A 47215-nucleotide genomic window follows, 5' to 3' on the forward strand; every position below is an offset into this window, starting at 1 on the left:
GGGCTGGCCCGCCTGGGTCGGCCCGCCTGGGCCGCGTGCTAGGTCGGGCGCGTGGCCGGGATCTTGGTGGCCGGGGTCGGTTGTGGGCGGGTTCTGGCTGCTGGCTCTGGTGTCTTCATGGTGTGGAGGGTGTGGCCGGGCCGTTCGGGTCGGCGTCGCGAAAATGTCGTAGGGGGCTGCCAGGATGGGGTTTGTGCAGTTCATTGACCTGGCCGCCGTCTCGGCTGCTGTTTCTGCTGTGTCCGGGCGCAAGGCGAAGATCGATCTACTTGCCGACGCTCTGCGGAGGCTCGATGGTGACGAGGTCGCCGCCGGGTCGGCGTATCTTGCCGGTGAGTTGCGGCAGCGGCAGACCGGGGTGGGTTATGCCGGGCTTCGTGACCGGCCCGCGCCGGCCGCTGAACCCTCCCTCACTGTCGGCGAGGTGGATGCCCGGATCGCCGCGATCGCCGCCGTCTCCGGGGCCGGGTCCCAGGCTCGGCGCCGTGAGCTGGTCGGTTCGTTGTTCGGGCTGGCCACCGACGATGAGCAGCGGCTTCTGATCGGGTTGTTCAGCGGGGAGTTGCGGCAAGGGGCCCAGGCCGGGCTGCTCGCCGAGGCCATCGCCCGGGCCGCCGAGGTTCCGGTCGCTGCCGTCCGGCGGGCTCTGCTGCTCTCCGGGGATCTCAAGCAGGTGGCTGTTGCCGCTCTCGGCGGTGGCGCGCCGGCACTTTCCGCGATCAGTCTGCGGGTCGGCACACCGCTGACACCGATGCTCGCGTCCAGCGCTCCCGATGTCGCTTCTGCCCTGCTCAGCACCGGGTCTCCGGCCACCGCCGACGTGAAGCTGGACGGGATCCGGATCCAGGTTCATCGGTCGGGGTCCGAGGTCGCCGTCTTCACCCGGAGCCTCGACGACATCACCGCGCGGCTGCCGGGGGTGGTCGCGGCGGTGCGGGCCCTGCCGGTCGCCGAGATTGTCCTTGACGGTGAGGCGATGGCGCTCGACGCCGAGGGGCGGCCCCGGCCGTTTCAGGAGACCTCGAGCCGGGCCGCTACGCGCGGGAGCCGGGACGGTGATGTTCCGCTGCGGCCGTACTTCTTCGATCTTCTTCATCGTGATGGCACCGACCTGCTGGACGAGCCCGGGCGGGTTCGCTGGGCGGAGCTCGCCGACGCGCTCCCGGCCGGGTTGATCGTCGGGCGCCGCACCGTCGAGACCGAGGCGGAGGCTGCCGACGCGTTCGCCGCCGCGGTGGCCGCCGGGCAGGAGGGCCTGGTGATCAAAGCACCCGAGGCGCCCTATGACGTGGGGCGGCGTGGGTCGGCCTGGGTGAAGGTGAAACCACGGCACACCCTGGACCTGGTGGTGCTCGCCGTGGAGTGGGGGCACGGGCGGCGTAAGGGGTGGCTGTCGAATCTGCATCTGGGCGCGCGCGACCCTCGTACCGGCGGATTTGTGATGCTGGGGAAGACCTTCAAAGGTCTCACCGATGAGCTGCTGCGCTGGCAGACCGAGCGGTTCCGGGAACTGGCGGTCGACGACTCCGGCTGGGTGGTCACCGTGCGCCCGGAGCAGGTGGTCGAGATCGCCTTCGACGGGGTGCAGACGTCACCGCGGTATCCGGGTGGGGTGGCGCTGCGGTTCGCGCGGGTGTTGCGGTATCGCGCCGACAAGCGGGCCGACGAGGCCGACACCATCGACATGGTCAAGGCGATCGGTGCCCGCCCCGGCGAGGTGGATCACGACGGGGGCGGCGAGGACTGAGGCGGGACGGCTCGAGCGGGACGGCTGGAGCGGGACGGCCGAGCGGGTCGCGCCGGGGTCAGAGCGCTGCCAGGGAGCGGACGTAGTTGACCTGCTGGTGGACCGCTGTCACCTGGTTGTGGTCGGTGACCGGGATGCGGGCGACGTACTGGCGGGTTCCGTTGGTCACCGTCACCTGGACCGTGCCCCGGGGGATGGTCACCTTCACTAGGAGGAATAGCAGGCTGAAGATGGTCAGGACGCAGAAGCCGGCGATGGAGGCCACGATCGCCCAGGTGGGGATCTTGGTTTCGTTGTGCCAGTAGTCGTGGACCATCCAGGTCGAGCCCGGCAGGGGGATGTTGCCGGCCGGGGTGTGGACCACCGATGACGTCACGCCCATGTCGCCGATCTGGAGGATGACCGGGCCGTGGTCCGGGGGGACGGGTAGCGCGGCCGGCTCCGGGAGCGACGGTGTGCTCCAGGGGTCGCCCGGGGGCTGGTTCTGCGGGTACGTCACCTGCGAAACACTATCCGCGGTCGTGACCACCCGAAAGTCACCCGAACCTCACTCCGGGGACGGAGGAGGCGGAGAAGGCGGAGAAGACGGAGGGAGCTGCGGGGGAGAAGACGGTGGCGACGCGGGAGGCGGAGTGGGCGGCGCGGCGGGCGGGGTCGCGGATGAAGGGGGTGGGGTCGCGGACTGTGGCGAGACCGGCCTCCGGGCAGCGGGGACCAGAGCCAAACGATCAGCATCAGCCACGCGGTCGCCGGAAGCTGCGCGGTCCGCGGAAGCCGCGCGGTCCGCGGGAGGCACGCGGTCGCCGGAAGCCGCGCGGTCGCCGGAAGCCGCGCGGTCGGCGGGGGACCGGCGGTTGTCGGCTGCCGCTACGCGGTCGACTCGTTTCTTCGGGGTGTCGCCGTGGGCTTCCTTGCGGGCCTGCCAGCCGAAAGCTAGCAGCGCCATGACGGCGAACAGCCACCATTGGATCGCGTAGCCGCCGTTCTGCCAGGAGTCCTCGTGGTCGATCGAGATCGAGGAGTAGCCCGGGGCCGGGTCGCTGTCGAGGAGGTAGGCGCCGTAGAGCGGGTAGGGCATGCGGTCGACCAGGTGGGGCAGGGAGATGCGGCGGGTGTCGATGCGGCCGTCCCGCTGGGCGATTCCGGAGGGGCGGCTCTCGGAGAGGTGGATCTGGCCGACCACCGTCACGTCGCCGGACGGGGGTGGGGCCGAGACCGGGGGTGACACCGCGTCGCCGGTCTGGGAGGGGACCCAGCCGCGGTCGACCAGGACCGCTGTCCCATCTGACAGGACGAGCGGTGTAACGATCTCGAAACCTACGTTGCCGTTGACGGTGCGGCCGCGGGCCTGGATCTCGTGGGTGGCGTCGTAGCGGCCGGTCACGGTTACCTTTGTCCAAGCTTTGTCCTTGCCGGGCATGGTGCCGAGACCGCCCGGGGAAGTCGGCGTGACCAGGACGGATGTCAGCGGGACGGCCGGCGCCGAGTCGGCCGCGTCGATCCGGGTGTTGATCGCGCTGCGCTCTTGATACCGGTGGAGCTGCCAGTTGCCGAGGAAGACCATGACGATCGACGCGGCCACCGTCAGCGCGGCGGCGCCGAGCCAGCGAGGCGTCATGAGGAACCGGTACACGTTCCGAGGCTACCCGGCTGTGGACCGGCCCCTGCGGCAGGCAGGTAGGGTCCACTTCCGGCGGTCTTTATCACGATGCCGCCGATTTCCGTATCCGCGAGGGAGCCAGTGATGTCGAGCCAACCACGCCTGGTGGTGAGTGCGCCCGCGTCGGGACACGGCAAGACCGCCATCGCGGTGGGTCTGCTGGCGGCTTGCGCGGCTCGGGGCGTACCCGCGGCGGGGTTCAAGGTCGGTCCCGACCACACCGACGCCGCCTATCTGGGTCTCGCCGCCGGCCGGCCGGGCCGCAACCTGGATCCTCGCCTGGTCGGTTCGCAGCGCATCGCTCCGCTGTTCGCGCACGGTGCCGCCGGCACCCAGGTCGCGGTCATCGAGGGCGCGATGGGCCTGTTCGACAGCCTGACCGGGCAACCCGAGATCGACGGTACGGCCGCGGTGGCCGCCGCTCTGCGCGCCCCGGTCCTGCTCGTCGTGGATGTCGCGGCGATGGGGCATTCGCTGGCCGCCCTGGTGCACGGCTTCCGCATGTTCGACGAGATGGTGCACCTGGGTGGCGTGGTGCTGAACAGGGTCGCGTCCGCCCGGCACGAGGAGATGCTGCGCACCGCGCTCGACGACATCGGCATGCCGGTGCTGGGCGCGCTGCGGCGGGGCGATCTCCCGGCTGTGCTGCCCGCCCGGTCCCAGGGGCCGGTTCCGGTCGCGCACCGCTCGGTCGAGGCGGTCCGGGCCGTACGCCGTCTGGGTGAAGCGGTCGGGAACTCGCTCGATCTCGATCGGATCATGGCGCTGGCGAACACCGCTCCGGCCCTGCCGGGGCCGGTCTGGTCGCCGGCGGAGACGCTGGACCCGGCGGGTCTGCCGGAGAAACGGCCGGTGGTCGCGCTGGCGGGTGGGCCGGGCGCTCCTTACACGTACGTCGAGACCGCCGAGTTGCTGACCGCGGCCGGCGCGGACGTGGTCGTGGTGGATCCGTTGCGCGACGAGACGCTGCCGCCCGGCACCCGGGCGCTGATGATCGGCGCGGGCCTGCCGGAGGGGTATGCCGAGGAGCTGTCGGCGAATCGCCGGTTGAACGCGGCGGTCGCCAAGCTGGCCCGGGACGGCGGTCCGATCGTGGCGGAAGGGCTGGGCCTGCCGTGGCTCACCCATGATTTCGACGGCCGCCCGATGTGCGGGATCCTGGACGCCTCGGCGACCACGGGTGCGCAGACCGTGGCGGGCTATCGCGAGGCGACCGCTCCGGCGACGTCGCCGCTCGCGCCGGCGGGTGCCCGGATCACCGGTTACAAGCAGCATCGGGCGATCGTGTCGCCGCGGTCCGGGAAGGTCCCGGCGTGGACCTGGTCCGGCGGCAATCCCGAGGGTTTCGTCTGGCGCCAGGTGCACGCGTCGCAGCTGGGGCTGCACTGGGCCGGGGCGCCGGAGATCGCCCGCCGGCTGGTCGCGGCCGCGTCGCCGGGCGGCGCGCCGGCGCCGGCGACCGTGGTCCAGGTCGGGACGGTCATCTCCGCGACCGGGCAGACGGTGCTGCCGGTGAGCGGTCAGGTCGGCGGCCCGATGGGCGTCTCCCCGGCCGCTCCGGGGCAGCAGACGGTGCCGCTGCCGCAGATGGCGCCCACCGGGGATCCGGACGAGGCGACGTTGTCGCTGTCAGCCGCGGATTTCCACAACCATTAGGGAGCAGAGCCGTGGCCGATCGTGTGCCCCTGGATTTCGACCCGCCGGTTCGTCAGGTCCGTGACCTGCTGCTGGGGATCACCGACGATCATCTGGCCGCGCCGACCCCGTGTCCCGGGTGGTCGGTCGGCACGCTGCTCGACCATCTGCTCGGGCTCGGCTGGGCGTTCACCCAGGCCGCCCGCAAGAGCACCGAGGGGGAGGGGTCTGCCCCGCAGCCGTCCGCGGAACATCTGACGCCGCACTGGCGCAGCCGGCTGCCCGGGGTCCTCGACGAGCTCTCCAACGCGTGGAAGGACCCCGCGGCGTGGGAGGGCACGTCCGCGGCCGGTGGGGTCACGATGCCGGCGGAGGTCACCGGCATGGTCGCGGTCAACGAGCTGACGATGCACGGCTGGGATCTGGCCCGGGCCACCGGCCAGGAGTATGCCGCCGATCCGCGGATCCTGGAGCAGCTGATCGGGTTCCTGTCCGCCGGACCGGCCGAGGGCAGCCCCGGCCTGTTCGGGCCGCGTGTCCCGCTCGGGGACGAGGCGACGATGCTCGACCAGGCGGTGGCTCTGGCCGGCCGCGATCCGCACTGGCGCCCGACCACCGCCGCGCACTGAGCCACGGGTCCGGCCGGGACCGCGCCGGGGAGAAACTAGTCGTCCTTCCCCCCGTACACCATCTTCTTGGGTGGGGGGTTGAACTTGACCTTGGGCTGGCCCTTGAGCGCGTCCTTCAGCGTCTCCGCGACGGTGAACTTGGAGATCGTGCCGCGGCTGGTGCCGACGGTGTTCTCCGGGTTGTCGGGGTCGGCGACGAAGGCCGCCGCCGCGAGTTGCGGGGTGAAACCGCAGAACCATGCGCTGCGGTTGCTGTCGGTGGTGCCGCTCTTGCCGGCGACCGGCCGTTTGAGCGTGGCGTGGACCATGGGTGAGGTCTCCCAGCCGCCGCAGCTGCCCTTGGCCGCGCCGTAACCGGTGACGCAGCGGGCCGCGTCCGTGGCCGCCTGCGCGACCTCCGGCCGGACCGCTTGGTGGCAGCGGGGCCCGGCCACCTTCTTGCCCTCGTACTCCAGGGAGGCTCCGTCCCGCGTGTTGATCGTCTGGACCGGGAGCGGCTCGCAGTAGGTGCCCTCGGCGGCCAGGGTGGCGAAGACGTTGGCCATCTCGAGCGGGGTCGCGTCGCTGACGCCGAGGGTGAACGCGCCCCAGCCTTCCGCGCGGTCCGGCTGGGCCAGCGTCTTGTCGATCTCGGTGCGCCATTTCAGGCCGAGCCGTTCGGCCATCTTGACCGCCTTCTCGGCGCCGACCTTCTGTTCCAGCTGGACGAAGTAGGTGTTGACCGACTTGCCGAAGCCGCTCCACATGGTCTGGTTGCCGGTCATGGACGGGCTGGAGTTCTTGGGGCACCAGTTGTCACCGCAGGTCGCCGGCCCGGGCGCGGTGATGTATTTCGTGACGAAGCGCGGCGGGGAGTAGAACGTCGTGTTCAGCGGCAGGCCCTCGTCCAGGGCCGCGAGCATCGTGAAGATCTTGAAGGTCGAACCGGCCTGGTAGCCCGCCATGTCGCCGCCGCCGAGCAGCGGGTTGACCGTGTTGGGGTAGTTGCCGCGGACCTCGCCGCGCAGCCGCCGGTCGCTGTGTTCGCCGTTCTTCTTCTGGTCGAGCGAGTACTTACGGTTGACCGCCATCGCCTTGATCCGGCCGGTGCCCGGTTCGATGACGACTTCGCCGTGCGCGTACACACTCTTCTTCTTCTCCTTGTCCAGGATGTGTTTCATCGCCGACGACTGGATCCTCGGGTCGATCGCGGTGACGATCCGGTAGCCGCCGCGGCGCAGGTTCTCGAGGCGTTCCTGGGAGGTCGTGCCGAACGCCGGCTGTTCCATCCACCAGTTGCGCAGGTAGTCGCAGTAGAAGCCCCAGTCGTTGTGCTCCGAGGGCACGGAGACGCAGTCGTTGGGCGGGGTGGTCAGGTTCAGCTTGATCTTCGCCTTCTTGGCCGACCGGGCCTGCAGGGCGGTGATCGAGCCCATCTTGAGCATCTGGTCGATCACGTAGTTGCGCCGTTCGGTGGCCGCCTTCTGGTTGGTGCGGCGGGCTGGGTCGAAGTCGGAGGGTGCCTTGACCAGGCCGGCGAGCAGAGCCGCCTCGGTCAGCGTCAACTGCTTGGGGGTCTTGGAGAAGAAGACCTCGGCGGCGGCGAAGATCCCGTACGCGCGGTGCCCGAAATACGCCGAGTTGAGGTAGCGCTGCAGGATCTCCTGCTTCGTCACCCGTTTCTCCAGCTCGATGGCGAGCCGCATCTCGCGCAGCTTGCGAGCGGTCGTCTGCTCGGTGGCCTCGAGCGCCTGCTTGGGCGTCTTGGCGCCGTCACGCAGGGCCATCCGGACGTACTGCATGGTCAGGGTGGAAGCGCCCTGGGAGACGCCGCCGGCCTGCTGGTTGGCGACGAAGGCGCGGGCCACACCCTTGGCGTCCACGCCGTTGTGCTCGTAGAAGCGGGTGTCCTCGGAGGCCACGATCGCCTGGGTGATGTACGGCGCCATGTCCTGGACCTTGGTGGGCTTGCGGTGCTCTTCGTAGAACATCGTGAGCAGCGTCTTGCCGTCGTTCGCGTACACGTAGGTGGTCTGCGCGGAGGGCACCACCGTGAGTTCTTCCGGCATGCTCTGCAAAGCGTCGGCGCCGGTCTTCGCACCGACCCCGGCGAGCGCGACGAGAGGGAAGATCAGACCCGCGACCACCACGCCGGCGATGAGACCGGCCCGGATGAGCTGGGAGATCCGTCCGGCTTTGGCGAGTCTCGTCTGCTTCACCCTTTGAAGGTATGACAAAACTACTCATGTCCCCTCGGAACGGCTGAAGTGCGCGGACCGAATCCGCTCCGGCATGCTGAACGGGTGGAGATGGACCTGCACCACCACGGTGACGCTGAAGTGGCACCGGGCCTCGTCGACCTGGCCGTGAACGTCCGGCGGCAGCCGATGCCGCCCTGGCTCGCCGGCCCGATCGCCGCGTCGCTGACCGGGCTGGCCGCCTATCCGGACGCGACGATCGCCACGGCGGCGACCGCGGCGAAGCACGGCCGCCCCGCCGAGGAGGTCCTGCTGACCGCCGGCGCCGCGCAGGCGTTCGTGCTGATCGCGCAGGCGCTGGGCCGGCGCCGGCCGGTCGTGGTGCACCCGCAGTTCACCGAGCCCGAGGCCGCGCTGCGCAACGCGGGGCACGATGTCGCCCGGGTGCTGTTGCGCGAGGAGGACGGCTTCCGGCTCGACCCGGACCTCGTCCCGGACGATGCCGACCTGGTGATCGTCGGCAACCCCACCAACCCGACGTCGGTGCTGCACCCGGCGGACGACATCGCGAAGCTCGCCCGTCCCGGCCGCGTCCTGGTCGTCGACGAGGCGTTCGCCGACACGACGTGGCAGCCCGGTCTCGACCGCGAACCCGAGTCCCTGGCGAGCCGCGGCGAGGTGCCGGGTCTGGTGGTCCTGCGCAGCCTGACCAAGACGTGGGGTCTCGCCGGCCTGCGGATCGGCTATGCGCTCGCCGCGCCGGAGCTGATCGCCCGGCTCGCCACCGCGCAGCCGCTCTGGGCCGTCTCGACACCCGCGCTCGCCGCGGCGCAGGCCTGCGCGTCGCCGGTCGCGATCGCCGCCGAGCGGGAGATCGCGGCGGCCATGGCCGCCGAACGGGACCATCTGGTCGCGGGGTTGCGCGGCGTGCCGGACGTCACTGTCGCGGGCGTCCCGGCCTCCGCGTTCGTCACGGTACGCCTGCCCGGTGCCGCCGAAATCCGCCTCGAGCTGCGCAAACGTGGGTACGCCGTCCGGCGCGGCGACACCTTCCCGGGGCTGGGCGCCGACTGGCTCCGCGTGGCCGTGCGCGACACTGCCACCACCGACGCGTTTCTTGCGACGCTGAACGACGTGCTGAAGGAGCGACAGTGACCCTGGAGACGACCCTCGCCGCCATCGGGCCCGCCGATGAGCGGGCCATGGCCGCCGCCCGTGACCTGCAGGGGCGCCTGACCAAGCCGGCGGGTTCGCTGGGCGTTCTCGAGGAGCTGTCGGTGCGCCTCGCCGGCCTGGCCGGTCACTGCCCGCCGCCGATGCCCGAGCCGGCCGCGATCGCGGTCTTCGCCGGCGACCACGGGGTGCACGCGCAGGGCGTCACGCCGTGGCCGCAGGAGGTCACCGCGCAGATGGTCGCCAACTTCGTCGCCGGGGGCGCGACGATCAACGCGTTCGCCCGGCAGGTCGGCGCCTCGATCATGGTGGTCGACGTCGGCGTGCGGATCCCGCTGCACGGTGGTGACAACCTGCTCGAGGCCAACGTCCGCCGGGGCACCCGGGACCTCGCGGTCACCGCCGCGATGACCGAGGACGAGGCCCGCTCGGCGCTCGAGGTCGGCCTCTCGGTCGCCGCCGCGCTGATCGAGGGCGGCGCGAAATGCCTGCTCACCGGCGACATGGGGATTGCCAACACCACCCCGGCGGCGGCGCTGGTCGCGGCGTTCACCGGCGTGACCGCGGCCGGGGCCACCGGCCGTGGCACCGGCGTCGACGACGCGACGCTCGCGCGCAAGGTCGAGGTCGTCTCCCAGGCCCTCACGCTGCACCGGCCGGACAAGTCACACCCCTTGGCGACGCTCGCTGCCCTGGGTGGCCTGGAGCACGCCGCGCTGGCCGGTTTCATCCTCGGCGCGGCGGCCCACCGGGTGCCGGTGATCATCGACGGGGTCATCGCGGCCTCCGCCGCGGTGGTCGCGGCCGCGTTCGCCCCCGACGCCGTCATCGCCATGATCGCCGGGCACCGGTCGGCCGAACCCGGCGCGTCCGTCGCGCTCGCCCACCTCGGTCTCACCCCGCTGCTCGACCTGGGTATGCGGCTCGGCGAGGGCACCGGTGCCGCGCTGGCCCTGCCGCTGGTCGCGGGCGCGGTCCGGGTGCTGCACGAGGTCGCCACGTTCGACGCGGCGGGGGTCTCGGAGAAGTGAACCTCTACCCCTTGGCGCTCAAGCTCGACGGCCGCCGGGTGCTGGTCGTCGGCGGCGGCGCGGTGGCGACCCGGCGGATGCCCGCGCTGCTGGCCGCCGGAGCCGTGGTGGACGTGGTCTCCCCGATGCTCACCCCGGCCCTGCTCGCGTACGTCGAGGCCGGCCGGATCAGCTGGCGGGAACGCCGCTTCGAGCCCGGTGACGTGGACGGCGCGTGGCTGGTGCAGGTCGCCGTCGACGACGTCGCCGCCGCGGAGCTGGTCAGCGCCGCCGCGGAGGAACGACGGGTCTTCTGCGTGCGCGCGGACGACCGGGACGCCGCGACCGCCTGGACCCCGGCGGTCGCCCGCCAGGGCGAGGTGACCGTCGCGGTGACCGACAGCGGCGACCGCCGCCGGGCCATGGCGGTCCGCGACCTCGTGGCCGCTGCGATCCAGGACGCCCCCGAGCTGGCGGCGGTGGACGAGCCCGGCCAGGTGGTGCTGGTGGGCAGCGGGCCGGGCGATCCCGAGCTGATCACCGTGAAGGGCCGCCGGCTGCTGGCCCGGGCGGACGTGGTGGTCACCGACCGGCTGGTGCCGGGGATGCTCCTCGACGAGCTGCGTCCCGAGGTCGAGCTGGTCGACGCCTCCAAGATCCCTTACGGCCCGTCCGCGGCCCAGGAGTGGATCAACCAGGTGCTGGTCGAGCGGGCCCAGGCCGGGAAATTCGTGGTGCGGCTCAAGGGCGGCGACTCGTTCGTCTTCGGCCGGGGTGGGGAGGAAGTCATGGCGTGCGCCGCGGTGGGCGTACCCGTCTCGGTGGTTCCCGGGGTGACCAGTTCCATCGCCGCGCCGGCGCTGGCCGGCATCCCGGTGACCCACCGCGGTGTCGCCCACGAATTCACCGTGGTCTCCGGGCACGTGCCGCCGGAGAGCGAGTTGTCCCTGGTGGACTGGGCCGCGCTGGCCCGGTTGCGCGGCACGCTGGTGGTCATGATGGGTCTCAAGAACCTGCCGAGGATCGCCGCGCGGCTGATCGCCGAGGGGCGGGCCCCGCAGACCCCGGCCGCTGTCGTGCAGGAGGGGTCGACCAGTTCGCAGCGGGTGCTGCGCGGCACGCTGGGCGACATCGCCGTGGCGGTGGCGGACGCCGGCATCCGCCCGCCCGCGGTGGTCGTCATCGGCGATGTCGTTCCCGTGTTGGGATAGTCACCGTGCGGAATGGGTAGGGCCATTCACATGAGTGAGCGACCAGAGATGACCCTCGCCGGGATCGTGCTCGACACCCCGGACGTACAGGAACTCGCGGCGTTCTACCAGCGGCTGCTGGGCTGGCACGTCGTCCAGGACGAACCCGACTGGGTCAAGCTGGGGGCGCCGGCCGGCGGCCCCGGCCTGTCCTTCCAGACCGAGACCCGATATGTACGCCCGGTGTGGCCGGCTTCCCCCGGTGACCCGCAGATGAGCGTGCACCTCGACATCCACGTCACCGACCTGGACGAAGCCGGGGCGCACGCCGAGAAATCCGGGGCCACCAGAGCCGATTTCCAACCCCAGGACGACGTCCGGGTCTACCTCGACCCGGACGGCCATCCGTTCTGCCTATTCCTCTGAGGGGGTGTCCTCGGTATCGGGGACACCCAGCTCGTTGAGGAACGAGTGCGCCCACGCGGCCACGTCATGCGTACGCAGGTGCCGCTGCATGACCCGCATCCGGCGCTTGAGCTCGGCCGGCTCGGCCGCCACCGCACGCAGCAGCGCGTCCTTGACGCCGTCCGGGTCGTGCGGGTTGCACAGGAACGCCTGACGCAGCTCGGTGGCCGCGCCGGCGAACTCGCTGAGGATCAGCGCGCCACCGGTGTTGGAGCGGCACGCGACGTACTCCTTCGCGACGAGGTTCATGCCGTCGCGCAGCGGCGTCACCATCATCACGTCGGCCGCGACATACAGCGCGGCCAGCTCCTGCTTGCTCATCGACTGGTGCAGGTAGTGCACCGCCGGCATGCCGACCTTGCCGAACTCGCCGTTGATCCGGCCGACCTCGCGCTCCACCTTGACCCGCAGCGTCTGGTAGTGCTCGACCCGCTCCCGGCTCGGCGTGGCGACCTGCACCATCACCGCGTCCGGCACCTTCAGCTTGCCGTCCGAGAGCAGCTCGCGGAACGCCTTGAGGCGCAGCTCGATGCCCTTGGTGTAATCCAGCCGGTCGACGCCCAGGATGATCGTCTCGGGGTCGCCCAGCTCGGCCCGGATCTCCTTGGCCCGCGCCTGCACCTTCGGGTCGGCGGCCAGGCGTTCCATGTCCTTGGTGTCGATGCTGATCGGGAACGCGCCGGCCTTGACCTTGCGCCCGTCGACCTGGATCGACTGCCCCTCGTAGCGCAGCCCGAGCAGGTGCCGGGCCAGCCGGACGAAGTTCTGCGCCGCGAGCCGCTGCTGGAAACCGACCAGGTCGGCGCCGAGCAGCCCGCGCAGGATCTCCGCGCGGAACGGCATCTGCATGAACAGCTCGATCGGCGGGAACGGGATGTGCAGGAAGAACCCGATCCGCAGGTCGGGACGCATGTCGCGGAGCATCGCCGGCACCAGCTGCAGCTGGTAGTCCTGCACCCAGACCGTCGCGCCTTCCTCGGCCACCTCGGCCGCGGCCCGCGCGAAACGCTCGTTGACCAGGCGATAGGCCTCGCGCCAGCGGCGTTTGTACACCGGCGTCTCGACCGCGTCGTGATACAGCGGCCAGATCGTCGCGTTCGACTGGCCCTCGTAATAGCGCTCGAGCTCCTCGGCGCTCAGTGGCACCGGGTGGATGTGGATGCCTTCGAGTTCGAACGGGTCGGGCGCCTCGCCGTCCCCACCCGCCCACCCGATCCATGTGCCCCGATGCTCGATCAGCACCGGGTGCAGGGCGGTCACGAGCCCACCCGGGCTCGGACGCCACTGCCGCTCACCGTCGACGATGACCTCGTCCACGGGCAGGCGGTTGGCAACTACGACGAAGGAACTTCGTTCGGCCACGCTGAGTGCACCTCCGGGTCGTTCTGGTTCCCCGATCACGAGCCTACTGTGCGTAGCCACGCGGGGCTTGCCCAGGCGGCATCCGGCCAGAGGTCGGGACAGGTGGCAGCGAGGTGCCATCCTTGGCCGGTGAGCCTGTCCGATGATCCTTCCCCGCAGCGGTCCCCGCTGTTCTTCCCTGTGGTCATTGCCACGGTGTTCCTGGCCATCATCGGTATCTCGGCGGGCTTCGCGCTCGGCAACGAGCACAGCCGGTTCGAGCGGACTTCCGCCGCACAGACGCCCGCACCGGGCGAAACCGACCCGGCCACGGTGCCCACACCCGTCCCGGACGGCCCCGAATGTCCGGAGCAGATGCATGCCACCGCGCGCAAAATCGGGGTAACCGATACGCTCTACCAGGTCCTGCGCGTGCGGGCGGCCTCCACCGGCACCACGGTGTGGATCTGCCGGGACCCGGGCGGCAAGCTGTATTACCAGGCCAACCGGGGCGGAACGGATGCGAAGTGGGTCGAGGGCGAGACCGCTCTCTTCCTGTCCGACGTCGAGCAGGACGGCGACACGTACACCGCCACCGCCCATGACGGCGCGACGTTCACGGTCAATGACAGTGAGCTGCGGGTCGTGACCAAAACCGGGCGCGAGGAGATCAGCCAGGTCGAGCCCGGGTAACGGGGGAATCCTTGCCCGCCGCCCGGGGTTGATGTAAAAGGCCGAGGAGCGACCTGGAAAGATTGGGCCTCCGTTCCGGCACCGGAAATCTCGATCACGGAGGTAGGCCGCACTGTGGCCCAGTTCATCTACACCCTGGAGAAGGCGCGCAAGGCGCACGGCGACAAGGTCGTGCTCGACAATGTGACGCTGAACTTCCTGCCCGGGGTCAAGATCGGTGTCGTCGGTCCGAACGGCGCCGGTAAGTCCAGCCTGCTGAAGATCATGGCGGGCATCGACACCGTGAGCAACGGCGAGGCCCGGCTCATGCCCGGCAACACCGTCGGCATGCTCGCGCAGGAGCCCCCGCTCAACGAAAGCAAGACGGTTCTCGGCAACATCGAGGAAGCGGTCGCGGAGACCAAGGCCAAGATGGAGCGGTTCAACGCGATCGCCGAGCAGATGGCCACGGACTACACCGACGAGCTCATGGAAGAGATGGGCAAGCTCCAGGAGGAGCTCGACAACGCGAACGCGTGGGACCTCGACTCCCAGCTCGAGCTCGCGATGGACGCGCTGCGCTGCCCGCCGCCGGACGCCGACGTCACCCAGCTCTCCGGTGGTGAGCGCCGCCGCGTCGCGCTGTGCAAGCTGCTGCTCGAGGCGCCCGACCTGCTGCTGCTCGACGAGCCCACCAACCACCTCGACGCCGAGAGCGTGTCGTGGCTGGAGCAGCACCTCGCCAAGTACGCCGGCACCGTCATCGCCATCACGCACGACCGGTACTTCCTCGACAACGTGGCGACCTGGATCCTCGAGCTCGACCGGGGCCGCGCCTACCCGTACGAGGGCAACTACTCCACGTACCTCGACAAGAAGGCCCAGCGCCTCGCGGTCGAGGGTCGCAAGGACGCCAAGCTCAAGAAGCGCCTCGCCGACGAGCTCGAGTGGGTGCGGTCGAACGCCAAGGCGCGCCAGACCAAGAGCAAGTCCCGGCTCGACCGCTACGACGAGATGGCCACCGAGGCGGAGAAGACCCGCAAGCTGGACTTCGAAGAGATCCAGATCCCGCCGGGCCCGCGTCTGGGCAACACGGTGATCGAGTCGAAGGACCTGGTCAAGGGCTTCGACGGGCGTACGCTCATCGATCACCTGTCGTTCTCGCTGCCGCGCAACGGCATCGTCGGCATCATCGGACCGAACGGCGTCGGCAAGACCACGCTGTTCAAGACCATCGTCGGGCTCGAGCAGCCGGACGAGGGTGCGGTCCGGGTCGGTGAGACGGTCAAGCTGTCGTACGTCGACCAGAGCCGCTCCGGCCTCGACGGCACCAAGACGGTGTGGGAGGTCGTCTCGGACGGTCTCGACCACATGATGGTCGGCAAGGTCGAGATGCCGTCGCGGGCCTACGTGGCCGCGTTCGGTTTCAAGGGCCCCGACCAGCAGAAGCCGGTCAAGGTCCTCTCCGGTGGTGAGCGCAACCGGCTCAACCTGGCGATGACGCTGAAGATCGGCGGCAACGTGCTGCTGCTCGACGAACCGACGAACGACCTGGACGTCGAGACTCTGGGCAGCCTGGAGAACGCGCTGCTGGAATTCCCCGGCTGCGCCGTGGTCATCTCCCACGACCGGATGTTCCTCGACCGGGTCACCACGCACATGCTCGCGTGGGAGGGCACGGACGAGAACCCCGACAAGTGGTTCTGGTTCGAGGGCAACTTCGACGCGTACGAGAAGAACAAGATCGACCGGCTCGGCGCCGAGGCCGCGCGCCCGCACCGGGTCACGTACCGCAAGCTCACCCGTGACTGACAGATTCGTCTTCGACGCGGCCGTGCGCTGGTCCGACATGGACGCGTACGGCCACGTCAACAACGCGCGCTTCCTCACGCTGTACGAGGAGGCGCGCGTTGCGCTGTTCTTCACGAACGCCCGCGCCCAGGGGTTCACGTCCTTCGAGGAGGGCATCGTGATCTCCCGGCACGAGGTGGACTACCTGCGGCCGGTGGACTACGGCGAGTCCGTGCGCATCGAGCTGTGGATCTCGCAGCTGCGTACGGCCTCCTTCACCGTCTCCTATGAACTGTTCGACGAGGGCGTGCTCGCCAGCAGGGCGAAATCGGTGTGCGTGCCCTACAACCTGGCTGAGGGCTTCCCGCGCCGGCTGAGTGAGCAGGAGCGCGACTTTCTCAAGCCCTACCTGGAGGCTTGAGCTCTTCATGAGCGACCACAACATCGAAGGGGTCGCGGACGCCGGCGCCTTCCTGGCCCGGCTGACCCGTCTCGATCGGGCCCTGCCGGTGCGGCTGCGTTCCGGCAAGGGCCGCACCGCGCTGTGGGCCCGGCTGCCCTGGGGTGTGCTGGTCACCCGGGACGTGGCCGGGGCCGGGCCGGGTGACGCCACGGTGGCCGCCGCCGAGCTGCTCGCGATCCTGGCGTCCGGCGGGTCCGACCTGCCCACCCGGCGCGATGCCGCGTGGCGCTGGCCGCTGCCGCCCGCCGGGATCGCCGTCGTCGAGTCCGTCGCGGCCGCGGAGCTGAGCCGCCTGGCCGACGCCGCGGCCGGGACGCTGCGGGAGGTCACCGAGGGCGGTCTGAGCGGGCGCTCGGTGGGGCAGCGCGCGGTCCGGGACGCCCTGCTCGACCACGTCGCGCTGGTCGTGACACCGAGCGGTGGGGATCCGGTCGAGATCCCGCAGCGGCTCGTCCAGGCGATCTCCCGGATGGGCTTCCTCGGGCCGGAGGCGGGGGAGCGGCCGAGCACCCGCGTATGCGTGGCGGGACGCTGGGTGGGACTTTCTGCACCATATGGAGTCGCCTGGCTACAGCCGGTCCAAGAATTGACCGTTATGCCCGTAGGTGTTCATCCGAAAGGGTGATGATGCATCGGTCGTCCGGTCGCGCCCTCCCTTTGAGGGGATGACCTCCGCGAGCTGTACGGGTACCGTCGCCGACGGGTCCACCGCTACGTCCGGCGGCTGACCTGCTGGGGAGTGAGGTGCACAACGATGCCGTGGTGGTCATGGCGTCCCGGATCGTCCGGAGACAACGAGCCCGAGAGCGGCGGCGAGGTCGCTCTGCAGAGCAGCATCCGTGTCGGCGTACCGACGCAGCGTGAGCCCGAACGCGCTTCGAAGTCGGCCGCCGACCTGTCCGCGATGGAGGAACCCGGTCAGGTCGCACCGGTCGACCTGACCCGCATCGGCAAGGCCCTCGACCTGCTCGACATCCGGTTCCTCGCCGACGGCGGCGGCAGCCTGCTGGCGATGTGGGAACGGCACGCGGTGCTGGTCACCCTCGAGGGGCCGGACGACGAGATCCTCGTCATGCGGGCCCGCCCGCACGCGACGGTCCCGCCGGACTGGGCCGACCGCGCCTACCGCGTGGTCAACGAGTGGAACCACACCCGCCGGTTCTGCAAGGCCTACATCGGCGACCCGACCGAGCGGGGGCAGCTACCCATCTACGCCGAGCTGCAGATCCCGCTGGCCTCCGGGGCCCACGACGCCCTCCTGGTCGAGATGCTCGACTGCGGCGCCGCGGTAGCCACCTCCTTCGTCGACTGGCTACACGACGAGGGTGCTCTGCTTTGATGGCTTCGCTTCGCTCAGCTGGCGATCGCCCCTGAGAGACAAAGACTTGAGGCCCGGTTTTCTGCCACCCGCAAACTGCGCGGGCGTCAGAAAACCGGGCCTCAAGTCTTTGCCGGGCGATCGCGTTGTGGTCCGGGTTAGATCAGTTAGCTCGGGAACATGCCTACTCGGCCGTGGTATTCCTTGCCTAGTTGGTCGGTGTCGGAGCCTACGATCAGGCCGTTGGGGACCACCTGGAAGGCTCGGACGCCTACGCCGCGCAGGCGGGTCGGGTTCCAGGCCAGGGCCCGGCCGGTGGTCGGGCTGACCGCGCCGATGCCGGGGCGGGAGACCGCTCCGGGGCCGGGGCCCTTGGCGTCGGTGCCGTACGGGTTGTTCAGGTAACGCTGGTGCCCGCCGAGGTACACCGCGCTGCCGGTCACCGCGACCGCGTACAACGAGTCGCCGCCGGTGTGCTGCACCCAGGTCGGGTTGTGCTTGCCGCCACCGGTGGTCTCGAACCGGGCCGCCGAGTCGCACAGCTTGGTGGGGGCGGAGTCCCGGCCGGTCGCCGCCACCACGAAGTACCGGCCGTCGGGTGAGAATTTCACCTGCCGCAGGTACGTGTCGAAGCCCGGCATGCACTGCGCCTGGTAGGCGTCGGTGTACCAGCTCAGCACCGCGGCCGTGGCGCCGGAGGTGTTGAACAGGGCGATCTGCTTGCGGTTGACCGAGCCGACCTTGAGGATCGCGCCGACCGCGACCAGCCGGCTGCCGTCCGGGGTCACGTCGAAGTGCTCGACCCGGGTGCGCTTGAGGCCGGGGGCGGACAGCCTCGGGTTGAAGCCGGCGTCGACCGCGCCGGAGCTGGTGTTCAGGCGGGCCAGGCCGACCCGGGTGACGCCGTTGACCGCGGAGAACGTGCCGCCGGCGTACAGGCGGGTGCCGCGGACGGCGAGCGCGCGCACATCGCCCCAGTTGATCTTCGCGGTGAACGCCGGGAGGCGGGCGCCGGTGGTGACCGAGACCCGGGCCAGACCCCGCTGGGCGACCGTGTTGACGGTCCGGAACGAGCCGCCGAGGTACACGGTGCTGCCGGCTCCCGCGGCCAGCGAGTACACCGGGGCGTCCACCTGGGGCGCGAAGCTGCGGACCACGCCGTCGCGCAGGCCGTACGCGAAGATGTTCCTGCGGTTGTAGGTCGTCCTGCGGGCGCTGTCCTGGACCTTGGTGAAGTTTCCCCCGACAACCACCGTGTCGCCGACGACGGTCAGTGCCCAGACGGTGCCGTCGAGCACGTGCGGCGTGAAATCGACCGGGTTGGCCGACACGACGGTGGACTGGGCCATGTCGGCCCTGGCCGGTGCTCCCGGCAGCGTGGCGGGGATCAGGGCAGCGCTGGTCAGCGCGGCGGCGGCGAGCAGTCGGCGTCGCATGGGTGGCAGCTCCAGGGGTCGGGTCGAAATCACCCCGATCAACGAACGGCCGGGCCCCCGGGATGCGCGTCCGCCGCGTTGACCATGAACTGGGCGGCCCGTTCGAGATAGTCCCAGAGCACGGTGTGCTGTTCCTCGGGGAGTTCCAGCGAGTCGACCGCGGCACCCATGTGCCGCAGCCAGGCGTCGCGGGCCGCGCTGTCGACCACGAACGGCGCGTGCCGCATCCGCAGCCGGGGATGCCCACGGGTTTCCTGGTACGTGGTGGGACCGCCCCAGTACTGCATCAGGAACAGGGCCATCCGGTCCGCGGCCGGCCCCAGATCCTCCGGATACATCGGGCGTAGCAGCGGGTCCCCGGCGACACCCTCGTAGAACCGGTCGACGAGCCGGCGGAAGGTCGGTTCGCCGCCGACCGTCTCGAAGAAACTGAGCTCGCTCACTTGTCCATTCTGCCAGCCGTGGTGGACCGTCCCGGGCCCGCCTCTTCTGTGGGCGACGTCTCACCCCGCCGTTGCCGAGGCGGGATCGCCGCGGCCGCCTCGCCCGCCTCGGCATTCCCCGGCCACCGGGCCGCTACGGTCAGCATGAGGGCCAGACCTCCGAGGCTCCACAGACCGACCACGAGGGGTACGGACGAGTGCTGCGCGAGTACCCCGGTCACCATGACCGACGCGCCCTGGCTGAGCTGCAGACCGCTCTGCATGACCCCGTTGGCCCGGGCGCGGTACCCGTGCGGGAGGGCCAGCACGAACGTCCCGTTGAGCGCGGGCACGAGCACGCCCTGCGCCACCCCGGAGACGGCGACGAGCACGGCGACGGTGATCGCGTTGGGTGCGAACGCGGTGAACGCCAGTGCCAGCGGTGCGAGCGCGGCGAACGGCTTCACCAGCCGGTGCTTGCCGGCCTGGGTGGCGATCCGGCCGACCGCGAGGCTGCCGGCGACGTACCCGATGGGCCCGGCGGCCATGATCAGGCCCTGGTCGAAGCCGCGGGAGCCGGGGTCCTCGTGGAAGACCGCCGCCCAGCCCGCCGCGAGCCCTTCCGGCAGGATCGTGAACGTCGTCAGCGCGAACACCATGACCGCGATCGACCGCAGCAACGGCGTGCGGAAGACCAGCTGGAAGCCCTCGGCGGTCTCGCGCAGCAGGTGCTGGCGCCGGGTCACCACGGCGGCCGGCCGGGGTTTGACCCAGGCCGTGAGGATCGCCGCGGACACCAGGAACGAGACGGCGTCCAGCGCCAGGCAGAACCGGGGGTTGAAACCGGCCGCCAGGATCGCTCCGGCCAGGTAGCCGAACACCTGTGCGGCCTGGGCGGTGGAGGCGTTGAGGGCTAGCCCGGTGATGACCAGCCGGCGTTCGAGCACGAGCGGGATCAGCGCGGAGCGGGCCGACTGGGTGGGTGGCGCGCCCAGCATCGTCAGGAACAGCAGCACCAGGATCACCGGCACCGGGATCCCCGGCAGGGCGATCAGCGCGATCGGGACCGCGCGCGCGAGGTCCGCGACGATCAGGACCCGCCGGTACGGGTACCGCTCGGCGACCGCCGCGAGCACCGGCCCGCCCACGATCCACGGCAGGTAGCTGATCGCGAACGAGGCCGCCGACAGCGTGACCGACTCGGTCCGCTGGTAGACGAGCACGATGATCGCCGCCCGGGCGAGGTAGTCGCCGACCCAGTTGACGAGCAGCGAGAAGTACATCGCCCGGTACTCGCGGACCGCGAACAGATCGCGATAGCTTCCGTTGCGTTCGGGCTCCGCCGCCGCGCCACCGGTGCCGGTGCCCGGCTGCTCGGCGGGTCGGTCCTCGGACACCCAGGTCCTCCATCGATCGCGACGGCCGGCCGTGTCCCGACGGCTGCTTCTGCTCTTCAGCCGTGCTTCGCAGGCGGGCGAACGTGACGCTGCAAGTGCAGATGCTTCTTGCAGGATTCTGCCCGATCGTCCGAGTCCTGGCTAGGGCGTACGGGGGAAATATCCGCCAATCGGTCGAGGACGGACATCCCCCCTCATGCCGTCTGCGCAGCTCAGGTCGCGCCCCCGGGGGTGCCGGGACGGTCTGGCGAGTTGTACATCGGCGGCACCGCCGACCGGGGCAGCATGCGGGATACCGCAATCCGTTCCGAGATGCCGGACGTCTCGAGTGCCTCGGTGAGCCGGCGGCGCAGTTCCCGCTGCAGCACCGGCTGCCCGTCGGCGGTGGTCTTGGCGATGGTCCGGATGACCGCGCCGTCGACGGTCAGCTGCTCCACCCCGATCACGTCCGGGGGCTCGAGGAACTCGGTGGCGTGCTCCGGCTCCGCCGCCAGCGCCAGCGCGGCCGCCCGCAGCACGGCGCCGGCCTCCTCCGAGTTGACGAAGCCGATCGGGATGTCGATGACCACCATCGCCCAGCCCTGACTCTTGTTGCCGACCCGGACGATCTCGCCGTTGCGGATGTACCAGAGCACGCCCCGGCCGTCGCGCACGGTCGTCACCCGCAGGCCCACCGACTCCACCACGCCGACCGCGTCACCCAGGTCGACCGAGTCGCCCACGCCGTACTGATCCTCCAGCAGCATGAAAAGCCCGGCGATCAGGTCCTTGACCAGGCTCTGCGCCCCGAAACCGAGCGCCACGCCGACGATGCCGGCGCTGGCGAGCAACGGCCCCAGGTTGAAGCCCAGCTCGCCCATGACCAGCAGGGCCGCCATGGTGAAGACGACCGCGGTGACGAAGCTGCGCAGCACCGACCCGATCGCCTCGGCCCGCTGGCGGCGGCGCTCCGGGATGAACGTGTTCTCGGCGGCCTCGGCCTGCCGGTCGGCGCGCTCCCGCAACGGCTTGAGCAGCGCCGGCATGGCGGCCCGCGACGTGGTCGTGGTGAGCCGCTTGATCGCGCGGTTCAACGCCCAGCGGATCAGCGCCGCGATCAGGATGATCGCCAGGATCCGCAACGGCTTGACCACGAACAGGTAGCCGCCGTTGGCGACCCACTGGCTCTCGGTCTGGTCGTAGATCCAGGTGCAGAAGGGGTCGACCTTGCACCGATCGGAGATCGACGAGCTGTCGATGATCGGGACGGTCGAGGCCGACGGATCGGGGGTAGCGGCTAGCGGAATCACGGGAGCCAACCGTACCGGCCGTCCCGTTCGTCCCCGGCCGAGACCTCAGACGTTTACGTCCCGGCCACAGATTTTGCTCGCCAATTCGTCGACCATCAGGGATTATTGGGCCACGGGCACCGGGATTCTCCGGCGCTCGCAGGACACTTTGCGCACATCGGGAGCGGTTACTAGCACTCACACCGAAGGGTGATCGCGATGCCTGACATACGACCCACAGTGGGCTCCTCCGCGTTGGTTCTGAACGCCACCTACGAGCCGCTGTGCGTCGTATCGGTGCGTCGAGCGACCATCCTCGTGCTGACCACCAAGGCGGAATGCGTGTCCGTCGGCGAGGGCATCCTGCACAGCGCCTACCACGACCTCCCGGTCCCCTCGGTGGTCCGCCTCACCCGCTACGTCAAGGTGCCCTACCGCACCCACGTCGGCCTCTCCCGCCGGGCCATCTTCGCCCGCGACGGCGGCCGTTGCGCCTACTGCCGGGGCTCGGCCGAGACCATTGACCACGTCTTCCCCCGCAGCCGCGGTGGCCTGCACGCCTGGGACAACGTCGTGGCGGCCTGCGCCAAGTGCAACCACAGCAAGGGCGACAAGACCCCGGCCGAACTCGGCTGGCGCCTGCACGCCGCCCCGGCCGCCCCCCGCGGCGTGGCCTGGCGCGTCCTCGGCCACCGCACCCCGGACCCCCGCTGGTCGGACTGGCTCGACCTGCCGGCCCCGGTCGCCGAGGCTGCCTAAATTTTCTCGGTGCCGACCAGGGAGGCGAAGACAATCACGTTGTCGGAATAGCCCCGGCTGCCACCGAGCCAGGTGCCACCACAGGTCACCAGGCGCAATGAAGGACGGCTGTAATCGCCGTAGACTTTCTGGATCGGCAACTTGTCCTTGCCATAATGCTCAACGGAATTCACCTGAAAGATCGCGGTATCGTGGTCCTCGCGCAGAATCTCGATCTTCTGCCCCGGCTTCAACCGCCCCAGATGGTGAAAAACCGAAGGTCCCGACCGGGTGTCGGCATGCCCGACGATCAGTGCGGGCCCGAACTGCCCCGGAGTCGGCCCGTCCTCGAACCACCCAGCCTCGTTGTGCCGCTCCAACGGAGGCACGGCCACAGTGCCATCCCGGGCCAGCCCCACATCCAGGATCGGCGCCGCCACCTCGATCGCCGGAATACTCAACCGCATCGGCCGGCTCGGCTCCAGCACCGGAAAAGCCCGCGGCGGCGGCTCATCCGGCCCCTTGAAGATCTCCCGCAGATCGAACCCGGTAGCCGCGCCCATCCCGGCACCCATCGCGAAAAGCCCCACAAACACCAAAACCACTGCGAAAACTCCGACGGGTACGGGCTTCCGAGCGCGCCCCCCACCCCTCCCCCCACGCTGAGCCCTCCCCCCACGCCCAGCGCCACCTGCGCGCCCAGCCACCCCCACGCGCTGAGCCCTCCCGGCAAGCCCAGCCCCATCCACGCGCCCAGCCAACCCGGCGCGCTCAGCCAACCCGGCGCGCTCAGCGATCCCCGTGCGCTCAGCGATCCCCGTGCGCTGAGCCATTTCCCCGCGCTCAGCGACCCTTGCGCGCTGAGCCATTTCCCCGCGCTCGGCTCTCCCCGCGCGCTGGGCCGTCTCCCCGTGCTCGGCTACCTGCCCGCGCCCGGCTGTCCCCGGGCGCTGCGCCAACGCCCCTTGCCCGCCGGCTTCCCCGTGCTCAGCCGTTTCCCCGCGCACGGCCATCTCTCCGTGCCGGGCTGTCTCCCCGTGCCGGGCTGTCTCCCCGTGCCGGGCTGTCTCCCCGTGCTCGGCCGTTTCCCCGCGCACGGCCATCTCTCTGTGCCGGGCTGTCTCCCCGTGCCGGGCTGTCTCCCCGCGCACGGCCATCTCTCTGTGCCGGGCTGTCTCCCCGTGCCGGGCTGTCTCCCCGTGCCGGGCTGTCTCCCCGTGCCGGGCTGTCTCCCCGTGCCGGGCTGTCTCCCCGCGCTCGGCCGTCTGCCCGGACTCGGCCCTTCCCGCGCGCTCGGCCGTCTCCCCGGGCTCAGGTCCTCCCGCGCGCTCGGCCATCTCTGCGCGCCTCGACCCTCCTGGGCGCTCAGCCTTTTGTGCGCGCTCGGTTGCCGTAGCGGGCCGGATTCCTCCGGCGCGCCGTGTTCCTTCCGGGTAGGGCGACGGCCGACGGGACAAACCGGACAGATTCGGCCGCTGGGCCGTCGTCGCGTTGTCGCCGGCGTCGGACTGGGTGGCCGGCGCTTTCCGCACCGCGATGTCGTCCGCGCCGGTCTCCTCGTGGTCCGTGGCAGCGGGCGGTGGGGGAGTAGGCGGTGGGGGCGTGGGCGGTGGGGGAGTGGGCCGGGGGACGATCTCGGCCGGGCGGCGGCGGAGGACCGATTCCGGCATGCGGGGGCCGGGGGTGAGGGGCCGGGGCCGTACTGGGCGGGCCATCCGGCGCGCTCAGCCGAGCCGGCGCCGGCGCAGGGCCACCAGGCCCAGCAGGAGGCCCGCCGCGACAGCCGTAGCTCCACCGCCGAGGAGCATGGTCACCGTATTACCGCCGGCTGTGCCCCCGCCTCCGGTGGCCGGGCCACGGACGGGTTCCACCTTGGCGACCACGTGCAGGGTCGTCTCGGCTTTCTCTCCTCCCGCGCAGCGCAGGGCGACCTTGTAGTCGGCGGGCCGGGTGGCGCCGGGCACCCGTACGGTCGCGGTCAGGAAGCCGTATCGGGGGGTGACGCTCACCTCCCCGAGCGGGTCGGTCGTCACCGTGCCCGCCTTGAGGTTGTCGTCGCAGCTCGCGCGGATGCCGATCTCGTCGCCGGCGCGGACGGTGCTGGGGTTCAACTCGACGAAGACGGCTGCGGCCCGGGCCGGTGAGCTGGAAAGCAGGACAGTGGGCAGGGCAAGGATGAGCGCCGCGAGGGCGGCCGGGACAGAGGTGCGCATGATCTCCCCCTCCTGCCGTCCCGGGCGGAAACCTCGCGGACGGCGCGTGAGGGTGATTTTCGCACCTCCGGGCGGTTTTCGCGGCGTCACAGAGCGCTGACATGTGGGTCTTGACACCCGAGCGTCCGTGGCGGCTCTCACTCCGCTACCGTGATTGACGTTCGGATCACTGGGAAGACAGTGACTATGTCCGGTTCCTTTTGACGCCTGGGGGCGTTGAGGTTGTCGATTTTCGAAACAACTCTGGTCTACATCGTGATCCCTGTGGCGATCATGACCCTTGTCGCGGCTCTCGCCCTCGCCGGTGGGAAGCGCGATCAGCCCGACCGTCGTTACCGGCCCGGCCGGGCCTACGACTTCAAGCCGATCTGGTTCCTGGCCTCGCCGAAGCAGGTCGGCCAGCCCTCGTCGGCGCATGCTGCCGCGCTGCCCGCGGGCATCGTGGAGGACTCTTCGGGCCAGCCCGTGCGGCCCGCTCCGGTGGGAGGCGCAAGTGACCGTTGGTGAGACCCAGGCTCTGACGAGCGAGCGAAACGAGCAGCCGATGACCGCGCTGCACCACGCCGGTGGCCCGACGTTGACCGAGGCCCCGGAGCTCGACATGTCCCAGGAGAGCATCGACGCTCTCGAGGGTCCGTTCACGACGCGTCAGCTGCTCCGGCTCGACCACGCGCTGCGCATCGCCAACCAGCAGACCGGTCTGTCCTTCAGCGTCTACCTCGGTGACCTCGAGGAGCCGACCCGGGACAGCGCCCAGGCCATGCACCGCCGGCTCGACGGCGCGGCCACGGCGGTCCTCATCGCGGCCTCGCCCAACCAGCGGGTCCTCGAGATCGTCACCGGCTCGGAAGCCCGCAAGCGGGTCTCCGACCGCGACGCCAAGCTGGCCGCTCTCTCCATGGCCGCGGCCTTCGCGGGCGGCGACCTGGCCGGCGGCGTCCTCGCCGGCCTCGACCAGCTGGCCTCCCACGCCGGCCGCAGCTGACGGCTGGATTCAGCTCCAGGTTCGGGGTGCCACCCGGACCGGGTACGGGGCGTCGACCCGCACAGGGTCGGCGCCTCTTATCGTTTCCTGGGCTTCGTAGCCGCCATTCGTCAGCGTGTACGTGTGCAGCACCGGCTCCGCGCCCGGTTCGACCCGCCAGTAGCCGCTGATGCCCGCCTCCGCGTACAGCACCGGCTTGAGCAGCCGGTCGTAGCGGGCGCTCGCCGGGGATTCGACCTCGATCACCAGGGCCACGTCGGCGGGGTCGGCCCAGACGGCTCCGGACGAGCGGGGCCGCAGCACCGTCACATCAGGGATGAGGTTGCTGTCCCTGGTGCCGATGCCGAGGCGGTCGCAGACCCACCAGCCGTGCGGGGCCGCCGCGCGCAGCGTCGTGACCAGGGCGGCGACGATGGTGTCATGCCGGCGGTCGGCCGGGGGCAGGACGTGCAGGCTGCCGCCGACGATCTCGTAGCGGTGGCCGTCCTGCGGGAAGAGGTGCAGGTCGGGCTCGGTCCACGGGCCTTCCGGGGCGGTCCATCGGGGCAGTGCGCTCTGACCGATCACCACTACCGGATCACCCCCGCCGCGTCGCGTTGCGATACAGCGTACTCACGTAGAGTTGTTTCGGGTGGGTTTCGCCCCGGTAAGTTCACCGGCCGCGGGATCCGGAGATCCCGCGGCCCGTGCACAAAACGATCAGGCGGCCGAAGCGTCCTTCGCCCGGGCCTTGAGCGCCCGCAGGACACCGTCGCGGCCCTCGGCGACGAGCCGGCGCAGTGACGCCGGGTGACCGTCCGCGGCCAGCCACGCGTCGGTCAGCGCGACCGTCTCGTCGCTGACCTGGTAGGCCGGGTAGGCCAGCATGACGAACTCCTGGGCCGGCTCGCTGTCCGAGCGCGCCCAGAGGTCGTCGACCACCTCGAAGAACTTCGACGCGTACGGCGCGGTCAGCTCCACCTGGCTGGACGACTGGAAGCCCTGCAGCAGCGACCGGTGCAGCCAGTTGGGGAGCTTCTCGGTGCCGGTGAGCCGGGCCCACACGGCCGCCTTGTTCCCGGCCGTGGGGAGCAGGGCCCGCGCGAGGGCGGCCTCCCGCTCGCCGCTGGCCGTGCGGTCGGATTCGAGCTCGGCGCCGATCTCGGCGTCGGTCGCCGCGCCCCGGGCCGCCAGGGCCACCAGCAGCGACCAGCGCAGCTCGGTGTCGATGGTGAGGCCCTGCGGCACGCCGGTGCCCTCCAGCCAGCCGCGCAGCACCGCGAGGTCCGCCTCGGCGCGGGCGGCCCCGAGGTAGGCGCGGGCCCAGGCGAGCTGGAACCCGCTGCCCGGTTCGGCCGCCGCGAGAGCGCCCCTGGCCGTCTCCGCGAGCTGCGCCCAGCCGGTCGGCGCCCAGGCCGGGTCCGCGTACATGGCGAGCGTGGTGGTCGCCTGCCGCAGCGTCGCCGTGGTCAGGTTGATGTCGCGTTCCTTCGGCAGCCCGGTGCGGACCAGCGCGATGTAGTCCCGCGCGGCCAGCTCGCCGTCGCGGAGCATGTCCCACGACGCCGCCCAGCACAGCGCGCGCGCCAGGGACGAGTCGAAACCGTCGATGTGCTTGACGATCGAGGCCGTCGAACGCTCGTCGAGCCGCAGCTTCGCGTACGTGAGGTCGTCGTCGTTGATCAGCAGCACGTCACCGGCCCGCTCGCCGGTCAGCGCCGGGATGGCCGTTTCCTCGCCGCTCACGTCGATCTCGAGGCGGTCGCGCAGCACCAGCCGCTCGCCCTGCACGTCGTAGACGCCGACACCGATGCGGTGCGTGCGCAGCGTGGGATATTCGGCCGGGGCCTCCTGGCGGACGACCACGTTCTCGTACGTTCCGTCGGCCGCGATCGTCACGACCGGCCGCAGCGTGTTGACCTGTGCGGTCTCGAGCCACTGCGCGGCGAACTTGCGCAGTTCGCGCCCGGACGCGGTCTCCAGCTCGGTCAGCAGGTCGTCGAACGTCGCGTTGCCCCACGCGTGCCGCTGGAAGTAGGCGCGCAGCCCGGCCAGGAACGAGTCCAGCCCGACGTACGCGACCAGCTGCTTGATGACGCTGGCACCCTTCGCGTACGTGATGCCGTCGAAGTTGACCTCGACCGCCTCGAGGTCGGGCATCTCGCAGTAGACCGGGTGCGTCGAGGAGAGCTGGTCCTGGCGGTAGCCCCAGGCCTTACGGACGGACAGGAACGTCGTCCAGGCGTCCTCGAAGCGGGTCGCCTTGGTGTTGCACCAGTGGCTGGCCCATTCGGCGAACGACTCGTTCAGCCACAGGTCGTTCCACCAGCGCATGGTCACCAGGTCGCCGAACCACATGTGGGCGAGCTCGTGCAGGATCGTGTTGGCGCGCTGTTCGTACTCGTAGTCGGTGACCTGCGAGCGGAAGATGTAGTGCGCCTCGGCGTGCGTGACGCAGCCGAAGTTCTCCATCGCGCCGGCGTTGAAGTCGGGCACCCAGAGCTGGTCGTACTTCGGCAGCGGGTAACGCACCCCGAACTGCTCGTGGAAGAAGTCGAAGCCCTGCTTGGTGACCAGGAACAGGTCGTCGGCGTCCAGGTACTGCGCCATCGAGGCCCGGCAGAACACCCCGAGCTCGATGCCGTCGTGGCTGTCGCGCACCTCGTGGTACGGACCCGCGCACACCGCGGTGATGTAGGTGCTCATCCGCGGCGAGGTCGCGAAGTGCACCGTCTTGGCGTCGCCGTCGGCGGGCTCGACGCCCTCGGCCGGCATGTTCGAGACGACCTTCCAGTGCGCCGGCACCGTGGCGTGCCACGTGAAGACGCTCTTGAGGTCGGGCTGGTCGAACGCCGCGTAGACCCGCTGCGCGTCCGCCGTCTCGAACTGGCTGTACAGATAGACCTCGTTGTCGACCGGGTCGACGCTCCGCTGCAGGCCCTGGCCACTCGCCGAGTAGTAGTAGTCGGCGTCGACGACGAGCGCGTTCTCGGCGGCGAGACCGGTCAGGACCAGTCCCTTCTCGGCCGACCATCCGGACAGGTCCACGGGTGTCCCGTTGAGCACCGCGGAACGAACCGACGCGGCGGCGACCTCGATAAAGGTCTGCGCCCCCGGTTCGGTGCAGCGGAACGTGACCTCGGAAACCGTACGGAACGTGCCGTCGCCCGGGTTTCCGGCCCCGTCGGTCAGGTCCAGGGCGATGTCGTACCCCGTCACCTCGAGCAGGCGGGCGCGCTCGGCGGCCTCGACCTGGGTCAGGTTACGAACTCCGGCCACGATCACTCTCCTCCATGCTGGCCGGGGCCGCAGTGCCCCGTCCTAGAGCCTTCAAGCCCACCTTATGTGCTCACCGCGCGTCACACCTTGCGAGGTTGGGTCATGCCGAATTTCGCCCGAATTAATCACGTCGGGGACCTGCCGGTCGTTGGATGGGGTGAGCACCGTCACCCGACCGGAGGCATCCGATGTCCGAGACCGACAGCGTCGCCACCTGCACCATCGCCGTGCACCGCGGCGCGTGGGAGACCATCTGCCCCACCCTGCCCGCCGACGCCGCCGCGATGGTCGCCCCGCCGGTCACCGTCGTTCACTTTCCGGTGACGTCCGTCGCACCTGTCACCGCGGCGCCGAGCGTCAAGGAGGCCCGGATGCGGCAGAACATGCCGTCCAGCAGGCACCGGAGGCCGAACTGACAGGTGGGACGGCGCCGGGGTAGCTGAGCAGGGCTGGAACCCGCTCGGTAGGTTCGCGGGCATGACGGTCGTGCACCCGATCAGCCGGGCCTGGATCACTACTGGCGGCACCGGCGCGCAGAACTACGACGAGTTCGCCGACGACGCCGAGATCACCGGTGTCATCGCGGCCAACCCGCTCAGCGCGCTGGCCATCGAGATGCCCCATCGCGCCCCCGAGGCGGTCGGGCGCGCGTTCCTCGAGTGCCTCCCCGACGCCGCCGCCCGCCTCGCCGAGGAGAAGGCCGACGGCAGTTACACACCCGCCGAGCAGGTGGTCGTGCTCTACCGGATCACCGCGCCGGGCGAACCCGCCGCGTACGGCCTGTGGGCGATGGTCGACACCGACCAGATCTCCACCAGCGCCGAGGAGCCGGGGCTGGTGATCCGCAACGAGGACGTCTTCATCGCCAAGGTCCGCGAGCGGGTGGCTCTGGCCGACGCGCTGCGGACCCTGCTGTCACCGGTGCTGCTCCTGCAGACCGGCAAGGGCGCCGCGCTGCACGACGCGCTCGCCGCCGCCACCGACGCCGCGGGGGCGCCGGCCGCGACCGACCTCGACCAGAGCGGCCGTACCCACGCCATCTGGATCGTGCCCGCCGGCCCGCTGCAGGACGACCTGACCGCACTCGCCGGCGGTGGTGAGCTGGTGGTCGCCGACGGCAACCACCGCAGCCTGGCGGCGCAGACCGGTGGGCTGTCGCGCTTCCTCGCCGTCGTGACCACGCCTGCCTCGGTCGCGATCCAGCCCTACAACCGGCTGGTCGCCGAGCTCCCGGTCGATGATCTGGTCACCGCGCTCACCGCGGCCGGCGCGCGGGTCGAGGAGCTGCCGCGCCCCGCCGAGGTGCCGGTCAAGGGCGCCATCGAGGTGTACGCGGCCGGGCGCTCGTACCGGATCGAACTGCCCTCGGCCGACGGCGCGTCCGCGGTCGACCAGCTGGACCACGCCCTGGTCGAGCGGGTCCTGCTGGGCGACGCCCTCGGTCTCGACCCGGGGGACAAACGCATCTCGTACGTGGGTGGCGACTACCCGGCCGCCTGGCTGCGCGCCGAGGTCGACGCGGGCCGGGCCGGGCTGGCCGTGCTCATCGCCCCGGTCACGGTCGACGACTTCGTCGCGGTCAACCTGGCCCGCGAGAAGCTGCCCCGCAAGAGCACGTGGTTCACCCCGAAGGCCCGCGGCGGTCTCGTCCTCGCTGAGCTGAGCTGAGCCGCGCCGATGTTGCACCCGCAGGTCACCGCGTCGCTGGCGATCCGGCAGCGCCCGCCGGCCGACGTGCTCGCCGCCGACCCGCAGACCCAGCTCGCGTTCGCCCGCCGGGCGATGGAGGAGTCGATCGAGGCCGAGTGCGGCCCGGCCGTCCCGCTGCCGGTCGTCGCCGACGTGGACGCCGCCGGCGTGCCCTGCCGGCTGTACGCGGCTCGCACCGGCGCACCCGTCTTCGTGTACGTGCACGGCGGCGGCTGGTGCTACGGCAGCGTGGAGACCGTCGACCGGCTCTGCCGCCGGATCGCCGACCGGTCCGGCTGCGCGGTGCTCTCGGTGGAGTACCGCCTCGCGCCCGAGCACGTGCACCCGGCCGCCCTCGATGACGTCGAGACCGTGCTGAACTGGGTCCGCAAGGAAGGCGCCGGCCTCGGCGTCGACCCGTCCCGCCTGGCGATCGGCGGCGACAGCGCGGGCGCCCAGCTCGCCACCGTCGCCGCCCGCCGCCAGCGTGACGCCGCCACCCCGCTCGACTACCAGGTGCTGATCTACCCGGCGATCGACCCGATGACCGCCTCCGAGTCCTACGACGAGGTCGCCGGCAACGGCCTCGACCGGGCCGCCATGAAGCTCGCCTGGGAGACGTTCGTCCCCGACCCCATGACAAGATTCACTCCCGACGTGGCCCCGCTCGCCGTCGCGGATCTGGCCGGGATGCCACCCACCCTGGTCCTCACCGCCGAGTACGACGTCCTGCGCGACGAGGGTGCCGACTACGCGGATGCCCTGCTCAACGCCGGTGTCGCGGTCGTGCACGTGCGCTACCAGGGGGTCAACCACGGCTTCGTACGCAAGCTCGCCCTCTTCGACGCGGCCCGGGCGGCAGCCGACCAGATCGCGGTCAGTCTGCGGGCCGCGCTGACGTTCTGATCGAGGTTTGACAGACTGCGGTCATGCGCGTCTACCTCGGTTCCGACCACGCCGGCTACGAGCTGAAGAGTCATCTCGTCAACTACCTCGCCAAGCAGGGGTACGAAGTCGTCGACGTCGGGCCGCACGTCTACGACCCGGAGGACGACTACCCGGCGTTCTGCCTGCACACGGGAGCCCAGGTCGTCGCCGACCAGGGCAGCCTCGGCATCGTCATCGGAGGATCCGGCAACGGCGAGCAGATCGCCGCGAACAAGATCCCCGGCGTCCGCTCGGCCCTCGCCTGGAAGGTCGAGATCGCCCAGCTCGCCCGCCAGCACAACGACTCCAACATCCTCAGCATCGGTGCCCGCGAACACACCCTCGACGAGGCCACGGCCATGGCGGAGGCGTTCCTGACCACCCCGTTCTCCGGCAATGAGCGCCACGCCCGCCGGATCGCCCAGCTCGCGGAGTACGAAGCCACCCGGGAACTGCCCCAGCTCCCGCAGAGCTGACCCACCGACCACCCGTCTGCCCGCCGGCCCCGCTCCCGGGGCCGGCGTTCCCCGTCGCCAAGCTCTAGGGCGTGTGGTTACGCGGAAGATCCTCCCGCGGCATCCAGTTCCGCCGCACGATCGACAACTCGCTCTCGGCAGCGGCAAGATCAGCCTCACTCGGCCGCGCCGCATCCCGGGCCCGCATCGCGGCGGTAACACTGACCTGCGAGGACCCGGACCCGACAAGCCCGCGAAGCCCTCGCTCGGACTGCTCGTCCCCGTTCCCCGCCCGGCCCGAACCCGGCCGCCCACCGCCCGCTCCCGAAGCCGGCCGAGGCCCACCGGCTCCGGAAGCCGATCGCGGCCCACCCGCGCCGCCAACCGGCCGAGCCCCACCCCCGCTGGACCCTGGTCCTGGCCCACCCACGCTGGATGTCGGTCCTGGTCCGTCAACCCCGGGCGACGGTTGCCCGTCGCTGGCCGTGGGAGCGGTGGGCACCGGACGGGCGGCGCCGTTCGCGGCGAGCGTGGCCTGCACCGTCGCCGGGCTCGGCCCGCTCTCCTCCGGATCGTGCACCGGCAGGGTTTCGGCAACCGGCCCACCACTCAGCTCGCCCCCGGAAACCGCGCCGCCGGGGTCACTCACGCTGCCGGCGCCGAGGACGCTGCCATGGTCAGCGAGGCCACCGAGGTCAGGGTCAGCGAGGCCGTGGGGGTCAGGCCCGGCGACGCCGGCCGGGTCGGACTCGACCGTGGGGGTCATGTCGTCGCCGGGCGGGTCGGGGGACGTTGCGGGTGTCTCGGCGGCCGCGGCCTTGGCCGCCGACGTGGGACGCAAGCGGCGGCGCCGGCGTTCGGGTTGATCGCCCATGGTGCCGAACCTACCGTCGCCGCGCGCATTCAGAACACCTCGGTTGCTTGCGGCATGCGATGCCAGCGAAAGGCCGCGGTGACGCGGGGCAGCGTTCCCGGGGTCAGTTCGTGAACCGTGCCGGCCGCCGCGAGGGCCGCGAACGAGACCGCCCCGAGGTACGCCGTGCCGAGTTCGAGGATGGTGCAGGCGAGGTCGGCGGGGGCCGCTGACCTCGTACACGTGGCGGTGCCGGAATCGTCGACGGCCAGGCGCCAGCGGCCGGTGTTCTCCGCGATCAGCGGGTCCGTCACGTCGATGACCACGTCGAGCGGGGCCGAGTAGCGCCGGGCCGTGAGTGCCGCCGGCAGGTCGACGACGCGGATCCAGAGTGCGTCGGCGAGGGTGATGCCCAGCCGGCGGGGTTCGTCGACGAGGTATTGCAGGGGCTCGTCGACGGCGGCGAAACTCATCGAGGCCCGGCGGGTCAGATCGAGGGAGAGCAGGAAGCGCCACAGCGTGAGATAGGCCTCCGGGTCGGCGGCGACGATCTCGCGGATCAGGACCTGACCGTTCGGGCCGCGGTTGTCCCATTCGCTCTTGGTGCTCCAGATGGCGTATCCGGTGGGACCGTCCGCCGTCTCGTGGACGACACCGTACGACGGGGTGGCGCCGCCCCGGTGTTCCAGCGGATCGGCGAGCAGGTGCTCCCACCAGAGGCCGCCGCGGCTGGACCATCCGACGCGGGTGGCGCGCAGGCCTTCGTACACCTGGGTGAAGTCTTTGATCGCCTCGGTGGGCTCGACCTGGCGTAACCGTCCCCGCGGCGCCGGGGTCGCGGGCAGCCGGACGTCCGTGGTCGAGATCTCCATCTTCAGTCGCTGGGCCGCCGGGCCGTACCCGAAACGCGGATAGATCCTGGTCTCGCTGGCCCAGAGGACCGCGATCGGCTCGTTGCCCGCGGCCGCGACGTCGCGCAGCTGGCGGTCCATCATCCTGGTGAGAATGCCGCGCCGCCGGTGGGTCGGGGCCACCCCGACCAGGGTGACGTGCGCGGCGGGCACGATGGCGCCGGGCACGGTCAATTCCCTGGTGTACGCGGCGGCGTGCCCGACGATCGAGCCGTCGTCCTCGGCGATCAGGGCCCGGCCGGGTTCGAAGACCTCCCGCTCGTAGGCACTGTTCTCGTCCGAGGGGGTGGTGTGGAAAAGCTGGGCGAGCAGCTTCCAGATGGCGTCCCAGTCGCCGGCGCCGCCTACTCTGATCGGGATATCCGAGGCATCCATGCTGTTTGTGTAACGGACGGCGCGCGCGACGGCGAGCGATTTGTTCGCTGGCTAGTCTCGATGGAGGACGGCGCGAGGCCGTACCGGGGAGGGGAACGATGCCGGAGCAACCGCAGTGGCCCGAGCGGACGCTCGACATGCCGCCGCAGGATCCCTGGGCCGATCCGCCGACGACGGACATGCCACCACGGCCGGGGCAGCCCCCGGCCTACGACCCCACGCGGCAGTGGGGCGGCACCCAGCAGGCACCAAAGGCACCGCAGGCACCAAAGGCACCGCAGGCACCAAAGGCACCGCAGGCGCAGCAGGGGCGTGCCGAGGCGCCGACCAGTGCCCCGCCGAGCACGCCCAACTGGAGCGGTCGTGCGGCGGTCAACCCGCGGCCGCAGCCGCAGCAGTTCGCCGCCGAGCACGAGCCCACGGGCACCGGCTGGCCGGACACCGAGGCGCATGAGGAGCGCCGGCCGCTCGGCTGGCACCTGAGCCAGATGCGCCGCGGCGGTGAGTGGAGCTTCGCGGGCCTGTTGTTCGCGTTCGTCTGCTGGGGGATCTGGGCGCTGTCGACCGACGGCGACCTGACCACGGCCCTCATCGTCTTCGTGGTGTCGGTGCTGGTGGCGGCCGGTGTGTTCGGCCTGTCCCGGCTGATCGGCCGGGTCGTCCTGGAGCGCCAGTTCGGCCGACCGCGCCACACCGCGAAGCCCTCGCACATCGTCGCGGGCATCTTCCTCGTCGGTGTCGGTGTCGCCCACCTGCAGCAGACCGAGTGGGTCATGACCGCGGTCCACTGGGTCTTCTAGCGACTCCTGCCGGCCCGTGCGAACGGGCCGGCAGCGCGGTGTCAGCTCCGGCCGGCCATGGTGGTGCCGGTCTCCAGCAGCGACTTGAGGTCGCTGAGCACCCAGGCCCAGCCGCCGCCCCCGGCCTCGTCGAGCGGCGAGCCGGCGACCATCGCGGAGGTCGCGGGTGCCCCGGTCAGCTCGTGTGTGACGGTGAGCCGGCAGACCCCGGGCTGCGACTTCAGCTCCTCGATCAGGTATGTCAGCGTCGTGAACGGCTCGGCCGCCGTGGTGGGGTCCATCAGCATCCGCCAGGTCTGCTTGAGCAGCCGGGGCGGATCCGACTCGATCACCTGGCCGTCGATGATCGTGTCCGGCATCGGCCAGCCGTTCTCCTTGGCGAACGTGAGCATCTCGTCCGACGGCACCGAGTGGAAGCGCCCGCCGGGTTCGAGGTCGTAGTACTGCGGTGCGGCATACCCGTATGTGGCGTTCCAGCCCGGATCGGTGATGGCGGTCCAGATCTTCTCCGGGGTCGTGCGGATCCAGACCCGGAACACCTGAGTGGTCAGCGGCTCGGTCATGTCTCGTCCTCCAACGCGTTCTTGAGATCGGCGTGCGCCGTCACGTGACGCTCGGTGAACTTGTCGATCCACCGGTCGTGGATCAGTCGGATCGGCACCGGGTTGAGGAAGTGCAACTTCTCCCGGCCGGATCTGCGCACCGTCACCAGACCTGCCTCTTCCAGCACTTTCAGGTGCTTGGCGACGCCGAACCGGGTCATCTCCACCTGGGTCTCGAGCTCGGTGAGGGTGCGGCCCTCCCGGGTGAAGAGCAGGTCGAGCAGGAGGCGACGGGTGGGGTCGGCGAGCGCCTTGAACACCCGGTCGTCATCGTCCATCACGCTAAGTTAGGTGACCAAAAGGTCACCTGTCAAGGTTGAAAAAGCCCGCCCGGTTCACGGGCGGGAATTTCCTAGCGGCCCCGGCGCACGAGTTTGCGCAGCTGGATGATCCGCACCGAGGCCACCGCCATCGCGATCACCGCCCCGGCGACGCCGGCGATGAGCAACGCGAGCGCGATCGGGATCCGCCCGTCCATCCACAGGAAGCTGATCTGCATCCTGCCGGTGTTCTGCGCGACGAAAATGATCAACAAGATCAGGGCGGCCACGCCGGCCCACACCCCGAACCAGACAGCGCTCGTACGGGTACGGGGTACCCGTTGCGTACTCCGTACCGGAGGGGCCTCCCCGGCGGGTTCCAGGCCCGCGAGCGTCTGGGCCAGCTCGTCCGGCAGGGGTGGCGCGTCCGGCTTCCGGTTGGCATCGGGCACCAGAAGCGGGTCATGATCGGATGGGTACGCCATGACGCTCAGTCTCCCCTATAGGTGCGCTACGTCACTGAAGCACACGCGCCCGCGTTCAGAAGAGCACGTACCTCGTCGGCCTGCGGCGTCCCGAACTCGACATAGAGCGTCAGTGCCCGGCGCCACCGAGCGTGCGCCGCGTCGAGGTCCCCGGCGATCCGGTACAACTTGCCCAGCTCGACCAGCCCCGCGGCCTCCTCCCAGCCCGCGTCGTGCCCCGCGGCCGTGCCGACCGCGAGCATCAGGACCTCCCGGGCCCGCGTCAGATCACCCGTGGCCACCAGCGCCTCGCCGAGATTGACCAGGGCGTTCGCCTCGCCCTCGGCGTCCTCGATCTCCTGGAACAACGCCAGTGCGCGCTCATGGAGCTCGACCGAGGCCGGGAGAGCGCCCTCCCGCAGCCGGGCGGTGCCGAGGTTGGTCAGCGTGTGCGCCTCGTTGCGCCGGTAACCGGTCGCCAGCGACAGCTCCAGCCCGCGATCGAGCAGCTCGAACGCCTCCGGCAGCCGGCCCCGCATGGTGGCCAGCATGCCGAGATTCGTGAGCGTGCAGGCGACGGCGACCTGGTCGTCCAGCCGTTCGGAGAGCTCCACGGCCCGCTCGAACCCGTCGGCCGCCTCGTCGAGCCGGCCCTGCCGCAGATAGATCAGCGCGAGGTTGATGTACGTCCCCGCGGCACCGCGGTCGTGACCGGCCGCGACGAACGTCCGTAGCGCCGGCTCCAGGTGCCCGGCCGCCGCCGTATACCGGCCCTGCGCCGCCGTGCACAACCCCAGGTTCGTCAGCGCCCGCGCCTCGGTGAGCTCGTCGCCGGCCTGCCGGGCCAGCCGCAGCGCCTCCCCGAACAGCGCCGTGGCTGCCACGTAGTCGTTGCGCCGCCACGCCACCACCCCGAGGCTGATGAGGGTCCGGGACTCAGCGCCGGGATCGCCGGCGTTGCGCGCGGCGGCCCGGGCGTGAGCGTGCAGCACCGTCGCGTCCGCCTGGTGCCCACTCGCGTCGAGATGCCGCCACAATCCGTCGGCCAGGTCGATCGCCGCCTGATAGGGCCCGTGCTCCGCGGCATGGGCGGAGGCCGCGACCAGGCTCAGCCGCTCGGCGTGGTCATCGGCGACCTCGGTCCCCTCACCGACCCGCGCCACGTAATAGGCCACGAGCCGTTCCCGGGCCGCCGCCGTCAGCTCCTGCGACGTCAACCCGGCCGAGTAGGCGCGCAGCAGATCGTGCATGACGTAACGGCCGGGCTCGGTAGGCCGGACCAGATGGGCGCGGGCCAGCACCTCCAACGCCTCCCGCGCGACCGGCACGTCCACTCCCGCGAGCGCGGCGGCGACCCGCTCGTCGACGACCGGCCCGAAATGCGACCCCAGACCCCGGAACACCAGGGCTGCGGGGGCCGGGAGCCGGCTGTAGGACCAGGAGAAAACCGCGGTGACCGCCGTACGGGAATCCTGTCCCGCTTCCAGCCGCGCCAACCGCTCGCCCTGGCCGGTGAGCTCCGCGACCAGATCACGCAACGGCTTGCGGGGCTGGGCGAGCACGAGCTCAGCCGCGATCCGCACCGCCAGCGGCAACCGCGCGCACAGCGTGACCAGCGCCTCAGCCGCGGCCGGGTCCTCGTCGACCCGGCCGTTCACCAGCGCCCGCAACAGCGCCAGCGAGTCGGGAAGATCGAGCAGCTCCAGCTCGATCCGGGTGGCACCGTGCCGGGCCACCAGCCCGGGAAGGCTGTCCCGGCTGGTCACCAGCACGAACACGGACGCGACGCCGGGCAGCAACTGCCGCACCTGCTCCGCCGACGACGCATTGTCGAGCAGGAGCAACATCCGCCGGCCCGCGACCAGCGTCCGGAACTGGGCGGCCCGGTCGGCGGTGCTCAGCGGGATGTCCCCACCGGCCACACCGAGCGCGTGCAGGAACCCGCTCAACGCGGTCTCCGGGGACATCGGCCGCTCCGGGTCGTACCCCCGAAGATCGACATACAGCTGACCGTCGGGAAAACGCCCCGCCACCCGGTTGGCCCACCGGATCGTCAGCGCGGTCTTGCCCACCCCGGCCGTCCCGGACACCGCGGCGATCGTCAGCGCGTGCGGCTCCCGCCCGGTCCCGGCGAAGATCTCGTCCAGTGCGGCCAGCTCCGCGGTACGATCGACGAACCCACGCACGTCCGGAGGCAACTGAGCCGGCCCGCCCCGGCCCACGACGGGCTCGGCGGGCAGATCGGCGCTGAGCAGCGACCGGTGCCCGGCGTGCAGATCGGGCCCCGGCTCCACCCCCAGCTCGTCGGCGATCCGGCGCCGGACCCGGGCGAACAGGTCGAGCGCCTCGGCCTTGCGCCCGGAATCCCCCAGAGCCCGCATCAACCGGGCGGCCACCGGCTCCGCCAGCGGATACTCCTGGAGCAGCGCCTCCAGCAACACGATGACGGCCCGCGGCTCACCCGCCGCCAGCCGGATGTCCGCCCAATCGGTGGCGGCCTCGAGCCGGCGCTGCCGGAATCCCTCCCGCACCTTCTCGGCCCACGCCCCGGGAACCCCGCCCAGCGGATCACCCCGCCACAACCCGAGCGCCGCACTCAGCAACTCGGCCCGCCCCGGCCCGCTCGCGACAGCGGCTCGCCGAACCAGCCCCTCGAACCGGTGCGCGTCCACCGCCTCCGGATCGACGTCGAGCCGGTAACCACCGGGCCCCCGGGCGATCCCGGCCCCGGCCAGGGCGACCGTGCGCCGGACCCGGGTGATGTAACTGTGCAGAACCTTCCGGGCCTCGGCGGGCGGGCGCTCCTCCCAGATCCGGTCGACCAGCACCGGCACCCCGACCGTCTGCCCCGCCTGCAACGCGAGCGTGGCCAGCAACGCCCGCTGCTTGGGCGGACCAAGATCAACAGATGCGGCGCCGGAACTCAGGGCCACCGGACCGAGCAAAATCAAATCCACGCGCCCGCACCTCCGGCGAGTGTCAGAAAAACGAAAGCTTTCCACAAGTCGATGCCGCGATCCTATGTCCGGCACCACGCGCAAGACCCTGACCAGGCCCGCCACCCGACCGACACGGGGCGGCCCGGACCCGGCGGCCCCAGGGACCGAGCGCCCCCGGCACCAGCGGCCCCACCCCGGCCCCGCTGATGAGGGCACCGGGCCACCCCAGGCCCGGTGCCCGCCCCGGCCGGAACCTCGCACCACCAAGGCATGATCAGTCGGCTGGTGCAACCCGCGTGGACGAGGTGCTCGTAGGCGTCATGTCGAGGCCGACAAGCAGTGCGCGGGTCAGCGAGATGTTCTCGCCGGCGTTCTTGGCCTCGGTCTCCATGAGGATTCGGTCCGCAGGGCCGCCGTTCTCCACGGCATGGTCCCGGCAACGGATCGCCCCGCCGTGCCGGAACCTGCTGATCGTCTCCGGGGAGTTGGCTCCGACATCCTGGTAGTCCCGCTCTCCGCCGACAATTTGGGCCAGGAATCGAATCCACCAGTGCCACGAGCGCGACCCAGGAGACCACGGCCCCATGTCAACAGATCCCAGAATCACAGGTCCGGGGACCGGGTACGGAATGGCACGCCAATGCCCCGCCGATGGCCCGCAAGATCAACAGGCCCACCCACAACGACCCCGCACCGTGGGGGTTTGGGGGCTCGGCCCCCATCGCAGATATGGCGAAACTCCCAGGTCAGCGCACTTCGCTGACAAGGGAGTCCCAGAGTTGAGCGGGCGACGAGAATCGAACTCGCGTAGTCAGTTTGGAAGACTGAAGCTCTACCATTGAGCTACGCCCGCATGGCACCGGTTGCTTCGGTTTCAGCGCTCGGTGCCATGGCTAGCTTACTGGAAACCTTCCGCTCCCAGCGACCGGGTTACCCCTCCTGGCGCACCGAGGCGACGCCGCGGCACACGGCGTGCGGCCGACCGCATACACTTGCCTGCGGCCTCGGGGTGTGGCGCAGCTTGGTAGCGCACTCGCTTTGGGAGCGAGGGGCCGTGGGTTCAAATCCCGCCACCCCGACTTACATCAGACACGAAGAGATCCATCAAGGAGTACGCCTGTGAAGAGCACCGTCGAGACTCTGAGTCCGACCCGGGTGCGGCTCGCCATCGAGGTGCCGTTCGACGAGCTGAAGTCCAGCCTGCAGAAGGCGTACCGCGAGATCGGGTCTCAGGTGCAGATCCCCGGCTTCCGTCGCGGCAAGATCCCGGCTGCGGTCATCGACCAGCGGGTCGGCCGTGGCGCGGTCCTCAACGAGGCCGTGCAGGAGGCGATCCCGCAGCAGATCCTGGCCGCCGTGCGTGAGCACGACGTCAAGACGCTGGGCCGCCCCGAGGTGGAGATCACCGAGTTCGCCGACAACGAGCCGCTGAAGTTCACGGCCGAGGTCGACGTGCGCCCCGAGATCGCGATTCCCGACCTGAGCACCATCAAGGTCGAGGTGCCGGCCGTCGAGATCGGCGACAGCGAGATCGACGAGCAGATCAACGGCCTGCGGGAGCGGTTCGCCACCCTGAAGACCGTGGACCGCCCGGCCGAGGAGGGCGACTACGTTCAGCTCGACCTCAAGGCGACCGTCGACGGCGAAGAGGTGCCGGGTGGTTCGGCCACCAACATCTCCCACGAGGTCGGCAGCAAGCAGCTGCTCCCGGGTCTCGACGAGGTGCTGGTCGGCCTCGTCGCCGACGCCGAGGCGAACTTCACCACCCAGCTCGTGGGCGGCGACTTCGCCGGCCGTGACGCCGAGGTGGCGGTGACCGTGCGCTCGGTCAAGGACAAGCAGCTTCCCGAGATCGACGACGAGTTCGCGCAGATGGCGAGCGAGTTCGACAGCCTGGACGAGCTGAAGGCGGACCTCAAGGAGCGCCTCGGCAAGGTCAAGAAGGTCGAGCAGATCTACGCGGCCCGTGACGAGGCGCTCAAGCAGCTCGTCGAGGCCGCTGAGATCCCCGCACCCGAGGGCATCGTCAAGGACGAGGTCGAGGGTCGCAAGCAGGCCATGACCGACCAGCTCGAGCGCATCGGCGCCTCCCTGGAGGATTACCTCGCCTCCGAGGAGAAGACCGAGGAGCAGATCGACGCCGAGCTGGCCGAGGCGGCCACCGAGGGTGTCAAGATCCAGCTGCTGCTCGACACCATCGCCGACGCCGAGGACATCCAGGTCTCGGACGACGAGTTCGGTCACGAGATCGTGCACCGGGCGCAGCGCGCCCAGATGCAGCCCCAGCAGTACTACGACCAGCTCGTGCAGTCGGGCTCGGCCGCGGCCGTGTTCGGCGACGTGCGCCGGGGCAAGGCGCTCGCCAACGTCATGGAGCAGGTCGAGATGAAGGACGCCGAAGGCAATGTCCTGACCCTCGACGACCTCCGGGCCGCCAGCGAGGACGACCACGCGGGTCACAACCACTGAGGTTCACCGTGCAGGGGCCGCCGCGTCAGTGGCGGCCCCTTTCGGTATTCCGCCGGCGCCGATGCGCTGTCAGCGAACACCTGCCCGAGCGGGAAGCTGATGCGCATTCGACCGGTTAGGTTGGTCGTACGACGGACAACCTGCCGGCCGGAACCTCGGCCGACACAGTCAGCTGTGAAGGGCTGCAATGACCGATCTGCACATCCCAGCCAGTCCCACGCTGCGTGGTGACTCCCTCAGTGGCAATCTTGACGACTCGGTCTACAACCGCCTTCTGCGCGAACGGATCATCTTCCTCGGCAGTGAGGTGACCGATCAGGTCGCCAACCGTATCTGCGCTCAGCTGCTGCTGCTCTCCGCGGAGGATCCGGAGCGCGACATCAACCTCTGGATCAACTCACCGGGTGGTTCCGTCTACTCCGGCATGGCGATCTACGACACGATGCAGTTCATCGACAACGACGTCTCCACCGTGGCCATGGGTATGGCCGCGTCGATGGGGCAGTTGCTGCTCTGCGCCGGCGCCGAGGGGAAGCGTTACTCCCTCCCGCACGCGCGGATCATGATGCACCAGCCGTCCGGTGGCATGGGTGGCACGGCCGCCGACATCGCCATCCAGGCCGAGCAGATGCTGTACACCAAGCGCATGTTCCAGGAGCGGGTGGCTCACCACACCGGCCAGGACCAGGCGCAGATCGAGGCCGACTCCGACCGGGACCGCTGGTTCACGGCCGAGGAGGCAAAGGATTACGGCTTCATCGACAAGGTGATCACCGGGGCCACACAGGTTCCCGAGGGCGCCGGAACGCTGAACTGAGGAGCTGAATTATGACCGACCTGACGATGCCTCCCGGGTTCGCTCCGGTGCACAACCGCTACGTCCTGCCCTCGTTCGTCGAGCGCACGTCGTACGGCGTGAAGGAGTCGAACCCGTACAACAAGATGTTCGAGGACCGGATCATCTTCCTCGGCGTGCAGGTGGACGACGCGTCGGCCAACGACGTGATGGCCCAGCTGCTCACGCTCGAGAGCGCTGACCCGGACCGCGACATCCTGATGTACATCAACTCGCCCGGTGGCTCTTTCACGGCCATGACGGCGATCTACGACACGATGCAGTACGTCCGTCCGGACATCAGCACGGTCTGTCTCGGCCAGGCGGCCAGCGCGGCAGCGGTGCTGCTCGCCGGTGGCACCCCCGGCAAGCGGATGGCGCTCCCGCACTCGCGGATCATCATCCACCAGCCGGCCACCGAGGGCGGCTACGGGCAGGGCTCGGACATCGAGATCCAGGCCCGCGAGATCCTGCGGATGCGCAGCCAGATGGAGGAGCTGATCTCGCGTCACTCCGGCCGTCCGGAGGAGCAGGTCCGCAAGGACGTCGACCGCGACAAGATCATGACGGCCGCCGAGGCCAAGGAGTACGGCATCGTCGACACCGTGCTGGCGACCCGTAAGAAGAGCCTGCAGGGCGTCGGCGCCGGTAACTGACGCGAACGGCACTCCCGGTCCCGTTTCGGTGATCGCCGAGGCGGGAACGGGTGCGGAGCACGTGATGTCAGGGGCAGGTCGGAGCACGCTAGACTGACTGGCCCCTGACACGCCCGTTTTGGGGGGTCGGAGAACTGCCCCTTTGCGGGTAACGTCGAGTCGGCAACCTCAGTTACGCCCGTCGGCAGACGATGAACTGTGCAGAACGTTGAACTGTGCAGGACGATGAACCGTTCAGAACGATGAACCGTGCAAGACGATGTTCTGGCGTTGAGGGCGATCGTCCTCAAGCCGAGGGCCGGTGGTGACAGCCGGCCGATGAGCGCAGGGAGAACGTAGGTGGCACGGATCGGCGACGGTGGCGACCTACTGAAGTGCTCCTTCTGTGGGAAGTCGCAGAAGCAGGTCAAGAAGCTCATCGCGGGCCCTGGGGTCTACATCTGCGACGAGTGCATCGACCTCTGCAACGAGATCATCGAAGAAGAGCTCGCGGAAACCGGCGAAGTGAAGTGGGAAGAACTTCCCAAGCCGATGGAGATCTGCCAGTTCCTCGACACGTACGTGGTCGGGCAGGAACAGGCCAAGAGAGCCCTCTCCGTCGCCGTCTACAACCACTACAAGCGGATCCAGGCCGAATCGAGCGGCGCCCCCGGAGCGGGTAGCGACGTCGAGGTGGCCAAGTCCAACATCATGCTCATCGGCCCCACCGGCTGCGGCAAGACGCACCTCGCGCAGACGCTGGCCAGGATGCTCAACGTGCCGTTCGCCATCGCGGACGCCACGGCGCTGACCGAAGCCGGCTATGTCGGTGAGGACGTCGAGAACATCCTGCTCAAGCTGATCCAGGCCGCCGACTACGACGTCAAGCGCGCCGAGCAGGGCATCATCTACATCGACGAGGTCGACAAGATCGCTCGCAAGAGCGAGAACCCGTCGATCACCCGGGACGTCTCCGGCGAGGGTGTGCAGCAGGCACTGCTGAAGATCCTCGAGGGTACGGTCGCCAACGTCCCGCCGCAGGGTGGGCGCAAGCACCCGCACCAGGAGTTCATCCAGATCGACACCACCAACGTGCTCTTCATCGTGGGTGGGGCCTTCGCCGGGCTGGACCGGATCATCGAGTCGCGGGTCGGACAGGGCGGGGTCGGCTTCGGCGCGCATCTGCGCTCGGTCTCCGAGCGCAACACCGATGACATCTTCAGCAAGGTCATGCCCGAGGACATGCTGAAGTTCGGCCTGATCCCCGAGTTCATCGGCCGGCTGCCGGTCATCACCACGGTGCGGAACCTCGACCGTGAGGCGCTCATCAAGATCCTCACCGAGCCCCGCAACGCCTACGTGAAGCAGTATCAGCGGCTCTTCGAGCTCGACGGTGTCGAGCTGGAGTTCGACACCGGCGCTCTCGAAGCCATCGCCGATCAGGCGATGCTCCGCGGCACCGGTGCCCGTGGCCTCCGCGCGATCATGGAGGAAGTCCTCCAGAACGTGATGTTCGAGGTCCCGAGCAACCCGGATGCCGCCCGGGTCGTGATCAACCGCGAGGTCGTGGTCGAGAACGTGATCCCGACGATCGTCCCGCGCGAGTTCGCGGGCCGGCGTCCCCTTCGCGGCCGCGAGGAGAAGTCCGCCTGACAGCGCCCCAGACGCTGTCGGAAGCCGTGTCCCGGGTCGAGTCCGGTCACTGGCTTCCCGCAGCCCCCTGGCTGTCTCTGGTGCCACCGCCGTCGCCCCACAGCGCGGCGGTGGTGTCGTTCCCGGGCCATATCGTCGTCGCGGCGGACATCGACCGTCCATGGCTCGATTCCTGGATGGGCGACGGCGACCTCGGCGCACCGCTGGCCCCGTCGTTCCTCTCCGCCCTCGAGGAACGCCTGCGCCTGGCCGCCGACAGCCTCGACGCGCTCGTCCTCGCCACCCCGCTCCCCGGTGACCCGCCGATCGAGCTCACCGAACTGCAGGGCAGCGACCACCGCCGGGTGGCACGGGCACACCATTTCCGCACCGAGGTCCGCGCCTGGACCTACGGGCCCGCGATCCTGACCGTCGGCCGGGGGCTCGCCGGCCGCTGGGAGACCGGCGTCGAAGTGGACGAACAAGCCCGCGGCAAAGGGCTGGGTCGCGCGCTGGCCACCGCCGCCCGCCATCTCGTCCCGGACGACCGGCCGGTGTGGGCGCAGATAGCGCCCGGCAACGCCTCAAGCCTGCGGGCGTTCCTGGCGGCCGGCTACACCCCGGTCGGTGCCGAGGTGGTGCTCGCCAGGCGTTTCAACGGGGCCGCTCCGGCCGTACCCTGAGGGGTATGCGCGTTGCCGTATGCCAGCTGAACGCTCGCGACGACCGTACCGAAAATCTTGCGGTGGCCCGTGATCTGCTGGGCCGCGCCGCCGCGGCCGGAGCGACCCTCGCGGTCCTTCCCGAGTATGTCGACTATCTCGGGCCCGGCGCCGGGCTTCCCAAGCCTGAGCCGGTCGACGGCGAGTTGGCGGCGTTCTTCGCCGAGGCGGCCCGCGAGCTCGGGATCTGGGTGCACGCCGGCTCGTTCCACGAGACCGGCCCGGACGAGGGTCGCACTTACAACACCTCGCTGATCTTCGATCCCTCCGGCGCGCTGGTGGAGACCTACCGCAAGATTCATCTGTACGACGTGGAGATCCCGGGACGGGTCTCCTACCAGGAGTCCCGCAGTGTCGCCCCGGGGGAGCGGACCGTGGTCACGCCGATCGACGGTGTCCCGACCGGGCTGACGATCTGCTACGACCTGCGCTTCCCGGAGCTGTACCGCCGCCTGGCCGTCGACGGGGCCAAGGTCCTGGTCGTGCCCGCGGCGTTCATGGCGCACACGGGACGCGACCACTGGGAGGTCCTGCTGCGTGCGCGTGCGATCGAGAACCAGTGCTACGTGCTGGCGGCCGGCCAGATCGGCGACCACGAGCCGTCCCGGACCTGTTTCGGCCGCAGCATGATCATTGATCCATGGGGGACGGTCCTCGCGCAGGCCCCGGACACCGTGGGCATCGTGACCGCGGACCTCGACCTGTCCCGCCTCGAGGACATCCGCCGGATCCTGCCGAGCCTGGCCAATCGCCGGCTCTGACGCCCGCGGGGGATCGTTCAGAAGGACTGGACCAGATAGCTCACGACAGCGAGACAGACCACAGCTCCGCCGGCGATCAGCATCGCTCCGCCCATGCGTGAGGGGCCCCGCATGACGAGGCGGTGCACCGAGACCACCACAGCGGCCAGCACAAGAATGCCGATGAGCAGCTGCGATGCCGGCATCAGCAAGTCGAACAGGGCGTCGGCGGCGAGCGCCGGTTCACCAACCATGTCTGCCACTGTGGCACGGACCCGCACCGATCGGCGTGACTGGGACGGGTGTCGATTTGCGTTTCGGGTGGGGAGTCCCGTAACTTTCTCTCTGCCAGACGGGAACCCGGACGGAACGGGACGAAAGTTACCGATCCGCTGAGTCTCCTGAGGCAGCTCTCAGAAAGCGTTACGCTCATGAGAGTCCGGGCGAGGTTGGCAGCGGGAAACCGGATTTGCGCCAACGAGAACGACCGGGTAATGTAGTCCGGGCCTACAGGGAACCGAGCGGATCGATCACTGAGTGATCTCCGGACGGCCTGCAGGACCATCCGATGAAACGACAACCCCGGCAGGGGCAGACGTTGGCGCGGAAAAATTCGGGCAATGCCACGAAGGTCTCCGGATCTTCCAAGACTTAGGTCTTGCGCTGGCGAGGTTGACCGGGTAGGTTTGAGCGGTTGCCCCGAGCGGGTCTTCCTGAAAAGGAAGTTTCGAACGGTGTGTGGTTGTTCTTTGAGAACTCAACAGGGTGCTAGATAAGCCAGTGCCAATTGGTTTTAGCCAGGCTGGTCTTCGGATTGGTTTGGTTTTCCTTTGGCAACAATTTGTATTGTTGCCAGGATGATTTTCCATGGATTTTATTGGAGAGTTTGATCCTGGCTCAGGACGAACGCTGGCGGCGT

At 70.2% G+C, this 47215-nt stretch carries 45 protein-coding genes and 2 tRNA genes; 27 read left to right on the top strand and 20 right to left on the bottom strand.

The annotated features are described in order from the left end of the window. The first annotated feature begins 184 nt into the window (after positions 1-184). Entirely contained in the window at positions 185-1747 is a 1563-nt protein-coding gene (locus ACIA6A_RS32650; RefSeq protein WP_396101808.1) for an ATP-dependent DNA ligase, read from the top strand. Between the two features lie 58 nt (positions 1748-1805). On the opposite strand, the gene ACIA6A_RS32655 is transcribed toward ACIA6A_RS32650, so the two are convergent. Together ACIA6A_RS32655 and ACIA6A_RS32660 are read right to left on the bottom strand one after the other, a co-directional pair. Next, positions 1806-2246, bottom strand: coding sequence for a hypothetical protein (locus ACIA6A_RS32655; protein WP_396101809.1), 441 nt, complete (start codon positions 2244-2246; stop codon positions 1806-1808). 48 nt (positions 2247-2294) lie between these two features. Beyond that, positions 2295-3380 carry an SURF1 family protein gene (locus ACIA6A_RS32660; RefSeq protein WP_396101810.1) on the bottom strand — a complete coding sequence of 362 codons (1086 nt, stop codon included), beginning with the start codon at positions 3378-3380 and terminating at the stop codon, positions 2295-2297. Positions 3381-3491: 111 nt separating this feature from the next. Between ACIA6A_RS32660 and ACIA6A_RS32665 the strand changes: the two genes are divergently transcribed. Together ACIA6A_RS32665 and ACIA6A_RS32670 are read left to right on the top strand one after the other, a co-directional pair. After that, entirely contained in the window at positions 3492-5063 is a 1572-nt protein-coding gene (locus ACIA6A_RS32665; protein WP_396101811.1) for a cobyrinate a,c-diamide synthase, read from the top strand. A gap of 11 nt (positions 5064-5074) precedes the next feature. Continuing rightward, positions 5075-5671, top strand: coding sequence for a TIGR03086 family metal-binding protein (locus ACIA6A_RS32670; protein ID WP_396101812.1), 597 nt, complete (start codon positions 5075-5077; stop codon positions 5669-5671). 35 nt (positions 5672-5706) lie between these two features. On the opposite strand, the gene ACIA6A_RS32675 is transcribed toward ACIA6A_RS32670, so the two are convergent. Next, entirely contained in the window at positions 5707-7869 is a 2163-nt protein-coding gene (locus ACIA6A_RS32675; protein ID WP_396101813.1) for a transglycosylase domain-containing protein, read from the bottom strand. 48 nt (positions 7870-7917) lie between these two features. Between ACIA6A_RS32675 and cobC the strand changes: the two genes are divergently transcribed. The 4 genes from cobC to ACIA6A_RS32695 are packed head-to-tail and all read left to right on the top strand — an operon-like array spanning position 7918 to position 11647. Continuing rightward, positions 7918-9003 (top strand): Rv2231c family pyridoxal phosphate-dependent protein CobC, encoded by a 1086-nt coding sequence (cobC, locus tag ACIA6A_RS32680; protein ID WP_396101814.1) that lies wholly within the window; start codon positions 7918-7920, stop codon positions 9001-9003. Beyond that, the gene (cobT, locus tag ACIA6A_RS32685; RefSeq protein ID WP_396101815.1) at positions 9000-10052 is read left to right on the top strand and encodes a nicotinate-nucleotide--dimethylbenzimidazole phosphoribosyltransferase; all 1053 of its coding nucleotides are present in this window, start codon (positions 9000-9002) and stop codon (positions 10050-10052) included. Before cobC ends, cobT begins: the two co-directional genes overlap by 4 nt. Beyond that, complete coding sequence (gene cobA, locus ACIA6A_RS32690) at positions 10049-11242, top strand: uroporphyrinogen-III C-methyltransferase (protein WP_396101816.1); 1194 nt, start codon at positions 10049-10051, stop codon at positions 11240-11242. Before cobT ends, cobA begins: the two co-directional genes overlap by 4 nt. Positions 11243-11272: 30 nt before the next feature. Continuing rightward, a complete protein-coding gene (locus ACIA6A_RS32695; RefSeq protein WP_396101817.1) occupies positions 11273-11647 on the top strand; it encodes a VOC family protein in 375 nt (124 codons plus the stop codon). On the opposite strand, the gene ACIA6A_RS32700 is transcribed toward ACIA6A_RS32695, so the two are convergent. Beyond that, positions 11636-13048 (bottom strand): trehalose-6-phosphate synthase, encoded by a 1413-nt coding sequence (locus tag ACIA6A_RS32700; RefSeq protein ID WP_396101818.1) that lies wholly within the window; start codon positions 13046-13048, stop codon positions 11636-11638. The two genes, ACIA6A_RS32695 and ACIA6A_RS32700, sit on opposite strands and share 12 nt — an antisense overlap. Before the next feature lie 129 nt (positions 13049-13177). Between ACIA6A_RS32700 and ACIA6A_RS32705 the strand changes: the two genes are divergently transcribed. The 5 genes from ACIA6A_RS32705 (at position 13178) to ACIA6A_RS32725 (ending at position 17292) form a co-directional block, all read left to right on the top strand. After that, positions 13178-13720: a hypothetical protein gene (locus ACIA6A_RS32705; RefSeq protein ID WP_396101819.1), complete on the top strand. Its 543-nt coding sequence runs from the start codon at positions 13178-13180 to the stop codon at positions 13718-13720. Between the two features lie 114 nt (positions 13721-13834). Beyond that, positions 13835-15511, top strand: a complete 1677-nt coding sequence (gene ettA / locus ACIA6A_RS32710) for an energy-dependent translational throttle protein EttA (protein WP_396101820.1) — start codon at positions 13835-13837, stop codon at positions 15509-15511. Further along, a complete protein-coding gene (locus tag ACIA6A_RS32715) occupies positions 15504-15911 on the top strand; it encodes an acyl-CoA thioesterase (protein WP_396101821.1) in 408 nt (135 codons plus the stop codon). The genes ettA and ACIA6A_RS32715 overlap by 8 nt, the downstream gene beginning before the upstream one ends. 7 nt (positions 15912-15918) lie before the next feature. After that, the gene (locus ACIA6A_RS32720) at positions 15919-16578 is read left to right on the top strand and encodes a hypothetical protein (RefSeq protein WP_396101822.1); all 660 of its coding nucleotides are present in this window, start codon (positions 15919-15921) and stop codon (positions 16576-16578) included. A 129-nt stretch (positions 16579-16707) separates the two neighbouring features. Next, positions 16708-17292, top strand: a complete 585-nt coding sequence (locus tag ACIA6A_RS32725) for a YbjN domain-containing protein (RefSeq protein WP_396101823.1) — start codon at positions 16708-16710, stop codon at positions 17290-17292. A gap of 146 nt (positions 17293-17438) precedes the next feature. Here ACIA6A_RS32725 and ACIA6A_RS32730 read toward each other — a convergent pair whose 3' ends face one another. The 4 genes from ACIA6A_RS32730 to ACIA6A_RS32745 form a co-directional block, all read right to left on the bottom strand. Further along, the gene (locus ACIA6A_RS32730) at positions 17439-18707 is read right to left on the bottom strand and encodes a delta-60 repeat domain-containing protein (RefSeq protein ID WP_396101824.1); all 1269 of its coding nucleotides are present in this window, start codon (positions 18705-18707) and stop codon (positions 17439-17441) included. 38 nt (positions 18708-18745) lie between these two features. After that, positions 18746-19150, bottom strand: a complete 405-nt coding sequence (locus ACIA6A_RS32735; protein WP_396101825.1) for a globin — start codon at positions 19148-19150, stop codon at positions 18746-18748. Beyond that, positions 19147-20526, bottom strand: a complete 1380-nt coding sequence (locus ACIA6A_RS32740; RefSeq protein WP_396101826.1) for an MFS transporter — start codon at positions 20524-20526, stop codon at positions 19147-19149. The genes ACIA6A_RS32735 and ACIA6A_RS32740 overlap by 4 nt, the downstream gene beginning before the upstream one ends. 212 nt (positions 20527-20738) lie before the next feature. After that, positions 20739-21815, bottom strand: coding sequence for a mechanosensitive ion channel family protein (locus ACIA6A_RS32745; protein ID WP_396101827.1), 1077 nt, complete (start codon positions 21813-21815; stop codon positions 20739-20741). Between the two features lie 198 nt (positions 21816-22013). Between ACIA6A_RS32745 and ACIA6A_RS32750 the strand changes: the two genes are divergently transcribed. After that, the gene (locus ACIA6A_RS32750; protein ID WP_396101828.1) at positions 22014-22553 is read left to right on the top strand and encodes an HNH endonuclease; all 540 of its coding nucleotides are present in this window, start codon (positions 22014-22016) and stop codon (positions 22551-22553) included. Here ACIA6A_RS32750 and ACIA6A_RS32755 read toward each other — a convergent pair. Together ACIA6A_RS32755 and ACIA6A_RS32760 are read right to left on the bottom strand one after the other, a co-directional pair. Then, a complete protein-coding gene (locus ACIA6A_RS32755; protein ID WP_396101865.1) occupies positions 22550-23245 on the bottom strand; it encodes a class F sortase in 696 nt (231 codons plus the stop codon). The two genes, ACIA6A_RS32750 and ACIA6A_RS32755, sit on opposite strands and share 4 nt — an antisense overlap. A gap of 1011 nt (positions 23246-24256) precedes the next feature. Further along, entirely contained in the window at positions 24257-24745 is a 489-nt protein-coding gene (locus tag ACIA6A_RS32760; protein WP_396101829.1) for a hypothetical protein, read from the bottom strand. Positions 24746-24967: 222 nt separating this feature from the next. On the opposite strand from ACIA6A_RS32760, the gene ACIA6A_RS32765 reads away from it, so the two are divergent. Further along, the gene (locus ACIA6A_RS32765) at positions 24968-25252 is read left to right on the top strand and encodes a hypothetical protein (RefSeq protein ID WP_396101830.1); all 285 of its coding nucleotides are present in this window, start codon (positions 24968-24970) and stop codon (positions 25250-25252) included. 94 nt (positions 25253-25346) lie between these two features. Next, the gene (locus ACIA6A_RS32770; protein ID WP_396101866.1) at positions 25347-25730 is read left to right on the top strand and encodes a DUF5130 family protein; all 384 of its coding nucleotides are present in this window, start codon (positions 25347-25349) and stop codon (positions 25728-25730) included. Positions 25731-25739: 9 nt separating this feature from the next. Here ACIA6A_RS32770 and ACIA6A_RS32775 read toward each other — a convergent pair whose 3' ends face one another. Together ACIA6A_RS32775 and pepN are read right to left on the bottom strand one after the other, a co-directional pair. Next, on the bottom strand, positions 25740-26300 hold the full coding sequence (locus ACIA6A_RS32775; RefSeq protein ID WP_396101831.1) for a Uma2 family endonuclease: 561 nt from the start codon (positions 26298-26300) through the stop codon (positions 25740-25742). A 129-nt stretch (positions 26301-26429) separates the two neighbouring features. Further along, positions 26430-28988 (bottom strand): aminopeptidase N, encoded by a 2559-nt coding sequence (pepN, locus tag ACIA6A_RS32780; RefSeq protein WP_396101832.1) that lies wholly within the window; start codon positions 28986-28988, stop codon positions 26430-26432. Between the two features lie 188 nt (positions 28989-29176). On the opposite strand from pepN, the gene ACIA6A_RS32785 reads away from it, so the two are divergent. The 4 genes from ACIA6A_RS32785 (at position 29177) to ACIA6A_RS32800 (ending at position 32080) form a co-directional block, all read left to right on the top strand. Then, the gene (locus ACIA6A_RS32785) at positions 29177-29404 is read left to right on the top strand and encodes a hypothetical protein (protein WP_396101833.1); all 228 of its coding nucleotides are present in this window, start codon (positions 29177-29179) and stop codon (positions 29402-29404) included. Between the two features lie 61 nt (positions 29405-29465). Further along, positions 29466-30656 carry a DUF1015 family protein gene (locus ACIA6A_RS32790; RefSeq protein ID WP_396101834.1) on the top strand — a complete coding sequence of 397 codons (1191 nt, stop codon included), beginning with the start codon at positions 29466-29468 and terminating at the stop codon, positions 30654-30656. Positions 30657-30665: 9 nt separating this feature from the next. Next, the gene (locus tag ACIA6A_RS32795; protein WP_396101835.1) at positions 30666-31583 is read left to right on the top strand and encodes an alpha/beta hydrolase; all 918 of its coding nucleotides are present in this window, start codon (positions 30666-30668) and stop codon (positions 31581-31583) included. Positions 31584-31606: 23 nt separating this feature from the next. Beyond that, positions 31607-32080 carry a ribose-5-phosphate isomerase gene (locus ACIA6A_RS32800; protein ID WP_396101836.1) on the top strand — a complete coding sequence of 158 codons (474 nt, stop codon included), beginning with the start codon at positions 31607-31609 and terminating at the stop codon, positions 32078-32080. A 64-nt stretch (positions 32081-32144) separates the two neighbouring features. Here the strand turns inward: ACIA6A_RS32800 and ACIA6A_RS32805 are convergent, their stop codons facing one another. Together ACIA6A_RS32805 and ACIA6A_RS32810 are read right to left on the bottom strand one after the other, a co-directional pair. Further along, positions 32145-32489 (bottom strand): hypothetical protein, encoded by a 345-nt coding sequence (locus ACIA6A_RS32805; RefSeq protein ID WP_396101867.1) that lies wholly within the window; start codon positions 32487-32489, stop codon positions 32145-32147. A gap of 473 nt (positions 32490-32962) precedes the next feature. Beyond that, entirely contained in the window at positions 32963-34198 is a 1236-nt protein-coding gene (locus tag ACIA6A_RS32810) for a GNAT family N-acetyltransferase (RefSeq protein ID WP_396101837.1), read from the bottom strand. A 98-nt stretch (positions 34199-34296) separates the two neighbouring features. Here ACIA6A_RS32810 and ACIA6A_RS32815 point away from each other — a divergent pair, with 98 nt between their 5' ends. Beyond that, on the top strand, positions 34297-34998 hold the full coding sequence (locus ACIA6A_RS32815) for a DNA-directed RNA polymerase II (protein ID WP_396101838.1): 702 nt from the start codon (positions 34297-34299) through the stop codon (positions 34996-34998). A gap of 41 nt (positions 34999-35039) precedes the next feature. Here the strand turns inward: ACIA6A_RS32815 and ACIA6A_RS32820 are convergent, their stop codons facing one another. The 5 genes from ACIA6A_RS32820 to ACIA6A_RS32840 form a co-directional block, all read right to left on the bottom strand. Beyond that, the gene (locus ACIA6A_RS32820; RefSeq protein WP_396101839.1) at positions 35040-35561 is read right to left on the bottom strand and encodes an SRPBCC domain-containing protein; all 522 of its coding nucleotides are present in this window, start codon (positions 35559-35561) and stop codon (positions 35040-35042) included. Continuing rightward, positions 35558-35878 carry an ArsR/SmtB family transcription factor gene (locus ACIA6A_RS32825; RefSeq protein ID WP_396101840.1) on the bottom strand — a complete coding sequence of 107 codons (321 nt, stop codon included), beginning with the start codon at positions 35876-35878 and terminating at the stop codon, positions 35558-35560. Before ACIA6A_RS32825 ends, ACIA6A_RS32820 begins: the two co-directional genes overlap by 4 nt. A 74-nt stretch (positions 35879-35952) precedes the next feature. Next, positions 35953-36345 carry a lipopolysaccharide assembly LapA domain-containing protein gene (locus ACIA6A_RS32830; RefSeq protein ID WP_396101841.1) on the bottom strand — a complete coding sequence of 131 codons (393 nt, stop codon included), beginning with the start codon at positions 36343-36345 and terminating at the stop codon, positions 35953-35955. Between the two features lie 26 nt (positions 36346-36371). Next, a complete protein-coding gene (locus ACIA6A_RS32835; RefSeq protein ID WP_396101842.1) occupies positions 36372-39281 on the bottom strand; it encodes a tetratricopeptide repeat protein in 2910 nt (969 codons plus the stop codon). Positions 39282-40045: 764 nt separating this feature from the next. Then, positions 40046-40116, bottom strand: a tRNA-Gly gene (locus tag ACIA6A_RS32840). A 152-nt stretch (positions 40117-40268) separates the two neighbouring features. On the opposite strand from ACIA6A_RS32840, the gene ACIA6A_RS32845 reads away from it, so the two are divergent. The 7 genes from ACIA6A_RS32845 (at position 40269) to ACIA6A_RS32875 (ending at position 46317) form a co-directional block, all read left to right on the top strand. After that, positions 40269-40342, top strand: a tRNA-Pro gene (locus tag ACIA6A_RS32845). A 40-nt stretch (positions 40343-40382) separates the two neighbouring features. Then, complete coding sequence (tig, locus tag ACIA6A_RS32850; protein WP_396101843.1) at positions 40383-41732, top strand: trigger factor; 1350 nt, start codon at positions 40383-40385, stop codon at positions 41730-41732. A gap of 187 nt (positions 41733-41919) precedes the next feature. Further along, positions 41920-42549, top strand: coding sequence for an ATP-dependent Clp protease proteolytic subunit (locus tag ACIA6A_RS32855; RefSeq protein ID WP_396101844.1), 630 nt, complete (start codon positions 41920-41922; stop codon positions 42547-42549). 11 nt (positions 42550-42560) lie between these two features. Beyond that, positions 42561-43223 carry an ATP-dependent Clp protease proteolytic subunit gene (locus ACIA6A_RS32860; protein WP_396101845.1) on the top strand — a complete coding sequence of 221 codons (663 nt, stop codon included), beginning with the start codon at positions 42561-42563 and terminating at the stop codon, positions 43221-43223. A 339-nt stretch (positions 43224-43562) separates the two neighbouring features. Beyond that, complete coding sequence (clpX, locus tag ACIA6A_RS32865) at positions 43563-44855, top strand: ATP-dependent Clp protease ATP-binding subunit ClpX (RefSeq protein ID WP_396101846.1); 1293 nt, start codon at positions 43563-43565, stop codon at positions 44853-44855. A gap of 110 nt (positions 44856-44965) precedes the next feature. Next, on the top strand, positions 44966-45517 hold the full coding sequence (locus tag ACIA6A_RS32870) for a GNAT family N-acetyltransferase (RefSeq protein ID WP_396101847.1): 552 nt from the start codon (positions 44966-44968) through the stop codon (positions 45515-45517). Between the two features lie 5 nt (positions 45518-45522). After that, positions 45523-46317 carry a carbon-nitrogen hydrolase family protein gene (locus ACIA6A_RS32875; protein WP_396101848.1) on the top strand — a complete coding sequence of 265 codons (795 nt, stop codon included), beginning with the start codon at positions 45523-45525 and terminating at the stop codon, positions 46315-46317. Between the two features lie 17 nt (positions 46318-46334). Here ACIA6A_RS32875 and ACIA6A_RS32880 read toward each other — a convergent pair whose 3' ends face one another. Continuing rightward, complete coding sequence (locus ACIA6A_RS32880) at positions 46335-46550, bottom strand: hypothetical protein (RefSeq protein WP_396101849.1); 216 nt, start codon at positions 46548-46550, stop codon at positions 46335-46337. Between the last annotated feature and the right edge of the window lie 665 nt (positions 46551-47215).

This window comes from Actinoplanes sp. NPDC051494 (genome assembly GCF_044454705.1).
Classification (GTDB): domain Bacteria; phylum Actinomycetota; class Actinomycetes; order Mycobacteriales; family Micromonosporaceae; genus Actinoplanes.

Coding starts and splice junctions, on each gene's coding strand:
- ACIA6A_RS32650 (WP_396101808.1), top strand. CDS start 185: ATGGGGTTTGTGCAGTTCATTGACCTGGCCGCCGTCTCGGCTGCTGTT.
- ACIA6A_RS32665 (WP_396101811.1), top strand. CDS start 3,492: ATGTCGAGCCAACCACGCCTGGTGGTGAGTGCGCCCGCGTCGGGACAC.
- ACIA6A_RS32695 (WP_396101817.1), top strand. CDS start 11,273: ATGAGTGAGCGACCAGAGATGACCCTCGCCGGGATCGTGCTCGACACC.
- ACIA6A_RS32720 (WP_396101822.1), top strand. CDS start 15,919: ATGAGCGACCACAACATCGAAGGGGTCGCGGACGCCGGCGCCTTCCTG.
- ACIA6A_RS32725 (WP_396101823.1), top strand. CDS start 16,708: ATGCCGTGGTGGTCATGGCGTCCCGGATCGTCCGGAGACAACGAGCCC.
- ACIA6A_RS32730 (WP_396101824.1), bottom strand. CDS start 18,707: ATGCGACGCCGACTGCTCGCCGCCGCCGCGCTGACCAGCGCTGCCCTG.
- ACIA6A_RS32750 (WP_396101828.1), top strand. CDS start 22,014: ATGCCTGACATACGACCCACAGTGGGCTCCTCCGCGTTGGTTCTGAAC.
- ACIA6A_RS32760 (WP_396101829.1), bottom strand. CDS start 24,745: ATGCGCACCTCTGTCCCGGCCGCCCTCGCGGCGCTCATCCTTGCCCTG.
- ACIA6A_RS32770 (WP_396101866.1), top strand. CDS start 25,347: ATGTCCCAGGAGAGCATCGACGCTCTCGAGGGTCCGTTCACGACGCGT.
- ACIA6A_RS32785 (WP_396101833.1), top strand. CDS start 29,177: ATGTCCGAGACCGACAGCGTCGCCACCTGCACCATCGCCGTGCACCGC.
- ACIA6A_RS32790 (WP_396101834.1), top strand. CDS start 29,466: ATGACGGTCGTGCACCCGATCAGCCGGGCCTGGATCACTACTGGCGGC.
- ACIA6A_RS32795 (WP_396101835.1), top strand. CDS start 30,666: ATGTTGCACCCGCAGGTCACCGCGTCGCTGGCGATCCGGCAGCGCCCG.
- ACIA6A_RS32800 (WP_396101836.1), top strand. CDS start 31,607: ATGCGCGTCTACCTCGGTTCCGACCACGCCGGCTACGAGCTGAAGAGT.
- ACIA6A_RS32810 (WP_396101837.1), bottom strand. CDS start 34,198: ATGGATGCCTCGGATATCCCGATCAGAGTAGGCGGCGCCGGCGACTGG.
- ACIA6A_RS32815 (WP_396101838.1), top strand. CDS start 34,297: ATGCCGGAGCAACCGCAGTGGCCCGAGCGGACGCTCGACATGCCGCCG.
- ACIA6A_RS32820 (WP_396101839.1), bottom strand. CDS start 35,561: ATGACCGAGCCGCTGACCACTCAGGTGTTCCGGGTCTGGATCCGCACG.
- ACIA6A_RS32825 (WP_396101840.1), bottom strand. CDS start 35,878: ATGGACGATGACGACCGGGTGTTCAAGGCGCTCGCCGACCCCACCCGT.
- ACIA6A_RS32830 (WP_396101841.1), bottom strand. CDS start 36,345: ATGGCGTACCCATCCGATCATGACCCGCTTCTGGTGCCCGATGCCAAC.
- ACIA6A_RS32855 (WP_396101844.1), top strand. CDS start 41,920: ATGACCGATCTGCACATCCCAGCCAGTCCCACGCTGCGTGGTGACTCC.
- ACIA6A_RS32860 (WP_396101845.1), top strand. CDS start 42,561: ATGACCGACCTGACGATGCCTCCCGGGTTCGCTCCGGTGCACAACCGC.
- ACIA6A_RS32875 (WP_396101848.1), top strand. CDS start 45,523: ATGCGCGTTGCCGTATGCCAGCTGAACGCTCGCGACGACCGTACCGAA.
- ACIA6A_RS32880 (WP_396101849.1), bottom strand. CDS start 46,550: ATGGTTGGTGAACCGGCGCTCGCCGCCGACGCCCTGTTCGACTTGCTG.